Source organism: Limosilactobacillus sp. WILCCON 0051, from assembly GCF_039955095.1.
Classification (GTDB): domain Bacteria; phylum Bacillota; class Bacilli; order Lactobacillales; family Lactobacillaceae; genus Limosilactobacillus; species Limosilactobacillus allomucosae.
The window spans coordinates 689856-746982 of the sequence record NZ_CP154878.1 but is presented as its reverse complement, the minus strand read 5'-3'; the positions used below and the strand labels follow the sequence as shown (position 1 = coordinate 746982).

50 protein-coding genes, 12 tRNA genes, 3 rRNA genes and 1 other annotated feature (2 of these 66 only partly in view) are annotated in these 57127 nt (G+C 48.6%); of the genes, 8 read left to right on the top strand and 57 right to left on the bottom strand.

Annotated elements, in window-relative coordinates; genetic code table 11:
* Positions 1-1201 carry the 5' portion of a cation:proton antiporter gene (locus tag ABC765_RS03665; protein WP_347980735.1) on the bottom strand. It extends 629 nt beyond the left edge of the window, so only the first 1201 of its 1830 coding nucleotides appear in the window; it begins with the start codon at positions 1199-1201; its stop codon lies beyond the left edge, outside the window.
* A gap of 94 nt (positions 1202-1295) precedes the next feature.
* Here ABC765_RS03665 and ABC765_RS03660 point away from each other — a divergent pair, with 94 nt between their 5' ends.
* Positions 1296-2708 carry a C69 family dipeptidase gene (locus tag ABC765_RS03660; protein WP_347980734.1) on the top strand — a complete coding sequence of 471 codons (1413 nt, stop codon included), beginning with the start codon at positions 1296-1298 and terminating at the stop codon, positions 2706-2708.
* A gap of 246 nt (positions 2709-2954) precedes the next feature.
* Positions 2955-3635, top strand: coding sequence for a DUF554 domain-containing protein (locus ABC765_RS03655; protein ID WP_347980733.1), 681 nt, complete (start codon positions 2955-2957; stop codon positions 3633-3635).
* A gap of 114 nt (positions 3636-3749) precedes the next feature.
* On the opposite strand, the gene ABC765_RS03650 is transcribed toward ABC765_RS03655, so the two are convergent.
* The 9 genes from ABC765_RS03650 to ABC765_RS03610 all read right to left on the bottom strand — a co-directional run bounded on the left by ABC765_RS03650 (position 3750) and on the right by ABC765_RS03610 (position 11903).
* Positions 3750-4523, bottom strand: a complete 774-nt coding sequence (locus ABC765_RS03650; protein WP_347963415.1) for a hypothetical protein — start codon at positions 4521-4523, stop codon at positions 3750-3752.
* A complete protein-coding gene (locus ABC765_RS03645) occupies positions 4520-5779 on the bottom strand; it encodes a glycosyltransferase family 2 protein (protein WP_347980732.1) in 1260 nt (419 codons plus the stop codon). Before ABC765_RS03645 ends, ABC765_RS03650 begins: the two co-directional genes overlap by 4 nt.
* 28 nt (positions 5780-5807) lie before the next feature.
* Positions 5808-6230: a hypothetical protein gene (locus ABC765_RS03640; protein ID WP_347963413.1), complete on the bottom strand. Its 423-nt coding sequence runs from the start codon at positions 6228-6230 to the stop codon at positions 5808-5810.
* A 19-nt stretch (positions 6231-6249) separates the two neighbouring features.
* Positions 6250-7359 (bottom strand): non-hydrolyzing UDP-N-acetylglucosamine 2-epimerase, encoded by a 1110-nt coding sequence (wecB, locus tag ABC765_RS03635; protein WP_347963412.1) that lies wholly within the window; start codon positions 7357-7359, stop codon positions 6250-6252.
* A gap of 304 nt (positions 7360-7663) precedes the next feature.
* Positions 7664-8161: a hypothetical protein gene (locus ABC765_RS03630; RefSeq protein WP_347980731.1), complete on the bottom strand. Its 498-nt coding sequence runs from the start codon at positions 8159-8161 to the stop codon at positions 7664-7666.
* A gap of 97 nt (positions 8162-8258) precedes the next feature.
* Positions 8259-9167: an alpha/beta hydrolase gene (locus tag ABC765_RS03625; protein ID WP_347980730.1), complete on the bottom strand. Its 909-nt coding sequence runs from the start codon at positions 9165-9167 to the stop codon at positions 8259-8261.
* Positions 9167-10474 carry a PTS sugar transporter subunit IIC gene (locus ABC765_RS03620; RefSeq protein ID WP_347980729.1) on the bottom strand — a complete coding sequence of 436 codons (1308 nt, stop codon included), beginning with the start codon at positions 10472-10474 and terminating at the stop codon, positions 9167-9169. The genes ABC765_RS03625 and ABC765_RS03620 overlap by 1 nt, the downstream gene beginning before the upstream one ends.
* A 122-nt stretch (positions 10475-10596) precedes the next feature.
* The gene (rpsN, locus tag ABC765_RS03615; RefSeq protein ID WP_006499939.1) at positions 10597-10866 is read right to left on the bottom strand and encodes a 30S ribosomal protein S14; all 270 of its coding nucleotides are present in this window, start codon (positions 10864-10866) and stop codon (positions 10597-10599) included.
* Positions 10867-11048: 182 nt separating this feature from the next.
* Entirely contained in the window at positions 11049-11903 is an 855-nt protein-coding gene (locus ABC765_RS03610; protein WP_347963408.1) for a metallophosphoesterase family protein, read from the bottom strand.
* A gap of 187 nt (positions 11904-12090) precedes the next feature.
* On the opposite strand from ABC765_RS03610, the gene ABC765_RS03605 reads away from it, so the two are divergent.
* Together ABC765_RS03605 and ABC765_RS03600 are read left to right on the top strand one after the other, a co-directional pair.
* Positions 12091-13455, top strand: coding sequence for a DHA2 family efflux MFS transporter permease subunit (locus ABC765_RS03605; RefSeq protein ID WP_347980728.1), 1365 nt, complete (start codon positions 12091-12093; stop codon positions 13453-13455).
* Positions 13456-13499: 44 nt separating this feature from the next.
* Positions 13500-14729, top strand: coding sequence for an MFS transporter (locus ABC765_RS03600; protein ID WP_039945772.1), 1230 nt, complete (start codon positions 13500-13502; stop codon positions 14727-14729).
* Between the two features lie 57 nt (positions 14730-14786).
* On the opposite strand, the gene ABC765_RS03595 is transcribed toward ABC765_RS03600, so the two are convergent.
* On the bottom strand, positions 14787-15305 hold the full coding sequence (locus ABC765_RS03595; protein ID WP_347980727.1) for a DapH/DapD/GlmU-related protein: 519 nt from the start codon (positions 15303-15305) through the stop codon (positions 14787-14789).
* Positions 15306-15382: 77 nt separating this feature from the next.
* Positions 15383-16126, bottom strand: a complete 744-nt coding sequence (locus tag ABC765_RS03590; protein ID WP_347980726.1) for an SDR family oxidoreductase — start codon at positions 16124-16126, stop codon at positions 15383-15385.
* Between the two features lie 189 nt (positions 16127-16315).
* On the opposite strand from ABC765_RS03590, the gene ABC765_RS03585 reads away from it, so the two are divergent.
* Positions 16316-17206: a LysR family transcriptional regulator gene (locus ABC765_RS03585; protein ID WP_347980725.1), complete on the top strand. Its 891-nt coding sequence runs from the start codon at positions 16316-16318 to the stop codon at positions 17204-17206.
* 136 nt (positions 17207-17342) lie between these two features.
* Here ABC765_RS03585 and ABC765_RS03580 read toward each other — a convergent pair whose 3' ends face one another.
* The 9 genes from ABC765_RS03580 to ABC765_RS03540 form a co-directional block, all read right to left on the bottom strand.
* A complete protein-coding gene (locus ABC765_RS03580; RefSeq protein ID WP_347980724.1) occupies positions 17343-17978 on the bottom strand; it encodes a helix-turn-helix domain-containing protein in 636 nt (211 codons plus the stop codon).
* A 13-nt stretch (positions 17979-17991) separates the two neighbouring features.
* Positions 17992-19128 (bottom strand): ABC transporter permease, encoded by a 1137-nt coding sequence (locus tag ABC765_RS03575; protein WP_347980723.1) that lies wholly within the window; start codon positions 19126-19128, stop codon positions 17992-17994.
* Positions 19106-19846, bottom strand: coding sequence for an ABC transporter ATP-binding protein (locus tag ABC765_RS03570; protein WP_347980722.1), 741 nt, complete (start codon positions 19844-19846; stop codon positions 19106-19108). The genes ABC765_RS03575 and ABC765_RS03570 overlap by 23 nt, the downstream gene beginning before the upstream one ends.
* Before the next feature lie 387 nt (positions 19847-20233).
* Positions 20234-21814, bottom strand: a complete 1581-nt coding sequence (locus tag ABC765_RS03565; RefSeq protein WP_347980721.1) for a PucR family transcriptional regulator ligand-binding domain-containing protein — start codon at positions 21812-21814, stop codon at positions 20234-20236.
* A gap of 144 nt (positions 21815-21958) precedes the next feature.
* The gene (locus ABC765_RS03560) at positions 21959-23335 is read right to left on the bottom strand and encodes a PFL family protein (protein ID WP_376751266.1); all 1377 of its coding nucleotides are present in this window, start codon (positions 23333-23335) and stop codon (positions 21959-21961) included.
* Complete coding sequence (locus tag ABC765_RS03555) at positions 23313-23582, bottom strand: ACT domain-containing protein (RefSeq protein ID WP_347980720.1); 270 nt, start codon at positions 23580-23582, stop codon at positions 23313-23315. Before ABC765_RS03555 ends, ABC765_RS03560 begins: the two co-directional genes overlap by 23 nt.
* Before the next feature lie 171 nt (positions 23583-23753).
* Positions 23754-24566: a hypothetical protein gene (locus ABC765_RS03550; RefSeq protein WP_347980719.1), complete on the bottom strand. Its 813-nt coding sequence runs from the start codon at positions 24564-24566 to the stop codon at positions 23754-23756.
* A 120-nt stretch (positions 24567-24686) separates the two neighbouring features.
* Entirely contained in the window at positions 24687-25961 is a 1275-nt protein-coding gene (locus tag ABC765_RS03545; RefSeq protein ID WP_347980718.1) for a dihydroorotase, read from the bottom strand.
* A gap of 1 nt (position 25962) precedes the next feature.
* Complete coding sequence (locus ABC765_RS03540; protein WP_376751265.1) at positions 25963-26925, bottom strand: aspartate carbamoyltransferase catalytic subunit; 963 nt, start codon at positions 26923-26925, stop codon at positions 25963-25965.
* A 491-nt stretch (positions 26926-27416) separates the two neighbouring features.
* Here ABC765_RS03540 and ABC765_RS03535 point away from each other — a divergent pair, with 491 nt between their 5' ends.
* Entirely contained in the window at positions 27417-28175 is a 759-nt protein-coding gene (locus tag ABC765_RS03535) for a gamma-glutamyl-gamma-aminobutyrate hydrolase family protein (RefSeq protein WP_347952955.1), read from the top strand.
* A gap of 66 nt (positions 28176-28241) precedes the next feature.
* Here the strand turns inward: ABC765_RS03535 and ABC765_RS03530 are convergent, their stop codons facing one another.
* On the bottom strand, positions 28242-29582 hold the full coding sequence (locus ABC765_RS03530; protein ID WP_347980717.1) for a glutamate--cysteine ligase: 1341 nt from the start codon (positions 29580-29582) through the stop codon (positions 28242-28244).
* Positions 29583-29788: 206 nt separating this feature from the next.
* On the opposite strand from ABC765_RS03530, the gene mscL reads away from it, so the two are divergent.
* On the top strand, positions 29789-30175 hold the full coding sequence (gene mscL, locus ABC765_RS03525; RefSeq protein WP_347952951.1) for a large-conductance mechanosensitive channel protein MscL: 387 nt from the start codon (positions 29789-29791) through the stop codon (positions 30173-30175).
* Between the two features lie 285 nt (positions 30176-30460).
* Here the strand turns inward: mscL and ABC765_RS03520 are convergent.
* The 34 genes from ABC765_RS03520 to uvrC form a co-directional block, all read right to left on the bottom strand.
* A tRNA-Phe gene (locus ABC765_RS03520) sits at positions 30461-30533 on the bottom strand.
* Between the two features lie 5 nt (positions 30534-30538).
* A tRNA-Asp gene (locus ABC765_RS03515) sits at positions 30539-30614 on the bottom strand.
* A gap of 4 nt (positions 30615-30618) precedes the next feature.
* Positions 30619-30692, bottom strand: a tRNA-Met gene (locus ABC765_RS03510).
* Between the two features lie 13 nt (positions 30693-30705).
* Positions 30706-30777, bottom strand: a tRNA-Glu gene (locus ABC765_RS03505).
* A 29-nt stretch (positions 30778-30806) separates the two neighbouring features.
* Positions 30807-30880 (bottom strand) — tRNA-Ile (locus ABC765_RS03500).
* 5 nt (positions 30881-30885) lie between these two features.
* Positions 30886-30959: transfer RNA gene (locus ABC765_RS03495), tRNA-Met, on the bottom strand.
* 11 nt (positions 30960-30970) lie between these two features.
* Positions 30971-31044, bottom strand: a tRNA-Pro gene (locus tag ABC765_RS03490).
* A gap of 5 nt (positions 31045-31049) precedes the next feature.
* Positions 31050-31123 (bottom strand) — tRNA-Arg (locus ABC765_RS03485).
* Between the two features lie 8 nt (positions 31124-31131).
* A tRNA-Gly gene (locus ABC765_RS03480) sits at positions 31132-31203 on the bottom strand.
* Between the two features lie 16 nt (positions 31204-31219).
* A tRNA-Lys gene (locus ABC765_RS03475) sits at positions 31220-31292 on the bottom strand.
* A 3-nt stretch (positions 31293-31295) separates the two neighbouring features.
* Positions 31296-31367: transfer RNA gene (locus ABC765_RS03470), tRNA-Gln, on the bottom strand.
* 11 nt (positions 31368-31378) lie between these two features.
* Positions 31379-31451 (bottom strand) — tRNA-Val (locus tag ABC765_RS03465).
* Positions 31452-31498: 47 nt separating this feature from the next.
* A 5S ribosomal RNA gene (gene rrf, locus ABC765_RS03460) occupies positions 31499-31615 on the bottom strand.
* 84 nt (positions 31616-31699) lie between these two features.
* Positions 31700-34621: ribosomal RNA gene (locus tag ABC765_RS03455) — 23S ribosomal RNA — on the bottom strand.
* A gap of 197 nt (positions 34622-34818) precedes the next feature.
* Positions 34819-36395 (bottom strand): 16S ribosomal RNA (locus ABC765_RS03450).
* The 16S, 23S and 5S rRNA genes sit together here with 12 tRNA genes alongside, the layout of an rRNA operon.
* Before the next feature lie 1035 nt (positions 36396-37430).
* Positions 37431-38573: a histidinol-phosphate transaminase gene (gene hisC, locus ABC765_RS03445; protein WP_347980716.1), complete on the bottom strand. Its 1143-nt coding sequence runs from the start codon at positions 38571-38573 to the stop codon at positions 37431-37433.
* Positions 38574-38583: 10 nt separating this feature from the next.
* Positions 38584-38910, bottom strand: a complete 327-nt coding sequence (gene hisE / locus ABC765_RS03440; protein ID WP_347980715.1) for a phosphoribosyl-ATP diphosphatase — start codon at positions 38908-38910, stop codon at positions 38584-38586.
* Complete coding sequence (hisI, locus tag ABC765_RS03435; RefSeq protein ID WP_347952948.1) at positions 38891-39241, bottom strand: phosphoribosyl-AMP cyclohydrolase; 351 nt, start codon at positions 39239-39241, stop codon at positions 38891-38893. The genes hisE and hisI overlap by 20 nt, the downstream gene beginning before the upstream one ends.
* Complete coding sequence (hisF, locus tag ABC765_RS03430) at positions 39238-39999, bottom strand: imidazole glycerol phosphate synthase subunit HisF (RefSeq protein ID WP_347980714.1); 762 nt, start codon at positions 39997-39999, stop codon at positions 39238-39240. Before hisF ends, hisI begins: the two co-directional genes overlap by 4 nt.
* Entirely contained in the window at positions 39989-40714 is a 726-nt protein-coding gene (hisA, locus tag ABC765_RS03425; RefSeq protein WP_347980713.1) for a 1-(5-phosphoribosyl)-5-[(5-phosphoribosylamino)methylideneamino]imidazole-4-carboxamide isomerase, read from the bottom strand. Before hisA ends, hisF begins: the two co-directional genes overlap by 11 nt.
* Positions 40711-41325, bottom strand: coding sequence for an imidazole glycerol phosphate synthase subunit HisH (gene hisH / locus ABC765_RS03420; RefSeq protein ID WP_347980712.1), 615 nt, complete (start codon positions 41323-41325; stop codon positions 40711-40713). The genes hisA and hisH overlap by 4 nt, the downstream gene beginning before the upstream one ends.
* Positions 41325-41909, bottom strand: coding sequence for an imidazoleglycerol-phosphate dehydratase HisB (gene hisB, locus ABC765_RS03415; RefSeq protein ID WP_006499764.1), 585 nt, complete (start codon positions 41907-41909; stop codon positions 41325-41327). Before hisB ends, hisH begins: the two co-directional genes overlap by 1 nt.
* A 4-nt stretch (positions 41910-41913) precedes the next feature.
* Positions 41914-43197 carry a histidinol dehydrogenase gene (hisD, locus tag ABC765_RS03410; protein ID WP_347980921.1) on the bottom strand — a complete coding sequence of 428 codons (1284 nt, stop codon included), beginning with the start codon at positions 43195-43197 and terminating at the stop codon, positions 41914-41916.
* Positions 43169-43828: an ATP phosphoribosyltransferase gene (gene hisG / locus ABC765_RS03405; RefSeq protein WP_347980711.1), complete on the bottom strand. Its 660-nt coding sequence runs from the start codon at positions 43826-43828 to the stop codon at positions 43169-43171. The genes hisD and hisG overlap by 29 nt, the downstream gene beginning before the upstream one ends.
* Positions 43822-44979, bottom strand: coding sequence for an ATP phosphoribosyltransferase regulatory subunit (locus tag ABC765_RS03400; RefSeq protein ID WP_347980710.1), 1158 nt, complete (start codon positions 44977-44979; stop codon positions 43822-43824). The genes hisG and ABC765_RS03400 overlap by 7 nt, the downstream gene beginning before the upstream one ends.
* A gap of 71 nt (positions 44980-45050) precedes the next feature.
* Positions 45051-45283 (bottom strand) — a binding site (T-box leader).
* Between the two features lie 43 nt (positions 45284-45326).
* Positions 45327-46181 carry a histidinol-phosphatase HisJ gene (hisJ, locus tag ABC765_RS03395; protein WP_347980709.1) on the bottom strand — a complete coding sequence of 285 codons (855 nt, stop codon included), beginning with the start codon at positions 46179-46181 and terminating at the stop codon, positions 45327-45329.
* Between the two features lie 105 nt (positions 46182-46286).
* On the bottom strand, positions 46287-47498 hold the full coding sequence (locus ABC765_RS03390) for an MFS transporter (RefSeq protein WP_347980708.1): 1212 nt from the start codon (positions 47496-47498) through the stop codon (positions 46287-46289).
* 11 nt (positions 47499-47509) lie between these two features.
* Positions 47510-48157 (bottom strand): DUF308 domain-containing protein, encoded by a 648-nt coding sequence (locus ABC765_RS03385; RefSeq protein WP_347980707.1) that lies wholly within the window; start codon positions 48155-48157, stop codon positions 47510-47512.
* A 209-nt stretch (positions 48158-48366) separates the two neighbouring features.
* A complete protein-coding gene (locus ABC765_RS03380; RefSeq protein ID WP_128513166.1) occupies positions 48367-48885 on the bottom strand; it encodes an adenine phosphoribosyltransferase in 519 nt (172 codons plus the stop codon).
* Positions 48886-48899: 14 nt separating this feature from the next.
* On the bottom strand, positions 48900-51215 hold the full coding sequence (recJ, locus tag ABC765_RS03375) for a single-stranded-DNA-specific exonuclease RecJ (RefSeq protein WP_347980706.1): 2316 nt from the start codon (positions 51213-51215) through the stop codon (positions 48900-48902).
* Between the two features lie 62 nt (positions 51216-51277).
* A complete protein-coding gene (locus tag ABC765_RS03370; RefSeq protein WP_180305144.1) occupies positions 51278-52111 on the bottom strand; it encodes an SDR family oxidoreductase in 834 nt (277 codons plus the stop codon).
* Positions 52112-52122: 11 nt separating this feature from the next.
* Positions 52123-53049 carry a ribonuclease Z gene (gene rnz, locus ABC765_RS03365; protein WP_347980705.1) on the bottom strand — a complete coding sequence of 309 codons (927 nt, stop codon included), beginning with the start codon at positions 53047-53049 and terminating at the stop codon, positions 52123-52125.
* A gap of 36 nt (positions 53050-53085) precedes the next feature.
* Positions 53086-54384, bottom strand: a complete 1299-nt coding sequence (gene obgE, locus ABC765_RS03360) for a GTPase ObgE (RefSeq protein WP_347980920.1) — start codon at positions 54382-54384, stop codon at positions 53086-53088.
* Positions 54385-54464: 80 nt separating this feature from the next.
* Positions 54465-56276 (bottom strand): excinuclease ABC subunit UvrC, encoded by a 1812-nt coding sequence (gene uvrC, locus ABC765_RS03355; protein ID WP_347980704.1) that lies wholly within the window; start codon positions 56274-56276, stop codon positions 54465-54467.
* A gap of 142 nt (positions 56277-56418) precedes the next feature.
* On the opposite strand from uvrC, the gene ABC765_RS03350 reads away from it, so the two are divergent.
* Positions 56419-56553: an SPJ_0845 family protein gene (locus ABC765_RS03350; RefSeq protein ID WP_278764307.1), complete on the top strand. Its 135-nt coding sequence runs from the start codon at positions 56419-56421 to the stop codon at positions 56551-56553.
* 97 nt (positions 56554-56650) lie between these two features.
* Here the strand turns inward: ABC765_RS03350 and yihA are convergent, their stop codons facing one another.
* Positions 56651-57127, bottom strand: partial view of a ribosome biogenesis GTP-binding protein YihA/YsxC gene (gene yihA / locus ABC765_RS03345; protein ID WP_347980703.1) — the 3' portion only. It continues 114 nt past the right edge of the window; 477 of the gene's 591 nt are visible here — the last part of the coding sequence; its start codon lies off the right edge, out of view; the stop codon is at positions 56651-56653.

Here is a 57127-nt window from a genome sequence, read left to right as displayed (position 1 = left end):
CGTTCGTACCCAAAAAGACGACGCGCTGTTTGAGCTTGTCTTCTGGCGCGAGACGGTAGACCGAGTTAAAGACGATCGGTGCAATAATGCAGACGATTACTGCCGCCAAGACAAAGGCATCTGACTGTGTCGCGGTAATGGCATGCAGATTGCGCGCGACCTGCAGCGTTGGCAGAACCAGGGTAATCGTCGTAACCAGCAGGAAACCGCCAGCAAATGCATTCCGCCCGTTGAAGCGCTGCCGAAAGACCAGCATTGGCGCAATCTTTGCCAAAACAAAGCAGACTACCAGTACCGGAATCAGCGCCAGGGCACGCGGATTGGTCAGCAGCGTGCGCAAATTCAATTTGACACCGGTCATCAAAAAGAAGATCGGGATGAAAAAGCCGTAACCAATTGAGGTGAGTTTGTCTTGCGTAGCCTCACTTGGCTCCAGCAGCTTCATTACCATCCCGGCTAAAAAGGCGCCCAGGATGTTTTCGGCTCCCACCGTCTCTGCCAGCGTCACCAGCGTAAAGATCAGAAAGAAAGCCAATCGAATGTCCAGCTGCGTTGTTGCTTTGGTAACCTTGTTAAACCAGATAAATGGCTGTCTGAAACGATGCAGCAGCAGAATCGCTGCCAAAAACAGCAGCACGATCATCCATAAGCGCTCAGCATTGCCGCCGTTGATTGAGGCATATACCGTCAGTGAAAGCATGGGAACGACCTCGCCTAAGACCGCCGTCAAAAGAATCGTCTGTCCCATCGGCCGGCTGAGGATTTCTTTTTCCTTCAGCGTGGCAATCACTACGCCAAGCGCCACCGTTGAGAAGATGATCGTCGCCAGCAGAACGTCATTGAACATCCCCGTTGCCTTCAATGCCATTCCGAGAATAAACGCCGTCAGCATAATGCCGACAAATGAGGCAACCGCCAGATTAACCGGCGACTTTTTGTCTTTGGGTGCCCCAGGCCGCTTTTTAAACAGACTGAAGTTGATCTCCATCCCTGACAAAAACATCAAGACGATCACGCCCAGACTCGATAAAAAAGTCAGGTCACGGGTCTGCACGACCAGATTAAAACCGCTTTTCCCCAAAATGATGCCTACGATAATCTCGGCCACCGCGGTAGGTACGCTGGCAACCTTAAAGCGCGCCATCAATATTGGAATCAGCAGGGCTGAAAACATAATAATAAACATTGAAAGCTGTTCCATTATTTAATTTCCTCCACTTTTTGTTTAATTTTATTGATTGTTTGGGTTAAAATAAATACATGAAGTTACAAAATCCAAATAAGGGGACCTGAAAATGTCACAAAAACTATCGGCATGTACCAGCATTCTGATTGGTAAAAAGGCCAGTCGCGATGGCTCAATCATGATCGGCCGCAATGAAGATGCCAAGGCAGCCTGGCCAAAACGCCTGGTTGTTCACGCGCGCGGCGAGATGCCATCTCAATTCGTCTCTAAAGATACCAAACTTGAGCTGACGCTGCCTAAGATCAGTGCTCGCTATACGGCAACGCCAGAATGGACCGACAAGTACGGCCTGTTTGAAGAAGCCGGCATCAATGAATACGGTGTGGCCATGAGTGCAACCGAAAGCGCCTATTCCAACGATCTGGTGTTAGGCTATGATCCACTCGTTAAAGAAGGCTTAAACGAAGAGGCTATGGTTACGGTCGTTTTGCCATACGTCAAGACTGCTCGCGAAGGGGTGCAAAGACTTGGCGAACTGGTTGCCAAGTACGGAACTGGCGAAACCAATGGCATTCTGTTTGCCGACGATGACGAGGCCTGGTATCTTGAGACTGGCGCTGGTCACTACTGGGTTGCCCAGCGGATTCCCGATGACTGCTATGCTGTCGTTGCCAATCAATTAGCCATCCAGGAGATTGATTTTAACGATCCAGACAACTTCATGTACCATCCTGGCATTCAGGAGTTCGTCGAAAAGAACCAGCTCAATCCGCACCCTGGTACCTTTAACTTCCGCCAGATCTTTGGTACGGCTGACCGTTCAGATGCCGTCTATAGTGAGCCGCGCGTTTGGTATGGTCATCAAATGTTCAGCCCAAAAGCTGCGCAAAACGAACAGCCGGAAGCTGCCGACCTGCCATTTTTGATGAAGCCTGAACGCAAGCTGTCAATCTTTGACGCCCAGGCCTACCTTGGCTCCCATTATGAAGGGACGCCATTTGATCCAATCGGTACTGGTTCAGATGAAGAAAAGCACCGCTACCGTCCCATCAGCCTGGCCAAGACGCAGGAAGCCCACATTCTGCAGACGTCGCGGGCTTCCAAAAACAGCATTCACTGGATTGCCATGGGGGTTGCCAATGAATCAACGTTTGTTCCATTCTTCAGCAATATCAACGACACGCCAGCGCCATACAAACGAGGCAAGCTGCCGGCTCAGCTCAACTCAGCATACTGGATCTTTAAGCATGCCAGCGTTTTAGTCGACAGTCACCTGCACGATTTTCTGCCAATGCTTCGTGATGTCCAAAAAGACTGCAACGCCAAGGCCATTGCCATGATTCAGGCAACCGACGAAAAGGCAGCTGGTCTGGCCGGTGCCAAGCTGACCAACTATTTGACGCGTCAGTCGGAAAACTTCGCGACCGACGTTTTAAACGCCTACCGTCAGTTGAGCCTCGAATTGATCACCAAAATGACTGATTACTGTCCTTTGAATTTTAACACAGATGAAAACCTGTAATAAATAATCTCATCTTGATAAAAGACTGACGGTGTCCTGCACACATACGTCAGTCTTTTTAATCGTCCAAAGCACTGTTGTTTTAAGAATCGCACTCAACTTCTTGACCCTTTGATTGATCGTTTCAGAGTCTGTGGTAATTTCTTTTTTATAACGATTAAATAAGCTAAAATAGTTAAGTATGTTCAAAATGTCTGGCTGATGCTGCTCAGTCTGGCAGATTAACTTAAAGCGAGGTTTTTTAAAATGATCGGAATCTGGGCCAACGTTGGCGCGGTAGTTGTCGGTACTGCAATCGGCTGTTTTTTTAAGCAGTTCTTACAGAAAAAATACATTGAGACCCTCTGGATAGCATTAGGCTTTGCTGCTCTTGGTGTTGGACTGCAGTCGGTCATCAGCAACATGCCCAAAAGCAACTACCCGGTCCTTTTTATCATCAGCCTGGCAGTCGGAATCCCGCTAGGCACCTATTGGCAACTGGATGACCGTTCCAACCACTGGCTCAGCACGCGTTTTTCCTCTAAGCTTGGCGAAGGCGTGGCCACGGCAAGCTTTTTGGACTGCATTGGTGCTTTAGGGATCTTAGGACCAGTCGTTGCCGCAACCAATGGCAATCAGACGATGCTTTATACCAACGCCATGCTGACGCTGGTCTGTGGCATTATTTTTGGGACCGGCTTTGGCTGGGGGATGCTTTTGGAAACGCCGATCGTTTTAGTCTGGTTTGGCGGCATCTATTTAATTGCCAAGTTTCTGTCCGCCAGTTTCTTTTCCAATGCCTTCGTGGTTGAAGAATCAATCGTCGGTGGTTTTCTGATTGCCGCGTCTGGCTTCTCGCTGTTAAAAATCAAGGAGTTCAAGACGCTAGACATGCTGCCGTCTTTATTGGGACCGCTGTTGTTCTTTTTGTTTAAAAACATCTTTTAGCCAGATTGGCAGCGATCGGTTTAAATCCGTTCAGCTCCCCTTCATTGATTGAAAAGCCATCACCATTTAAAAACTCGCCTCAAGCGGCTATTATGCCCTTTGAGACGAGTTTTTTTAGCAGTAGAATCCATAAAATGAGTGCCAGGCGTGGTGTACGCGTGGCAGCCAATGCATGGAGCAGCTTTGGCAGTAGTTGTAGCCATACCAGCCGAAGTAATGAACACGAACGATGATGACCACCACCACCTGCTTGCAGCCAGAGTTAGTCGGTGCAGTCGGTGCGGTTGGTGCGGTTGGCGCGGTCGGCGCAGTTGGTGCAGTTGGCGCGGTTGGTGCGGTTGGCGCGGTCGGTGCAGTTGGCGCAGTCGGTGCGGTCGGTGCGGTCGGTGCGGTTGGCGCAGTCGGTGCGGTTGGTGCAGTTGGTGCAGTTGGCGCAGTCGGTGCGGTTGCTGCCGTGCCTGCCGTTCCCGCAGTCGGTGCCGTGGCCGCTGTGCCTGCCGTTCCCGCAGTCGGTGCCGTGGCCGCTGTGCCTGCCGTTCCCGCGGTCGGTGCCGTGGCTGCCGTGCCTGCCGTCCCCGCAGTCGGTGCCGTAGCTGCCGTGCCTGCCGTCCCCGCAGTTGGTGCAGTTGCTGCCGTGCCTGCCGTTCCCGCGGTCGGTGCCGTGGCTGCCGTGCCTGCCGTTCCCGCAGTTGGTGCCGTACCTGCCGTAGCGGCCGTATTACTGGTCAGTGCTTCGCTAGCCGTCTGAGCAATCGAGGCGGTTTGCGCAATTTCCGCAGTTGGTGCGGTCGTGATTGTTTCATCAGCTTTGGCATTTACGGTTCCCAATGCAAAGAACATCCCTAATGCTGCCGTAGCCGCCATCATTGTTGATTTCCATTTTTTCATGAGGCTTTCCTCCCAATTTTATCTTTGTTTCCATGAGCTGTCTTAACCCAGCGAGTCTGACCGCTAAATTTTTTATAAAAAGCGATCACGATAGCTGGGTAAAGCAGATAGTTATAAAATGCAAACGTAATTGCCGTCCAAAACAGCAGACCATATTGTTTTGAACTGGTCATATGCTGATATTGCCAAACGATATAGCTGCTAAAACCCAGGTTGACCAAAATCAGCAGTAACAGCAATCGCCAATAGTCGTCCAGATTGGCCAGCGTAAAACCAAGGACAATCAGACTGGCAACTCCAGTAAAAATCGTAATGAACGGAATCAGCATATAAAAGGTCATTTCAAATTTAGCTGAAAAACGAATAAATGAATTGCTTAAGACCTTCGTCCAATAACTGAACAGGCAATCCAATCCCCCTTGCGTCCAGCGCGATCGCTGCCGAATGAAGGGACGAGCCTTGGCGATGGCCTCTTGGTATACCAAGGCATCACTGGCATATTGTGTTTTTTTACCCTGCATCAAAAAACGCGTACTAAATTCAAAATCTTCCAACAATGCATTGCCCCATGGCCGTGAACTGGCAACAGAGCCGACGCGGATAAACTGTCCATTGCCAGAAGCTGCCGCATTGCCAAGCCGATTGCGGGTGTTTTGAATCCAATCATTGATCACGGTGAATTCAATATCTTGCATCAGCTGCAGCCAATTGTTGGTTTCAAGCATGCCTACCCGTGTCTGCAGCAGATCCAAATCCTCATCATCGGCAAAATACTGCATCACCCTGCGATAGCTTTTTTCCGTCATGTAGGCATCTGCATCTAAAACGCCGCAGATTAGGCGCTTTGGATCGCCATCCTGCAAAGCCAGCTGATGATAGGCCCAGTTAAGCGCATTTCCCTTGCCAGTTTGAGCGTTGGGGTGCTGACGCTGCAAAAGCTGAATCCGATCTTGGCCTGTTTGGCTAATAAATCGCTTGACGACAGCTGCGGTCCGATCATCAGACGCATCATCAATAATGACCATTTTGACGTTTGCAAGCTGATGAGTCTCTTTTAAAAACAGCTGCATGGTCTGTTTGATGACGGTCTCTTCATTCATCGCTGGAACTAAAATCACCAGCCGATACGACTGATCAAATCCCAGCTCGGCTTTGTCTGATTGACTGTTTTGGCCTAGCGCAAGTAAAAAACAGACCCAGACTAGATAAATTATTAAACCGGCAAATGAAGTTTCAAAGATTATCTGACTGATCAATCAGCACCCCCTTTACGGCTTATTATGGCTATTTGGCTTTTACCGCTACAGCAGCAGTTGGCGCTGTGGCAGCAGTAGCAGCCGTCGCCGCCGTCGCAGCAGTTGCGGCAGTAGCAGCCGTCGCCGCCGTGGCTGCGCGCGTACCATCACCAGGAATGCCCGGCTTGCCTGGAATCCCTGGTTTGCCAGGTTTGCCTGGAACTCCTGGCTTACCCGGAATCCCTGGTTTGCCTGGAATAATCGTCCAACCATCACCAACTGCCGCGCCACCTTGAGCTTTGGCAGCCGTAGACGCAGTCGTGCCTTTTTGAGCAGTCTGCGCAGTTTCAGCCGTGGCCCCTACGGAAGCTGGCGTTAGTGTATCAGCAACCGCCTTGCCAATACTGGTTTGTGACAGAACCAGCACTGCAGCTGGAACGATTGCAAGCTTACAAATTTTTTTGATTTTCATAATGATATGCATTCCTTTCTTAATTCAGTTCGCGACACAAGACATCCACGATGCGTTTGGCTGCCTGCCCATCGCCATATGGATTCTGCGCGCGTGCCATTTGTTCATAGACTGTCTGATCATTTAAAAAGGCCGTGAGCCATTTTTGAATCGTTTTCGCATCCGTGCCGACCAGTTTGAGCGTCCCAGCCTGAACCCCTTCTGGACGCTCGGTAGTATCCCGCAGCACCAAGACCGGCTTGCCCAGCGATGGCGCTTCTTCTTGAATCCCCCCCGAATCAGTCATGATCAGCCAGCTGCGTGCAGCCAGATTATGAAAATCGATGACGTTGAGCGGCGCAATCAAATGGACGCGCTCATTGTCGTCAAAAGCTTGATGAGCCGCCTTTTGCACGTTGGGACTTAAATGAACCGGAAAAACAACCTCGATTTCAGGATGCTCCAAAACAAAATCATTGATGGCACTAAAAGCCGCTTTCATTGGTGCGCCTTGATTCTCGCGTCGATGCATCGTCAGTAGGATTATCTTGGCATTGGGCGCTATCTGATTTTGCATTGGCAACTGCCACTGGTCGCTGACAGTATGGGCAAGCATATCGATTGCCGTATTGCCCGTGACGTAGATCCTGCTTTCATCACGATGCTCTTTTAAGAGATTCTGGCGGCTGCGTTCAGTTGGTGCAAAATACCATTGCGTAATAGCATCGGTCAGCTGACGATTGATCTCTTCAGGAAACGGATCATACTTTTGCCAGGTTCTTAATCCTGCTTCCACATGTCCAACCGGAATCTGCTGATAAAAAGCAGCCAGGCTGGCAGCTAAGGTCGTCGTTGTATCGCCATGAACCAAAACAGCATCTGGGTTTGTCGTTTTTAAAAGCTGCTCCATTTGCGACAAGACGCTAACCGTAATTTTGGTTAACGTCTGCTGATCACTCATTAAGTTCAAATCAAAAGCTGGCGAAACATCAAAGGTCTCCAAAACCTGATCGAGCATTTGCCGATGCTGTCCGGTCACCACCACGATTGGCTCAAATTCAGCCGCCTTCTCCAATGCTTTAATTACCGGAACCATTTTGATTGCTTCGGGTCGTGTCCCGAAAATCACCATGATTCGTTTTTTGCCCATAAAAATCATTCCTAATTCATCTGTCAATTGAAAAGCTTTTTAACAAAATCAGCTTTTATGATTTTAATTTTATTTTAATATATGCAAATAATCCAGCCTATTAAATGAATATATACAAACAGTCAACGTTAAAAAAATAATATTTAGTATCCCTACCTAATGTACTAAACGTAAATCAATCAATTCGATTTCTATAAAAAAGCTATAATTTTGCGATTTATTATACAAAAAATAAAAAAAGCACCTGAAAGATTCAGATGCTTAGTATAGTTATTTAGTTTTGTACAGCAAGTGTTACCCAAACCTATGGCAGATAACTGACAGCCTGTTTAGCAGCATGCATTGAGGTCAGCTTTAACGAATCGTTTACTGTCTGCCCTAAATCATGCCGATCTGATTGAGCAACCCAGGCCTGCTTGGTGGTCTGAACATAACTCTCGCCAGCTGGGACGTTGCCCAGATCCAACTGCAGCTGATGATGACGAACCAGGTAGCGGGTTCCATTTTGATCAAAAGCTGCTTGATAGGCTTGCCGATGATTTAAAATTCGGCGCAGCTGTTTTTGGTTATCAACCTTGATGTATTTCCCACGATATCTGCCAGCGCCAAAAACCACATACTGGTAGTCATTTGGCGTGCTGGTCAGTTCTGCTTTGGCTGCGGATGATGCTTGGTAACGATAGACGCGATTGACCAACGGATGCGCCTGCATAAATCGATAGCCGCGATACCCCCAAAACGAAACCACTAAACCCAGCAACAATAGTAGAATGATTTCGACAAAACGCTGTTGTCTTTTCATTGTTATCCCCCTGTTTATTTCGGTGCCAGACTATGCGTATCCAGTCTGCACGTCACATTTAGAATAACCTTTTGCAGAGGGATTTTGCAAATATAATTTATGGATTGGAAACTGAAGAGCTGTGACTTACCCGTTTGTTTTTACTGTTGACGACATTGGGCTGATCACTGTCCAATAGATATTCCTCAATCAAACGAATGATCTGGCGATTCTGCGGCAGTGACGAGTGCTGCGCCTTACTGCCGGTAACCGTCATCTCGGTATAGTGCTTGACCTGTTTTTGATAGATATAGCGTCCCGCCCTTACGCTGCCTAATTTAACGATGCCGTCTTCAGTATAGGTATCGGCACCAGAAACTGAATAGACATCCAGGCTTGACGGCAGCTGGTCACGATGCTTCAAAAAGTAGGTATACATCTGCGTCGGATTGCTGGTTGAGCTTTCATTAAGATTAAATGGCGAGCCGACCGTCATCAACCGTTTGATCTTTACATAGTCTGAATAATCTGAGTAGTATTTTTCCAGCCATAAGGTCCAGATCAAACCACCATTGGAATGACCAAATGCTTTAAAATTATTGAACTTATACTGATCAATCAGCTCATTGAAGGCTTCATCAAACATTTTGGCCTGTTTTTTGATGTTGTCATAGCCATCATGATTGTTTTGAAAACCCACGACAATAATCGGCTCATTGTCGCCACTGCTGATCTTGCCAGTATATGTAATCTTACCGCTGTTGTAGACCTCCAGCTTTAACAGACTGTGCTTGTGACTGGTATCTTTATTAAGCAGCGTCACCATTTCATCAAAGCGATTCTTGGTTGCCGAACTGCCTGGAATCATAATGACCGGTGACATCTGAGCCTTGCTGCGCTGTGCCAGATAATGGTTGTTGTCTTTCATCCAAAAATAAGCCGGAAAAGCCAGGACAATCAGCAAGACTATGACAAAAATCAATAAGCGCATGCTGCGTCGGCGTTCTTTATCATTAATAATCAGCATTATGCCACCGCCTCAATCTGTTGTGTTTTAAGTTCAGCACCAAGCGCCAAGCGGACAAATGGGATATATACCCAGACATCAAAAATCAGCAGCACCAATGAAAACAGCAGTGCCTCCCAATCACCATTAGAGCCGATAAATGCCGCCAATGGCCCAGGAGTCCCCATTGGCAGAGGATAGGGCGTTGCCGGGATCAGATGCATTAAGGTTGCCAAAGCGCCTAACAAAAGATTGGCCAAAGGCAGCAGCAGATAAGGCAGCAAGAAGACGGGATTTAGGATTACTGGCAAACCGGTCATCAAGCCATAGCTGCTGTTAAACAGGGTCGGCAATAGATTCCAACGCGCCAACCGCTGAATTTCCGGCTGCCGACCAACGATGATCAGAGCAATCACTAAAGCCAGCATGACCCCATCACCGCCAAAGTTGGCAAATGAGCTGTAAAGCGTAGAGGTTAGGCATTTGTACGGCACGTTCCAGCTTGAGCCATGCTGAAAAGCGTAGTTCAGATTAGCCGCCGCCGCGCCGGTCAATCCTTGCGCAGCCGTGTTGATCGTTGGTCCGCCAATGCCCAGCCAGCTCATCAATAACGAAACGGCAATCAAAGGAAGGGCCACCCATAGCGACTGATTGCCCTGGCCAAAGTTCTCTAACCAGGTATAGGCAAGATCCAGCCAGGAACTTAATGTCAGCCAGTTGAACAACGCTCCTAAAGCCGCGCCGACTGCCAGCGAAAAAAACAGCGGACGGATGGCATTCAGAGCTCGCTGCTGCATTTTTTCCAATGTCTCAATCGTCTGATCGCTGGGCTCGCCGCCTTTTCCCAGCCAGCGATACACCTGCCCAACCCCATAGCCAACGATCAGCGCAAACAAAACGCTGCGCACGCTCAAAAGATTCCAGTCAAATGAGATCATGTTGGGATTGCTTGTACGCGTATAGCGAAAAGCCAGCAAAAGCATGGTGGCAAAACCGGTCATCCCTGCCATCGGTGCATCTTGATGATAGAGTTTGGCAGTATAGCGGGCCGCAGCATAGGCAGCCATCACGCCAAACATCCCAAACGTAATCTTGGCCAGACCGCCCGTCAGCCCCGTCATGCCAGTCCAAAGCCAGTCTGGCATGACGTCGCCCAGATCGGCAATATTAAAGAAAAAACTATCCGTGGCAAAGAAGGCTTTTTTCAGCATTACTGCCAAGGTCCCGACATAGGCGATTGGAAACAGCAGCATCAATGTCTGCCGGGTAATTTTGATAAACGAGCGCTGATTGAAACGCACCGTCCATTCTACTAATCTGTTCAGCATAGCTTCACTTCACTTCTTAAAAGATTATTTAGACTTAGTATAACGCGAACCGGCTGATGACAGCATGCTCGCAAAAATAAAAAGGTTCATGGCTGACGATTTCAGACCATGGACCTTTTTAGCTACCAGCTGGCTTTTTTGACGCCTGGCAGCTGACCTTTATGTGCCAGCTCACGGAAGTTCAGCCGTGACAAGCCGAATTTACGCATATAGGCATGCGGACGGCCATCCAAGCGGTCACGGTGATGCAGGCGAACCGGTGCCGAATTGCGCGGCAGCTTGGACAGACCAATATAGTCACCGGCGGCTTTCAGTTCGGCGCGCTTGGCCGCGTACTTTTCGACCAGCGCTTCTTGATGCTTGAGCTTGGCAATCTTAGACTTTTTTGCCATTTTCTACCCTCCATATTTAATGTAGATTTTGATTAAAAATAAGATTTTTACATTTGCATAGTCATTCGTTGGTTATTATGCCAATTTGCGTTTTTGAATGCAAACTTTTTGCCTTACTTTTTGTAATTAAATCAAATTAAATTGGAATCCGGCAAAAAAGCGGCCATTAGTTGGTCAATATGTCAGGAACGCTTCTTAACCCGTTTGGCATAAGCCTGATACTCAGCCAGATAGTCCCATTTGCGATTGATCTGATCAAGCAGCTCCTGATCATGCGTATTGACCCGGCCAGTTTCAAGCGTCCGCTTATAAAGTTCCAGGTAAGGAATATCTGATTCAACAGCCAGCTCATATTCCGATTCACGATCATAAGGTACATGTCGATAGTCCAATTCGGCAATCCCATCATCGTCAACTTCCAAGATCAGATAATGAGCCCGCGTATCGTGCTGCAGCGGCCACCAGCCATTAAACGGCTCCCCGACCGATCCTGGGTTTAAAATCAAGCGCTCATCACTGGCATAGCGCATCAGGCTGTGGTGAACATGAGCATAGATGGCCACGTCTTGCTGATCGAAATTTTCAAACAGCTGATCAAAATGCTCGACTGGATTAGTGGGAAACAGTGCCTGCCCCATGTTAAGCGTCGGCAGATTATGGGAGATGCCAAACGTTAATTTGCCAGCCTGCTTTTGAACATGCAGCGGCCAACTGGCGATCTCATCAATTACATCGGCGGAAACATGCTCGCCAACGTACTGTGCCAAACGAGCAAAATAGATTCGCGAGGGCTTTTCAAGATCCATCTGTCCCCGCACGCCCTTGACCGTTAAATCATCCCAGTTGCCGCGTACCATTACGCTAGGCTGCATTTTTTTAATCAGCCGCCAGATCTCCATTACGCCTGGGCCGGGCATCAGCAGGTCACCAATAAACCAATATTCATCAACACTATGGCGCAGACTGTCAGCATACATTGCCTGTAAAGCATGCAGATTGCCGTGCACGTCGGAAAATACCGCGATTCGCTTGCTCATCATGTCACCTCATTATTTATTCACAAGAACAATCATATCAAACCTGACGGACCTCTGAGCAAAAAAATCGAAAAATCATCTCGGTGGACTTGTTTTGCATGACGCTTTCAATGCTAGACTAGATTGGTATGAAATTACATCTTTAATCTACTTTTGTTGCTTGATATTTTATGAAAGGAAGTCTGTTATGTCCGCAACCAATGTCGATGCGCGCACTCGCCGCAGCGTAACGATCATCCTGCTGGTTGCCAGCTTCATCAGTCTGGCAAGTCAAACTATGATGGTTACCGCGCTGCCAGTGATCAAAAACGATCTGCACGTTTCGCTAAATGCCGCCCAATGGCTGACGACTGGCTACACGCTGCTGATCGGGGTTATCACGCCATTATCGTCAAACATCTATGAACGCTTTACCAACCGCAGCGTCTTTTTATCAACAGTTGGGACTTTCATCATTGGCACGCTGATTGGCTGCTTTGCAAATAATTTCTGGCTGCTGCTATTGGCACGCTTGGTTCAGGCCTGCGCCGGCGGAATCTTAATGACGTTTCAGATGACGACGATGATTACCATCTATCCACCTGAAAAGCGCGGTTCCGTTTTGGGAATGTCTGGTCTGGTGATTGCTTCTGGACCAGCTTTGGGACCTTCTTTATCAGGACTGATTCTGGAATACTTCTCATGGCGCTATATCTTTATTTTTGTCTTGCCGTTAATGCTTTTGGTCTGGCTGGGCGCGTTCTTTAAGATGCCCAACTTCTCGCAGCCACGGCCCATCAAGATCGATCTGGTGTCAGTCTTGATCTCATTAACTGGATCATCGCTGATTCTGGGCAGTCTGACGGTCTTTGAGCTCAACCTGCTGATTGGCCTGGCCATGCTGCTGATTGGGCTGCTCATTATCTGGTTCTTTGTTAAACGCCAGCTGCGAATGGCCGATCCAATGCTGAAAGTCCAGATCATCCGCTATCCTTCATTTCGAATGATGACGGCAGTCGGCTGCTGCGCATTTATGATTCTGCTGGGAACCGAACAGCTGTTGCCGATCTTTACGCAAAACGTGATGCATATCGGCAGCTTTGAATCCGGTTTGATTCTGCTGCCCGGCGCCATCTGTAATGCCTTGTTTGCGCCAATTGCTGGTCGGCTCTACGATCAATATGGTCCTAAATGGCTGATTACGACTGGCGGCATCTTGACGCTTTTGGCCTCGATTCCGCTGGTTCATGTCAGTGCCCACATGCCGGTCTGGGTCTTGACCATTGCCTACATGATTCGATTGATCGGTAACTCATTTTTGTTCAACCCCGCTCTTTCCGAAGCCTTCTCGCAGCTGGCACCCCAAGAAAACAGTCACGGAACGGCACTTAACAATACACTGCGGCAAGCCTGCGGGGCAGCTTCAGTCACGCTTCTGGTCGTTATCTCCGGCTTGCCGGCTTCTTTGACGACGGGCGTTCGGGCTGCCATGTGGGTAACCGTTGTGCTGGCTGTTTTGATGCTGGTGATCTTTTATCGCTACCTTGGCTGGCAGAAACATCAATTGGGTTAATCCTGCTCATTGACTTAGTTATAATCTGATTGGAAGGTGATCTTTTGGAAGACTCAAACATCGGTACCCATCACGAATTGCCCAGCAAATGGCACCAGACCTTTTATACGCTTTGGCTGGGCTGCTTTGTTACCGGAATGGGATACTCGATGACGATGCCGTTTATCTCGCTTTTTATCAATGAGCTGGGAAATTTCTCCCGTTTTGAGCTCAACTTGTATTCAGGAATGGCATTTGCCGCCACGTTTATTTCCCAGGCAATCGTCTCGCCATACTGGGGCAGTCTTGCCGATCGCAAGGGCCGCAAACTGATGTGTATGCGGGCTTCCGGCGTCATGGCATGCACGATTTTTATTACTGGGCTTTCGGTCAACGTCTGGATGATTATCGGCATGCGCTTTTTACAGGGTGCGTTCTCTGGATATATCAATAATTCGATCGCGCTGATGGCCGGCGAGACCCCGCACAGCAAATCAGGCTGGGTAATGTCGGCTATGACGACGGCCGGGGTTACCGGCAACTTGATTGGGCCGCTTTTGGGTGGAGCCTTGTCTGGCGCCTGGGGCTATCGAATTCCGTTTTTCATTACTGGCGGCTTGATGTTTGGCGTTTTTATCGCTACTTCATTTTTGGTCAAGGAAAAATTTACGCCGATCAAAAAAGAGAACATGAAGCCAATGCAGGCATTGATGGGCCAAATCGACAACCGCCAATTGATCGTGGTTATGTTTATCACGACCATGCTGGTTCAATCATCAGTGATGTCGATCAACCCGATCGTATCGCTTTATGTCAAGGAAATGATGCATGATACCGGCAATATTGCCTTTGTTGCCGGTATCGTTGCTGCCACGCCCGGACTGGGAAATCTGGTAGCTGCTTCTAAAGTCGGTCATACCATGGATCGAATCGGCCCTAAAAAAGTTTTGACGACTGGACTGATTGTCGCGGCCGTGCTTTTTATCCCGATGACTTTGACCAATTCGCCTTGGATGCTCGCGTTCTGGCGTTTCTTGCTTGGTTTTGCCAATGCTGCTTTAATGCCGGCTGCACAGACGATTCTGACCTTGGAAGTGCCAACCGAGGCGTTTGGGCGCATCTTCAGCTATAATCAATCATTCCAGGCTGCCGGCTCCGTCTTGGGCGCGCTGCTTGGCTCAACCATCTCTGGCCTGTTCAGCTATTCAGCCGTCTTTGCCATTACCGGCTGTACCCTGCTGCTGGACTTTTTGCTGGTCTACCTGACACAGCACCGCGCTAAAACTATCAATTAAAGTCAAAAGCATCACTTGCCGTTATTGTCAGGTGATGCTTTTTGTTGCCAAAATTAATTAGATAAAGTTCTTAACAAAGGCCGGCACACCAACAGCCACCGTATTATCAGGAATATCTTTAGTCACGACGGCGCCCGCACCGACAACTGCATTCTCGCCGATCGTTACGCCAGGTAGAATTCGTGCTCCAGCTCCGATCCAGGCGTTTCGCTTAACATGAACCGGCTGCAGCTCCATTTCATGCCGAAAAGCCGGTTTAAGCGGGTGATTCACGCTAAGCAGACTGGCGCCTGGACCGATCAAGACATCATCATCAATATAAATACCGCCCAGATCCGCAAAAGTTACTCCAGTATTGATAAAAATGCGCTTACCGAGATGGGTATTGAAACCATTGTCAGTAAAAAACGGCAACCTGATTTCATTGCTTGCGTCAATTTTTTCACCAGTAATCTCACTTAGAAGTGCCCGAATCTCACCATCAGAATGGACTGCCGAATTCAGCAGTTGGATCAAAGGCTTGTTTTTAGCAATCAATCGCTGCTGTTCGGTCGTCAACTTGACTCGTTCAACCATCTAAATCACCTGCTTATTATCGTTTTGTCTATTATTCAGCTGATCTCGGCTATCGCTAAATTTGTATCGTCTGCCAATTACCATTCTTGATTTAAAGGCGCAATCGTCAATTCATGAATATCAGTTTCAGCTGGTGCATCAATGACATACTCAACTGCTTTGGCTACTTCATCTGCAGCCAGTTCCGTCTGCTTACGGACCGCGATCTCGCCATTGCGAATTGCATCATTGGTAATTCCGCTAATCAAATTGGAATGCACCGCTGCTGGATAGATCGTCGTCGTACGAAGATTTGCCTTATCCTGAGCTGCTTCAAGCCTTAAAGCCTCCATTATTTCGCGGACGGCCCATTTGCTGGCACAATAAGCAGCGTACCCTGGATAGACTTTTAAGCCGGCTACTGAAGAAGTAGCAATTATCTGTCCTTGATGCTGTTTGTTAAAAATCGGCAAAACGGCCGCAATGCCATAGAGCACGCCTTTTAGGTTGATGTCAATGGTGCGATCCCAGTCGTCAGTCTTTAACTCAGCTAAACGAGAACTGGGCATAATGCCAGCATTCAAGAAAATCGCATCAATTCGGCCAAAACATTGGATGGCATGAGCTGCCAAAGCTTGACTGTCCTCTTTACGCGCAACGTCGATCGGCAGAAAGCTGGCCGTGCCGCCGTCTTTTTGAATCTGAGCAACGATTGCCTTTAGTCTGTCTGCATGCCGTGCGCCCAAAACTACCTTAGCCCCGGCCGTAGCCAGGCGTTTAGCGGTTGCCTCGCCGATTCCTGAAGATGCGCCGGTAATTACTACTACTTTTCCTGTGATCATGGTTTAAGCCTCATTTCTTTTATTTTAATCGCTCTGCCAGATTAAGCATTGATTTAAAAAAGATTGCCAAGCGGCTGAATTTAAATCGCTGCTTGATATTGCAATCATTATAATGGGGTTCCACTTTGATTGAAAAATGCTAATTCATCATGCTAGTATAAATAATAGTTATACTAGTGAGGTAAAAAAATGATTGACAACTATTTATTAAAAGCCCTGGTTGCTTTCGCTAAATCTGGCACTCTAACCAAAGCGGCTGCTGAATTGGCAGTCACTCAACCCTCGCTGACCAGATCAATGAAAAAGCTTGAGGCCGAGTTGGGAGTCGTCCTTTTTGACCGGCAGCCAAATCGAATCAGCTTGAATGAGACTGGCCAATTTGCGGCTAAAGAAGCTGAAAAAATAATTGCTGCCAATCAATCATTCAGCCAACGCGTTAAAAATTTTGCCCAAAGTCATTCCAAAATCGAAATTGCCGCCAATGCTCCCGGACCACTGATTGTTGCTCGGGCAGCTAAGATACCAAACGTGGTCATTAAGCCGGAATTTATCTACAATGACTTTGAAAAGCTGCTGTCTGACGAGCAATTCACCCTGCTCATGCTCAATCATCCCTTAAAAGGCGCCCAATTTTCCAATGTCTATCTTGGTACGGAATATCTGGCAGTCAACGTCAAGCACGATTCAGCATTGGCAGACAAACCGAGCCTGAGCTTTAAGGATCTCGCAGAAACAACTTTTTTAGTGGCCCTTAACGTTGGTTTTTGGGGAACGATCTTTGAAAACGAGATTCCAAACGGCCGCTTCATTTATCAAGAACGATCAGATGAATATAATGAGCTGCTGAATCATTCCAACTTTCCTTTCTTTTCCACCAATCTTACGACTATTGACCGTCTTTGGGGAGAAGGTCTGCCCAAAGATCGCATTGAGATTCCCATCAATGATCAGATTGCACATCAGAAATTCTATGCCTGCTTTCTGACCAAGCATCGAACGCACCTTGCTCCGTTGATTACCAAGCTGCAGGACACCTGGGCAACCGTTGACTACTTTGCTGACCATGAAAACAGCGACTAGTGAAAAATAACTGGATGATTGTTTCAACAGTTTCTTACAGCTAACCAAAACCGCCTGTTTCTTTGCTAAGAAACGGGCGGTTTTAATTATGTTCAGTCTGATTTCAAATACGGTCATTAATCAGCAGCAACAACTGCTAGGAGTTGGCGATGCCGTGCATGACCAGACTCGTTCCTTCATCAGCTGCCGTTTGCAGATCAAAATGCTGGTCAAACAGAACCATCCTGGCCGTATAGCCTAAAAGCGTCGAGATCATCAACTGGACGATGCTTTGAGTCGCCAGGTCTGCTCTGATCTGCCCCTGCTTTTGATAAAATTCAAAAATCTTTAAAAACGGTGCGGCAACCTGTTTGGTAAAGGCAGCGACCACCTCTTGACGCAGACGTGGCTGTTCTAAAAACGATCCGTACATCAGCCGGGCAAAACAGCGATTGTTGTCGACCAGCTGCAGCCGATTCAAAATCATCTCATGAACCAGATCGCCTAATCTTGGATATTGCCGTACCAAGATCTCTTGCGCAAACTCAGTCGTAACCTGGGGAATTACCAATTCACGGACTGGCGTTAGGATTGCCGTCAAGATCTCCTGTTTGGTCTTAAACTGCTTATAGACCGTCCCTTCAGCAACTCCCGCCTTTTGCGCGATTTGCCGCGTACTGGTTTGGTTAAAGCCCTGTGTGGCAAACAGCTCCATGCTGGCTCGCAAAACCGCCTGCTGACGCTGGGTAATATCCATCTTAGCCAGCATGTTTTCAAAAATATCTTCAGCCATCCCAACAACTCCTTTAAACTGGACGATATTTTCTTAAAGATAACACATTAAGAATGATAAACAAAAACGCAAAACCAACCAGGATGCCCAGCTCGCTGCCAACCTGTAAAAGACCGGCACCTTTTTCAATGAGGCTGGTCATTGCCGTTGAGCCATAATAAAGCGGCGCACAATAGCCAATCAGCCTTAGCCAGTGCGGCATGGTATCAAACGGAATCAATCCGGAAAAAAGAATCTGTGGAATAACGACGATTGGTACAAACTGCATCATCTGGAACTCTGATTGGGCAAATGACGAGATCAAAAGGCCTAAGGTGAGCGCAACCAAAGCAACTAGACTATTGGTTAAAAAGACGCCACTGAGGCTGCCCAAAACCTGCATTTTAAAAATCCAGATGCTAAAGCCAACGATAATCAAGGTCTGCACGATTGCAAACATGCCATAGCCAAGGATATAGCCGCCGATCAATTCACCGCGACGAATCGGAGTTGCCAAGACCCGATCCAGCGTGCCGCGCGTCCGTTCTCTAAGCAGGGCAATTCCTGAAATCAAAAAGACAAAGAAGAACACGACAAAACTGATCATAATTGGAAAAATCGCATCAAAATAAGTCGAGTCAGCACTGCCATATAGATACTTGACCGCAACTTTTTTCTCAGCCGTTGACTGACTGCCAGCAGACATCTTATCAGCAGCTGGCAATTGAGCAAGCAGCGTTTGAAGCATTGCCTGCTGCTGTTTGATTACTCGCGTCTGGTTCTGCAGTGCCAGTTTGATCTTTGCCAGACTTAGACCTTGACGAATCAGCTTGCTTTGCGATGGGTTGCTGTTTGCCAGCGTTAATGTCAAGCGACCACGCTCTTCTTTTAAAACACCAGCATAGTCATTTTTTCTGATCAACTGGCGGGCCGTTTGATCTTCATTTTTTTTAACCTTGACGACTTTGAGATGTTTGGTGCCATCAACTGCCTTAACCAATGTGGCATCAACATTCTGTGTCGCCAGGACGGTCGTTTGCGTGGCATTGGTCTGAAAGATGGCCCAGATCAAAGACAGCATCAGCAACGGTCCAAACATCATTAAAACCAGCGTGCGCCGATCACGCAGCATTTCCAAAACAACTCGCTTAAAGACTGCTAAGATGCGCATCTTGAATCCTCCCCGCCTTTAAGAATACTTCTTCAACGTTATCAACGGCATACTGCTGTTTCAACTCAAGCGGCGTGCCGGCAGCAATCGCCTCGCCATTTCGAATCATCAAAAGCTGTGTGGTCTGTTCAGCATCCTCCATTACATGCGTCGTCATCAGAATCGTTTTGCCGGCTGCTGCCAGCTGCTTTAATTCCTGCCAGATCTGGATCCGCAGCTCGGGGTCAATCCCCACGGTCGGTTCATCCAAAATCAAAAGCTCACTGGTTCCCAGCAGCGTAATTGCCAATGAAAGCCGCCGCTTCATGCCGCCAGAAAAGTCAGCCACGCGCCGATCCAGAAACGACTGCAGACTGACCACCCGTACGACTCGCTCAATCTCAATGGCAGTCTGCTGACGTGTCATTTTGCGCAGGCTGGCAAAGAACTGGAGATTTTCGCGGGCCGTAAGCGTATCGTATAAGGCATCCGTCTGTCCCATATAGCCAATCTTTTCCAATAAGTGTCGATTCGGCATGGATTGGCCAAAAACGCGCACCGTGCCGCTCATTGGCTTAATCATGCCCATAATTGCCCTAATCAAGGTGGTTTTACCTGAACCGCTGGGACCAAGCAGCCCAAGAATCTCACCAGGACGAACGGTAAGATTGATGTTTTTAACTACTGGTTTTTGCTGATAGCCAATCTGGAGGTCGGTAATTGCAATCGTATTTTCCATTATTTCCCTCTTTTCGTTAAGTGAGTACGCACTCATTATATCGAACGCCAAAGTGAGTTGCAACTCACTTTGGCAACAAAAGTAAAAACGGCTGGTCGCCGAATGCTTTAATCTATCGAATCGCTCAGTCGGCTTGGTCAGCAGCATGTTTCTGTTGACTTTTTCTGTTGACCTTTTTTTGCAGCCACTAAAAAAAGCGAATGACCGCCAAAAAAGTCACTCGCTCTCGGAATTAGGAAAATTTGAAGTGTGCCAGCGCTTGCCGACGCTGACAACTAATTAGAAGTCTTCGTTCGCAGATAGATTTCTAACTATACGTAATATTATACGAATAAAATCATTGCTTGTCATTAGGCACGTCGACCAAAATTTTTCTCTTTACTTGTTTCATTCGCTCAATTCGTTCGGTTCATCATTACCGCGCAAAAGCCGATGAACGCCCAAAGCCTGATAGAGCTCAAATGATTCAGGCATGACGCCGGGAACAAAGCCAAATCGATTGCTGATCTTATTCAGCCGGTATTTGATCGTATTTCGGTGAACGTAAAGCAGATCACCAGCCTGCTCTATATTCTGCGGCGTATCAAGCAAAAAGGCCATCAGTGTTTCTACCAGATTATGCTGCATGGAGTCCAGCCGCTTTTGCCAACGAATGACCTCAGTGCCTTCTTCCTGCAGCTCTCTTTGACAGCCCCGCGCAAACTCCAGATCAGCCTGCTTGAAAAACAAGCGATGCGGCAAGATCGTACGGGCTGCTGGCAAGTATTGACTGACCAGCTGATACAATCTCTGAATGCCGCCAAAACCATCGACCACGGCTGCTTCGACTACGACACACTGGGCAGCTAATTGCTGATCGTCTTTTTTAAACTCAGCTTCCCAGTTCTGCCAGTTTTGATAGGAAAGCGTCTTTTGCGATAATACGATCAATTGATCATTATACCAGTCACTGATCAGCTGGTCGGTATATTGCGCAGTCAGCCGATCAACCCATTTTTTCAGCTTAGCCTTGTTAACGTCATTTGGACAGCTGACGATTAAAGCAGCCTGCGTATTTTTAGGATCAAAGCGGTATTGACGACCCAGTTTGGCAGCCCGAACAACCTGCCCTTGAATGATGGCGCGAATCAGATTCTGATCATCTTGATTTTGATAGCCCCAAAGATTCAAGGCCGTCTGCAGCGTTTCAGCCACTCGCTCGCACGTCAGATTGGTTACCGTCTGTTGGCCAACGAATAAGACCGTATACTCACTGTTTGGCAAGCGCCAATGCGTAATCTTCATGCCATCTGATGTAGTTACCGGCAGCTCGCCATTCATATCGATTTTTTCAACCACGTTCAACAGACTTTCCCAGTTGACAGTGGCTTCTTTGGGCCAGTTTTCACGATACACGATCTCGCCTTGGTCATCAACAACTGCCAATGAAGCCTGCACCTGTTCGGCCAAAAGCTTCAAGACCTCGCCAACGCTGCGCCGATATTCCGGCATTGCCGAAACGCGACCGATAATCGTTGGTGCAAAGCTGGGATGACGCATTCGATCTTGGAAAATTGCAAACATGATTTCAGAGATAACGGCACTATAAGTCATATTCTTTTGCGTTTCCTGGGCAAAAATCATCAAGAAGTTGACGCGATCGGCCGCTTCCTTGATTTCAGCAGGGAGACTTGGTACCCGCTCGCCGACATAATAAATCACCACGCCGACACAGCCAGTTTTGGCCAGCTGTTCGATTTTAGCACAATCCGTTACCAGATCATAGTTGTCTTGTTCAATTGAGGTCAGCAGCAGCTGCTCATTAGCCGAATTCTCCGGCTGATAGAATTCTCGTTGGGCCACCGACGTCGCTGTAAAGTCGATTACCGATACTGTTGAAACTATTCGATCCAGCCCCGCTTCGCCAGCTGCGATGTGTGACCGCGACAGGGTTGGCAGTTTCAATAGGTCGCGAACCCGGACACTCATATTCTCCACTCCCAATTCTAAATTAAAGAAATATTAGAATAATGATAACATATTCTAAATAAATCCGCAATTTCTCATTTAGCAATAAAAAAAAGACCGTTAATTGTCAATTTAAACAGACAAGTGCGATCTTTAACATTGTGATTAATTTTTAAAGCTATGAACCGGTGCCGGAATCGTGCCGCCGCGACTGATCATGGCTGCTGAAGAGGCGTGACTGACATCCATGATTGGCGCATAGCCCAGCAGACCACCAAATTCAACCGTATCGCCAACCTTTTTACCGGGAACCGGAATGACCCGGACTGCCGTCGTTTTGGCATTAATCATCCCAATTGCGGCCTCATCGGCAATCATCCCGCTGATGGTCGAAGCTTCGATATCACCCGGTACTGCGATCATATCAAGCCCAACCGAGCAGACCGCCGTCATGGCCTCCAGCTTGGAAACGTTCAGGTAGCCAGCATTCACGGCTTTGATCATCCCAGCATCTTCAGAAACCGGAATGAAGGCGCCGGAAAGTCCGCCGACATGACTGCAGGCCATAATACCGCCTTTTTTAACAGCATCGTTAAGCATCGCCAAAGCAGCGGTCGTTCCATGCGCGCCAACGCTTGAAAGACCGATTTCTTCCAAGATCTCGGCAATTGAGTCGCCAATCGCTGCCGTGGGGGCCAATGAAAGGTCAACGATCCCAAACTTGGCGCCCAAACGCTTGGCCGCCGTGGTGCCAACCAATTGCCCCATCCGTGTAACCTTAAAGGCTGTCTTTTTAATGGTTTCAGCTACGACGTCCATTGATTCGCCCTTAACTTTTTCAAGGGCTGCCTTGACAACCCCAGGACCCGAGACCCCACAGTTGATGACGACATCCGATTCGCCAACGCCATGAAAGCCCCCCGCCATAAATGGATTGTCTTCGACCGCGTTGCAGAAGATCACCATCTTGGCATTGTTCATGTAGTCCAGTTCGGAAGCTTTTTTAACGACTTCCCCCATTTCCTTGACGGCATCCATGTTGATTCCCGTTCTTGTGGAGCCAACATTAACGGATGCACAGACCAGGTCAGTCTGCGTCAGGGCTTCGGGCAGCGACTTGATAAGCGTCTTGTCGCCATTTTGGTAGCCTTTTTGAACCAGTGCTGAATAGCCGCCGATAAAGTCAACGCCCACCGTTTTGGCAGCCCGATCCAAAGCCAAGGCATACTTGACATAGTCGTGATCACCAGAGGCCGCGGCAATCAATGAAATCGGCGTCACCGTGATGCGCTTGTTGGCAACTGGAATTCCGAATTCAGTCTCGATTTCCTCGCCAACCCGCACCAGATCCTTGGCCTTTTTCGTGATCTTGTCGTAAATCTTTTGACAGGCCCGATCACTGTCGCTGTCGATACAATCAAGCAGCGAGATCCCCATCGTAATCGTTCGCAGATCCAGCTTTTCCTCAGAGACCATGCGAACCGTTTCCATAATCTTTTCAGTTTCCAAAACAGGCCTCCTATAGCTGGTGCATAGCGTCATACATTTCTTGGTTGCGAATGTTGATGTCGACGCCCAGCTTGGTACCTAAAGCGTCCAGTTCCTGGGTCAGCTTTTCAAAATCAGCAGCGGCATCGTCTACATCGACCATCATCATCATCGTAAAGTATCCATCCATAATGGTTTGAGAGACGTCTACGATATTAATGTCATTTTGAGCCAGATAGCAGCTGACCCCTGCAATGATCCCAGTTTTATCCTTGCCAATCGTGGTTAAAATCGCCCGCATAATGTTCCTCCTAAAATCTGCTTAGAAAATGATTATATTTATCTTAACATATCGGACGAACATTTTTAACCATTCAATCATTAATCGGGGTGGATTTTAATCGTTTTTAATAACGCCTCGATGTTTCAGCCTGTTAAATCAGAAAAACACGAATATTATTACTGTAAAAGACTATTCACCCTTAAAACGGCGAAACGCTTGGCCAAACCGCAGCTTGAACCTAGCCAATAGCTTGGGATCCAGCTGCATTGTTGAAATCAGCGGACTGTCTGGATCATCAGCATCTAATGGCGCCATAATCCCGGTAGTCAATGGCCAAAAAAGCGCAATCTCATCGGGCAGATTCGGATCATCGGGATGGCTGGCCACGTACTCATCGAAAAACAGCGCGATTTGCTGCGTCTGCTCCATAAAATCATACATGGCGGATTCGACTGCCTGCTGCTCGGCATTTTGACGATAGATCACCGCACTGCGCTCCCAGTCATAAAGTCCTGATTTGGTAACCTCATTAAATAAGACAGCCAGCCCGGCCAAAAAGTCAGCATCATCATCGATTGCTACGCGCATCCCCAAAATCTCAGCATAGGATAGCTCCGCCACGCCAATCATCGTTTCATCAGCAACCGGATTATAGATCGCGACCGTCCAGTGAGAATCAAACTGATCCGGCTTGGTACTATAATCAACCTTTAAAATCTCATCACTGGCAACCGGCTCTTGATTGATCAGTTCCGCAATCACGCAGCGGGCCATAAAAATACCAATCAAAGTCGCACTGTCAGGCAGCGGCAGGCTCGTGTAGTCCGCCAGATCCTCCTGCAGGTCCAGCAGCTCGTTTTGATATTTGCGAATCATGGCAGCCTGCTGTTCGGAAGTTAAAAAATCGTTTCCCCATTTACGACCCAATTCATATAAGTAGACATCACTGTTAAGCATTCGGATGATGTCTTGCCAAGTTATCGTTTTCAAAGCTTTCACCATTTTCTTTTCCTAATTCTGGGTTGGTATCTCATTTTAACACGTTTCCTAATTGCGAACAAATGTTTGAGAAATAAAAAACCAGACCGTCATTTTCGATCTGGTTTGAATTTAATTTCAGTTTTAGCGCTGATAGACAACCTTTCCATCAACCAGCGTCAGGTCAGCCGTGCCATAGACCTGCTCACCGGTAAACGGATTGTTGACGCCTTTGGAAAGATAATCAGCCTCATTAAGCGTTCGCTGCGTGGTTAAGTCAAAGATCACGATATCGGCTGGCTTGCCAGGTTCCAGATGCCCGGCTTCATGCAGGCCAAAAATGTCAGCTGGATTGGTGCTCATCCAGTTCAGCAGCTGTTCTAAAGTGCAGATGCCGCCCTTGACGAATTTGGTGTACATCATTGGAAAAGCCGTCTCACTGCCGGTAATGCCGTTAGCTGCCCCCCGCATGTCATCTTTTGGCTTTTCAGCTTTTGAATGCGGGGCATGGTCAGTTGCGATCATGTCAACCGTGCCATCAAGCAGTCCCTCAATCAGTGCCTGCCGATCATCTTCATGACGCAGCGGCGGATTCATCTTGTAATATGAGTTATTGGCCGGAATGTCTTGATCAGCCAGCAGCAGATGATGTGGTGATGCCTCACAGGTTACATTGACGCCTTGTGACTTGGCAAACCGTACCATAGCAATGCTTTCTTTAGTTGAAACGTGACAGATATGGTAATGAACCCCCGTTGCGTTGGCTAAGACCAGATCCCGAGCCACCTGAGCCGATTCTGAAACGCTGGGTGCACCCGGCAGTCCCAGTTCGTCAGCTCGTTTTCCAGCATTCATGATCCCGCCAAACAGCAGCGAATCATCCTCAACATGCGCCGCCAAGATCATCTTTTCTTTGGCAATGCCTTCCATGGCCTGATACATGGTGCCCGCCGTCTGGACCCCGCTGCCATCGTTGCTGAAGGCATAAGCGCCTGCCTGCTTGAGGCCGTGGAAGTCAACCAGTTCCTCACTGGTCCGTCCATGCGTGATTGCACCATATTGAAAGATGTGGACGACCCCTTCTTTTTGATTCAAAGAAGTCTGTGCCCGCATACGTTCTGGCGTGTCAGGTACCGGATCAACGTTTGGCATGGCGCCAACCGTGGTAAAGCCACCATGAGCCGCTGCCTTGCTGCCGGCTTCGATCGTTTCCTTATAGGTTTGACCAGGTTCTCTGAAATGCACGTGAACGTCAACCAGTCCTGGTGCTACTAATTTGTTGGTGGCATCAATCGTTTCATCGGCAGCCGGCAGATCGTTGCCAATTGCCTGAATCTTGCCATCAGCGATCCGGACATCCGTTTTAACCAATTGGCCGTTTACAAAGACCGTACCACCCTTGATCAGTTTTGTCGTCATCTTATTCCAAGCCACCCAACTTACGACCGCGCAGAACTGCTTCAATCATTGCCATCCGCATAAAGACCCCGTTTTGCATCTGACGGAAGAAAACGGATTTAGGCGCCTCAACCAATTCACTGGCCAGTTCAACGCCACGGTTGATTGGACCTGGATGCATGATGATGGCATTGTCTTTCATCTTATTGTAGCGATCTTGGTTCATGCCGTACTTTTCATGGTAGGCTTCTTTGCTGAAGTCTTTTTCGTGGGCATCCTCATTGGAAAGCCGTTCATGTTGAACCCGCAGCAGCATGATGGCATCCATCTCGCCAACCAGTTCGTCAACCGGCTTGTATTGACCATATTGCGTAAAGTCTTCATTGAACCAGTATTCTGGACCAGAGAAGTAGACTTCGGCCCCCAGCTTATTGAGCAGCTGAGCATTGCTGCGGGCAACGCGGGAGTGGCTGATATCACCGATAATGGCAATCTTTAGGCCCTTAAAGGTACCAAACTGTTCATGGATCGTCATCACGTCCAGCAGACATTGTGATGGGTGTTGGCCCGAACCATCGCCGGCATTGACGATTCCAATGTTAGCCTGTTCGTTTTCCTTGGTGTCGATCAGTGGCTGGTAGTAGTTGTTTTCGCTGTGACGGATAACTGCCAGATCAATACCCAGCGCCGTCATCGTCAGCATCGTGTCGTACAGCGTCTCACCCTTTTTAACTGAAGAATGCGTTGGATCAAATGGAATCTCCGTCAACCCCAGCTTACGTTCAGCTACGGCAAAGCTGGTGTGCGTCCGCGTAGAGTTTTCAAAAAAGCCGTTAACGACATAGACTGGTTTGTTCAGCTTTGGTACGGCACCACCACGCTTGAAGTATTCAGCACGAGCAATCAAAGCGTTGACTTCATCAGCTGACAGATCTTCTACGCTGACAAAGTTTTCTAAGCGGACAAGGTTCATAGGTTCTAACATTTTGACAAAATCCTTCCTTAAATTCACGAGTAACCGTTTGGACGCTCACTGTCGTCCTTTAAATGGCGGATCAGAAATCCTCCTTTGTGAATTTGCCCTTAAAAAAACGCCACCCTTACTTGAGGGCAGCGTTCAACGAAAACAGCATTCACCATGCCGCAATTTAATTCGTTTCCTTGCTAGCCTCTCTGGACTAAACTTAAAGGACATTCATTCATCGCAAATAAAGATACTCGCTGTTGGTTGCTTTGTCAATTGCGTTTTTTTGGTAAATCGTTATGAAAGTTCAGCTTTCTAGTCACCAAATGCCGTTATTTCGGCGATTGTAACTAATTCTCAAAAAATTTAATCGCAGCGGCCAACTGGTACTGACCGTTTCATTAATCGCTTTATCATCTTTTTTTAATATTTTTCAGCATTTAACTGTACTTTTTCTGATTAAGTATGATAAGTTCATTCTAATAAGATTTTTGCAAATGGGGGATTTTCTAATGAAACCAAAAATCGCGATTCCAGCCGCAACCTTGACTGAAGCCACCAACGTCATCAACGAGCGCAATGCTCCATTTGCGCCGCGGCCGATTATTGAAGCCGTTGTTAAATCAGGGGGCGTGCCGATTATTTTTCCAAGCGTGCAGCCCGACTTAGCGCCTGAATATCTGGAGACTTTTGATGGGGTTGTCTTTGCTGGCGGGGCCGATGTTGATCCAACATTTTACGGTCAAGAGCCGCACATGAATCTGGGAATGACCTACCGTAAACGGGACCTGTTTGAGATTGCACTGCTCAAGGGGGCGGTTCAGTCTGGCAAGGCCATTTTAGGAATCTGCCGCGGTATGCAGCTGATCAACATTGGGCTGGGCGGAACCGTATATCAAGACCTTTCTGAGAATCCAGACGCTCATTTAAAACATGTTCAAGGCGCCCCGGGCAATCTGCCTTCGCATCATATCGACGTTGACCTGGACAGCCGTCTCTACAAGCTGATCGGCAAGCATCCTTATATCAACTCGCGGCACCATCAGGCCATTGATCGGGTAGCGCCTTCGCTTAAGGTTGCTGCCCGCGCGCAGGACCTGGTCGTTGAAGCCTTAGAATCAAGTGACAGTGATCAGATTCTGGCCGTGCAGTGGCATCCTGAAAACATGTACAAGCATTACCGCGAATCGCAGGCCTTGTTTGGCGACTTTATCCGCCGCTCAGCCAAGGTTGCAGCCAAGCGTCATCATACCGATAATCAAAACAACTAGCATAAAAACGACACTGCGCAAGCTTATAGCTGGCAGTGCCGTTTTTATGTCTAATCTTAAATTCGTCTATTTATCAAGTTCTCGCTTCAGCTCGTCGGCATTTGGAATATGATCACCGGCAAATCCCTGGAACGGATGCAGCGATTCCATGGCCGCTTCTTGATAGCGACGCGCCCGCCGCAGTGCATAGCTTTCTAAAGAATCATTTTCGACGTAGTTCATCAGCTTAGCGCTCGGTGTGGTTTTAGGATTGATAACCCGGTCTTCCAAATCCTCCAAAATCTCGGAAAATTCTGGTCCCAGTTGAATCTGGTTGGCATAGCGCTCCAGACTCTTGATCATTGCCAAAGCCTTGTTTTGATAATGGCAAGGTTCAGTTGGCAGTTCTTTGGCCACTACATCATTCATCTCGTCGGCATTATCCAAGACGCGATTAACCTCAGCAAGCGGCAGGGCTGGGTGCATGATAAAATAACTGGCCAGCAGACGAATAAAACGCAGCGTATCCGTTCTGACGCCAACTGAACTGCTGGGATCCAGATCCAGCATGCGCAGCTCAATATATTCAACCCCAGTCTTGGGCAGCTCTTTTAGGTTGGCATTGCCCTTAAGCCGCACGCTGCCATGAAATTCATAATCTGAGGTCAAAATCCCCTGCTTAACCCCGTCTTCAATTCGATCAACGTAGCTTTGGACATCTGTATAGTCACCTTGAAATTTGGTCCCAAAACCATATGAGCTTTGGCGAATGCTGCGAACTGGATGGTCAATCCCCTGTCCTTTTTCAAAATAGTTAGCCTCAGCGATTGGACTGGCACCAAACAGATAGGTAATAAACCAGCGATAGCGAACGAATCCTTGCGCCAAAACCGCGTACAGATAATTGCGTACAGCTTTTTCGTCCTTAAACTTATCGGGAAAGCCCGATTTGACCAGATCGATAATATGCTGATCAATGCTTAGATTAATGTGCACTCCGCATGGCGTCCCCTCTGAATAGCTGTGACGCTTGGTCCATTCTTTCAAATAGGCCTCTTTTTTGGGTCCCATCTTTGCCAGACGCAGCTGTGATTTATCAGCCGGCAGCTTAGGCGGCATTGACAGTGGCCAGAGCAGTTCACCAGGAGCCAGGGCCGCACGCAGAGCATTATTGATTTTATAAAGATAATGCATTGCATCCAATGAGTGGCTGGCGGCCGGCGTTACCATTTCAGGCATCGTCTCCAAATAGTCATTGGTCAGCCAAGGATTGGTCTTTTCATCGCCAATCGCGGCCGGGTACGGTTCTTGACTGACATTGCCGGTTTCATCCACGCGCTGCATCTCGACTTCCAATCCCATCGTAAAATCAGAAGTCTTAGCAACGGCCTCATTATTAAAAATGAGTTCACCAATTTGACTGAACATAATTAGAATTCCTCTCTTAAATTAAAAATTTCTAATATTATACAATCAACCTTCTTAATTTTACAAGTAATAATTAGTCACTTGATTAACTTTAATAACTATAATCTTTTTAATTATATGGATACTAAATCTGATTTTTAATTGCTGAATTAGTTGATTTAGCATATAATCTTACTGTTGCTCTAAGAATAACAGGAGATACTTTAATGAAAAAAACGTTGCAGGAATTCAAGGAATTTATTTCACGCGGCAATGTCATGGATATGGCCGTCGGGGTAATCATCGGCTCGGCCTTTACGTCAATCGTCAATGCGCTGGTTAAGAATCTGATCAACCCATTGATTGGAATCTTCTTAGGCAAGATCGATCTTTCCAATCTGGTCTTTAGTTTTGGCGACGCGCACTTCCGCTATGGGGCCTTTTTAAACTCGGTCATCAACTTCTTAATTATTGCCTTTGTCGTCTTTTTATTGGTGAAGTTTGTCAATCAGCTGATGCCAAGTCACGATGAAGCACCAGCTGATCCTGAACCAAGTAGTGAGGAAAAATACCTGGCTGAAATCGTTGAACTTTTGAAAGACAAACAGAAATAATCCAGCAGCCAAAAACACGCTATTCTAGCCATACTGAGGTTAGAACAGCGTGTTTTTTATTATATGATCGCTCAAAAGCTGCTGATGGATAGTTCACCTAAACCATTTAACGACAGCTTTTTTGGACATCAGTCTTTCAATAGCGAATTCGTATTTGATGCTTTCTTAAGCATAAAAAACGGTAATTCATTTACTGAGTGAGCCGCTTTACATTTTCTCTTCTCAAAGAAAAAAATCGTTCAGCCCCATTATCATAACGTGGCTGAACGATAATAAAATGGCTAGTGGCGCGGGACGGAATCGAACCGCCGACACACGGAGCTTCAATCCGTTGCTCTACCAACTGAGCTACCGAGCCATTTACGGTCCGTACGAGACTCGAACTCGTGATCTCATCCGTGACAGGGATGCGTCCTAACCAAAACTAGACCAACGGACCAAAATTGCGGGGGCTGGATTTGAACCAACGACCTCCGGGTTATGAGCCCGACGAGCTACCAGGCTGCTCTACCCCGCGATAATAAATCAAGTGACCCATGCGGGATTCGAACCCACGATACCAGCGTGAAAGGCTGGTGTCTTAACCGCTTGACTAATGGGTCATTATCATAAAATCAACTTTTGCAAGTTATGGGTCTAAGTGGACTCGAACCACCGACCTCACGCTTATCAGGCGTGCGCTCTAACCAACTGAGCTATAGACCCATTTATCGCGGCAGGGGGGATCGAACCCTCGACCTCCCGGGTATGAACCGGACGCTCTAGCCAGCTGAGCTACACCGCGATAATTCTAAATCGGGAAAACAGGATTCGAACCTGCGACCCCCTGGTCCCAAACCAGGTGCTCTACCAAGCTGAGCTATTTCCCGAAAAATGCACCCAGAAGGAGTCGAACCTTCAACCTTCTGATTCGTAGTCAGACACTCTATCCAATTGCGCTATGGGTGCATGATAAAAGCGGAAGACGGGATTCGAACCCGCGACCCCCACCATGGCAAGGTGATGTTCTACCACTGAACTACTTCCGCATAATTATTAAGTTAATGAGCCGTGACGGGTTCGAACCGTCGACCCTCTGATTAAAAGTCAGATGCTCTACCGACTGAGCTAACGGCTCAAGTTGGGCTAGCTGGGTTCGAACCAGCGCATGACGGTACCAAAAACCGTTGCCTTACCACTTGGCTATAGCCCAATCATGGTAAATGGAGGATACAGGGCTCGAACCTGTGACCCTCTGCTTGTAAGGCAGATGCTCTCCCAACTGAGCTAATCCTCCAAAAAAATAAAAGGGCTAACCAAAGGTCTTACCCTTTTAAATCATCTGCATGGCAATGCCCTATCCTCGCAGGGAGCGATCCCCCAACTACTTTCGGCGCGTTGAAGCTTAACTTCTGTGTTCGGCATGGGAACAGGTGTATCCTTCAAGCCATCATCACCACACTAATCCTTTTCAGGATTGAGAGCTTGCACTCTCAAAACTAAACAATATCTATTCTTCTCACGTTCAATCGAAACACCCTAAACTTGGTTAAGTCCTCGACCGATTAGTAATGGTCCGCTCCATGCCTCGCGGCACTTCCACTTCCATCCTATCTACCTCATCATCTCTGAGGGGTCTTACTTCCATAAGGAATGGGAAATCTCATCTTGAGGCGAGTTTCACGCTTAGATGCTTTCAGCGTTTATCTCATCCATACATAGCTACCCAGCGATGCTCCTGGCGGAACAACTGGTACACCAGCGGTATGTCCATCCCGGTCCTCTCGTACTAAGGACAGGTCCTCTCAAATTTCCTACGCCCGCGACGGATAGGGACCGAACTGTCTCACGACGTTCTGAACCCAGCTCGCGTACCGCTTTAATGGGCGAACAGCCCAACCCTTGGGACCGACTACAGCCCCAGGATGCGATGAGCCGACATCGAGGTGCCAAACCTCCCCGTCGATGTGGACTCTTGGGGGAGATAAGCCTGTTATCCCCAGGGTAGCTTTTATCCGTTGAGCGATGGCCCTTCCATGCGGAACCACCGGATCACTAAGCCCGACTTTCGTCCCTGCTCGACCTGTCTGTCTCGCAGTCAAGCTCGCTTGTGCCTTTACACTCTGCGAATGATTTCCAACCATTCTGAGCGAACCTTTGGGCGCCTCCGTTATCTTTTGGGAGGCGACCGCCCCAGTCAAACTGCCCACCTGACACTGTCTCCCACCACGATCAGTGGTGCGGGTTAGAGTGATCATAATGCAAGGGTAGTATCCCACCAGCGCCTCTGCCAAAACTAGCGTCCTGGCTTCTATGGCTCCTACCTATCCTGTACAAGCAGTACAAGCACTCAATATCAAGCTACAGTAAAGCTCCATGGGGTCTTTCCGTCCTGTCGCGGGTAGCCTGCATCTTCACAGGCAATTCAATTTCACCGAGTCTCTCGTTGAGACAGTGCCCAGATCGTTACGCCTTTCGTGCGGGTCGGAACTTACCCGACAAGGAATTTCGCTACCTTAGGACCGTTATAGTTACGGCCGCCGTTTACTGGGGCTTCAATTCAGGGCTTCGCCGAAGCTAACTCTTCCTTTTAACCTTCCAGCACCGGGCAGGCGTCAGCCCCTATACTTCATCTTACGATTTTGCAGAAACCTGTGTTTTTGATAAACAGTCGCCTGGGCCTTTTCACTGCGGCTGATCTTGCGATCAGCACCCCTTCTCCCGAAGTTACGGGGTCATTTTGCCGAGTTCCTTAACGAGAGTTCGCTCGCTCACCTTAGGATACTCTCCTCGACTACCTGTGTCGGTTTGCGGTACGGGCAGTTGATTATTCGCTAGAAGCTTTTCTCGGCAGCGTGACATCAACGACTTCGCTACTATAATTTCGCTCCCCGTCACAGCTTGTCAACCTGCTGATAAGCATTTGACTCATCAACTGACTTGCTGCTTGGCCGGACACTTCCAATCGTCCGGATCGCTTAGCCTTCTGCGTCACTCCATCACTCAAGCACAATCAACTGGTACAGGAATATCAACCTGTTGTCCATCGTCTACGCCTCTCGGCCTCGACTTAGGTCCCGACTAACCCTGGGAGGACGAGCCTTCCCCAGGAAACCTTAGTCATTCGGTGGACAGGATTCTCACCTGTCTTTCGCTACTCATACCGGCATTCTCACTTCCAAGCGCTCCACCAGTCCTTACGGTCTGACTTCATCGCCCTTGGAACGCTCTCCTACCACGCATCCTGATGGATGCATCCATAGCTTCGGTAATATGCTTAGCCCCGGTACATTTTCGGCGCAGAGTCACTCGACTAGTGAGCTATTACGCACTCTTTAAATGATGGCTGCTTCTGAGCCAACATCCTAGTTGTCTGTGCAATTCCACATCCTTTTCCACTTAGCATATATTTAGGGACCTTAGCTGATGATCTGGGCTGTTCCCCTTTCCACGATGGATCTTATCACTCACCGTGTGACTCCCGAGTAAAAATCAATGGCATTCGGAGTTTATCTGAAGTCAGTAACCCATGACGGGCCCCTAGTCCAAACAGTGCTCTACCTCCATGATTCTAAACCTCGAGGCTCCCCCTAAAGAGATTTCGGAGAGAACCAGCTATCTCCAAGTTCGTTTGGAATTTCACCGCTACCCACACCTCATCCCAACCATTTTCAACTGATACGGGTTCGGTCCTCCAGTGCGTTTTACCGCACCTTCAACCTGGACATGGGTAGGTCACCTGGTTTCGGGTACATAACTGCGTACTTCGTACGCCCATTTCAGACTCGCTTTCGCTGCGGCTCCGGTTTTTCCACCTTAACCTTGCACGCAATCATGACTCGCCGGTTCATTCTGCAAGAGGCACGCCGTCACACGTAAATGTGCTCCGACAGCTTGTAGGCACATGGTTTCAGGAACTGTTTCACTCCCCTCCCGGGGTGCTTTTCACCTTTCCCTCACGGTACTGGTTCACTATCGGTCACTAGGGAGTATTTAGCCTTGCGAGATGGTCCTCGCGGATTCCGACGGGGTTTCACGTGTCCCGCCGTACTCAGGATCCTGAACTGAGAGTGTGACGTTTCGTTTACTGGGCTATCACCATCTTTGGCGTCGCTTCCCAACGACTTCAACTACGTCGCACTTTGGTAACTCAAATGTTCAGTCCTACAACCCCAACAAGCAAGCTCGTTGGTTTGGGCTCTTCCCGTTTCGCTCGCCGCTACTCAGGGAATCGAATTTTCTTTCTCTTCCTGCAGCTACTTAGATGTTTCAGTTCACTGCGTCTACCGCCTGACAGCTATGTATTCACTGCTCAGGCAATCATCGACTAAGATGATTGGGTTTCCCCATTCGGAAATCTCCGGATCAAAGCGTACTTACCGCTCCCCGAAGCATATCGGTGTTAGTCCCGTCCTTCATCGGCTCCTAGTACCAAGGCATTCACCATGCGCCCTTCATAACTTAACCTTGATGATCTTACGATCACCTCAGTTATTGAGTATGCGATTAATTTCGTTAATAAAACTCAAATAACGCGGTGTTCTCGGTTTAATTGTGAATAAAGAAATAAATATTATTTAGTTTTCAAAGTACAAGCTGAGGGTAGACCCCTCAAAACTGAACGCAGTTTCAACGAATGTGCAGGTTTCCGATTAATTCCTTAGAAAGGAGGTGATCCAGCCGCAGGTTCTCCTACGGCTACCTTGTTACGACTTCACCCTAATCATCTGCCCCACCTTAGGCGGCTAGCTCCCCGAAGGGTTACCCCACCGACTTTGGGTGTTGCAAACTCTCATGGTGTGACGGGCGGTGTGTACAAGGCCCGGGAACGTATTCACCGCGGCATGCTGATCCGCGATTACTAGCGATTCCGACTTCGTGCAGGCGAGTTGCAGCCTGCAGTCCGAACTGAGAACGGTTTTAAGAGATTAGCTTGCCCTCGCGAGTTCGCGACTCGTTGTACCGTCCATTGTAGCACGTGTGTAGCCCAGGTCATAAGGGGCATGATGATCTGACGTCGTCCCCACCTTCCTCCGGTTTGTCACCGGCAGTCTCACTAGAGTGCCCAACTGAATGCTGGCAACTAGTAACAAGGGTTGCGCTCGTTGCGGGACTTAACCCAACATCTCACGACACGAGCTGACGACGACCATGCACCACCTGTCATTGCGTTCCCGAAGGAAACGCCCTATCTCTAGGGTTGGCGCAAGATGTCAAGACCTGGTAAGGTTCTTCGCGTAGCTTCGAATTAAACCACATGCTCCACCGCTTGTGCGGGCCCCCGTCAATTCCTTTGAGTTTCAACCTTGCGGTCGTACTCCCCAGGCGGAGTGCTTAATGCGTTAGCTGCGGCACTGAAGGGCGGAAACCCTCCAACACCTAGCACTCATCGTTTACGGCATGGACTACCAGGGTATCTAATCCTGTTCGCTACCCATGCTTTCGAGCCTCAGCGTCAGTTGCAGACCAGACAGCCGCCTTCGCCACTGGTGTTCTTCCATATATCTACGCATTCCACCGCTACACATGGAGTTCCACTGTCCTCTTCTGCACTCAAGTCTGACAGTTTCCGATGCACTTCTTTGGTTAAGCCAAAGGCTTTCACATCAGACTTATCAAACCGCCTGCGCTCGCTTTACGCCCAATAAATCCGGATAACGCTTGCCACCTACGTATTACCGCGGCTGCTGGCACGTAGTTAGCCGTGACTTTCTGGTTAGATACCGTCACTGCGTGAACAGTTGCTCTCACGCACGTTCTTCTCTAACAACAGAGCTTTACGAGCCGAAACCCTTCTTCACTCACGCGGTGTTGCTCCATCAGGCTTGCGCCCATTGTGGAAGATTCCCTACTGCTGCCTCCCGTAGGAGTATGGACCGTGTCTCAGTTCCATTGTGGCCGATCAGTCTCTCAACTCGGCTACGCATCACAGCCTTGGTAGGCCGTTACCCTACCAACAAGCTAATGCGCCGCAGGTCCATCCCAAAGTGATAGCCGAAACCATCTTTTAAATTTGAATCATGCGATTCGAATTGTTATGCGGTATTAGCATCTGTTTCCAAATGTTATCCCCCGCTTTGGGGCAGGTTACCTACGTGTTACTCACCCGTCCGCCACTCGTTGGCAAACCAACGTCAAGTCCGTGCAAGCACGTTCAATCAGTTGGGCCAACGCGTTCGACTTGCATGTATTAGGCACACCGCCGGCGTTCATCCTGAGCCAGGATCAAACTCTCATATAAAATATAAGAACTTGAAAAGCTCAAATTTAAATTAAGCGAATTGACTTCGCAAATGTTTTTGCATCAATCGTAATGATTGATGACCCTGCACATTTGTGTTCGTCGAAACTGTATTCAGTTTTCAAAGGTCTACCGTTGCCCGCTCATTTCAAGCAAGCAACTTAATTAGTTTAACAAATTGTCAACTACCTGTCAAGAACTTTTTTAATCAGCCTTTCTTGATGGTTAGACGAAAAGTCGTTAATCTCAAGTGATCAGCAGCTTATCGCCGCGACAACGTTATCTAATATACCGAGATCGCAAGTAAATGTCAACGACAAAATTCAAACTTTTTTGATTTATTTAAGAAACATGAACAATAATTAAATAGACTATTCGTTTACTACGGAAATGTTGAACTTTTTGGCAATATTTAAGAACAAATCATCGTTTTTCAAATTAATCGTCCTGCAAAAAAACAAATAGCGATCTTCCAAGACTATGAGTCACAAGAAGGCCGCTGTTGCATCAATCCATAAACTATTACCGACGCTGCTGACTTTATTAAAAAAGAATCCGCTGTATGAATGCGACACTACCGATCTACTAATAGCTTTTGTCAGAAGCATCGATTCAACAATCCGCTTAAAAATTACATAAGATCGGCTCGATTTGCCATCCGTAAAAATCCAATATCCGATCTTTCAAGGACAGCCGTTAAATCAGTCAGTTTATTTTCAATTAATAGCAAAAACTGCCTTGCCTAAACAAAGCAGTCAATCCGCAATCTTAATGTCAACCACCATCGGCTAAAGTCGATGGCTTGTGGGCAAACACCCCAGTATTGAGTATCCGAACCACAATTTGCATAGATACGGATGATTTACTCAAACAGCCGCAGTTGCTTGAGCAGTGATCGTCTAATTACCAATGCCTTTTACGTCCCCAGGTTGCCATAGGGACGATATATCTCAATAGTTGTTAGATAGTTAGCCTTATAATGCTGTAATCGTTCACTTTGGTTCTTAGTGATACAGTTATTAAGTCAACTACTATCTACAAGTATTCTATCATAGTAGGCCTATCCATCCCATGACTAAAGTCACGGGATTTCCGGCTAGTCATAATTAAAAAATCAGCCATAATCTGCTGCATCGCCAGATTATCATTCGGCAGACCGATTGTCACCCGCAGCCAGCCATCAGCAAATCCAGTGCGAATCTGATAGCCGTTTTCCAAAAATCGTTTAGCAAGCTGATCGGCACCCGGCAGCTTAAAGTAGATGAAGTTAGCCTGGCTAGGATAATAGAAAACTTGGTGCTGTTTTAAAAACGTCTCCCATTTATCACGTTCTTGAGCATTTTTAACCGCGACCTGCTCGACAAACTCTTGATCAGCAAATGCTGCCTGGGCCGCGACCTGCGACAGCGTATTCAGGTTGTATGGCAGGCGCACCGTCTGCAGATAGCGTGCCCGCTGATCATCGACAATGATATAGCCAACCCGATAGCCGGCCAGTCCATAGATCTTGGAGAAGGTTCTTAAAACAGCCACGTTGTCAAATTCTTCGAGCAGCGGTAATGCCGAGGCAGGCTGAGCGGACCTGACAAAATCAATATATGCCTCATCAATCAGTACCAAAACATCTTTGGGAACCTGAGTCATAAAATCACGCAGAGCAGCAGTTTCATTATATCCACCGGTCGGATTGTTAGGATTGCACAGCCAGATCATTTTGGTATTTGGCGTAATGCTGTTTAAAAAGGCATTCAAATCATTGGCGCCGCTTTGCAAGTCAACAGGCACGCTTTTGACGGTTGCGCCTTCGATCTGAGCATTGAGACCATATTCGGAAAACGTCGGGTCAGCAACCAAGACCTCATCCCCTGATTCCAAAAAGACTCTTGAAACCAAAGTAATGATCTCATCCAAGCCGCAGCCAAAGACGATATTTTCTGCTTTAACGGCCAGTTTTTGAGCGATCATTTCTCGCAGCTCAGTTGCATTGCCATCTGGATACCAATTGCCGCTCCCTTGCTCCACGGCATCAACAACCGCCGCGGCAACCTTAGGCGAGGTTCCATATGGATTTTCATTGGCCGAAAGCTTGGCAACGCGGCTAAGGCCATATTGTTTGGCAATCGTTTCCGTCGGCGTTGGCGGTACATAGCTTGCCAGTTGCTTAATCGTTTCTTTCATCGTCTCACCTCTAAAGTTTTTTGATTGGGGCACGATCCTTAAACTGGCTCATCTGACCAACGCGCGCACCCAGTTCTTCTTTGATTTTTTCAAAGGGCAGATCGCATTCAACGAGCAGGACCATTAAATGATACAGCAGATCAGCCGTTTCGTACTGCAGTTCAGCCGGATCGCTGTTTTTGGCGGCAACGATAACCTCAGTCGTTTCTTCGCCAACTTTTTTCAAGATCTTATCCAGACCTTTTTTAAAGAGATAGTCAGTGTACGAACCATCAATTGGATTTTCTTTCCGTTGTTTAACCAGTTCATAAAGTTCATCAAGATTCTGCTGTGTCATTGGCATTGCCTTCTTTCATGATTTCAATTGGATTAAAAAAGCAGCTGTATCGTCCGGTATGACAAGCTGGCCCTTTAGGATCAACCGCTACTAAAAGCGTATCGCCATCACAGTCAAGCGTCATGCTGACCACTTGCTGCGTATTGCCGCTGGTAGCTCCCTTATGCCAGAGCTCTTTGCGGGAACGAGACCAAAACCACGTCTCGCCACTGGCCAGCGTTTTTTGAAAACTTTCCTCATTCATCCAGGCCACCATCAAAACGGCTTTGGTATTGACATCAACCACCACCGTCGTCAGCAGACCATTCATTTTCGAAAAATCGGGTTTCATTGGCGAACCGGCACCCCTTCCTTAGCCAGCACCTGCTTAACCTGAGGAATCGTCAGCTCTTTAAAGTGAAAGACTGAGGCGGCCAAAGCTCCCGTCACTGGCGTCTGCTTAAAGACATCAACAAAGTCCTGGATTTTGCCGGCCCCGCCAGAAGCAATGATCGGCACGTTGACGACGCGGCCAATCGTCTGGTAGAGCTTGAGATCAAAGCCATCTTTGGTCCCATCGCAGTCCATGCTGGTAATCAGCAGCTCACCGGCTCCCAGCTCAACGGCTTTTTTAGCCCAGACAACTGCCTCGAGATCCGTCTTTTGCTGACCGCCATGCGTATAGACAAAGTATTTACCGGCTGCTGGATCCCAGCGAACGTCAATCGCCACTACCACGGCTTGACTGCCAAAGCGTTCGGCACCCTGGCTGATCAGAGCTGGGTTGGCAACTGCTGCCGAATTGATCGCGGTTTTATCGGCCCCGGCTTTTAACATGCGCTCCATGTCGGCCAGATTTTTGATGCCACCGCCAACCGTCAGCGGCATGAAGACTTGTTTGGAAACCGCCTCAACCACGTTGCTCATGGTCTGCCGCTTTTCATTGGTTGCAGTGATGTCCAAGAAAACCAGTTCATCAGCGCCTTGTTTTTCATATGCTGCTGCAATTGCAACCGGATCGCCGACATCTTTTAAGTTGACGAAATGAACGCCTTTTTTCACCCGTCCGTCAGCTACGTCCAGGCACGGAATGATTCGTTTAGCCAGCATTCTCATTCACCTCCGCAATCTGCTCTAAGGTTACTTTGCCCGCTGCAATCGCCTTGCCAACGATCACGTCTTTTAACCCAGCCTGCTTAAGCATTTTCAGATCATCAAGACTGCCAACGCCGCCTGAGGCCACGATCCGTACTTCGGGGAACTTTTGCTGCAGTCCTTCAAGCAGCTCGATATTTGGCCCCGTCAGCGTACCATCCGTTGCCGTGTCAGTAACGATAAAGCGTTTGGCCCCGGCAGCAGTCATCGCTGCAATCAGATCAGCCATTGAAGTCGTGGACTGATTGAGCCAGCCATCAGTCGCTACTTGACCGTCGCGGCCGTCAACGCCGATCGTAATCGCCCGACTGCCGAATTTTTCCAGCATCTGCTTGGTAAACTCAGGATCCTTTAGCGCTACCGAACCAAGAATGACTCGATCAACCCCGCTTTTTAGGTAGCTTCTGATCGTCTGCTCATTTCGAATGCCTCCGCCAATCTCGGTTTCACCGGCAAATACCTTAACGATCCGACTTACCAGCTCAAAATTCTGCGGCTGACCGGTCTTAGCGCCATCCAGATCCACCAGATGCAGTCCGCCAATGCCAGCTTCTCTGATCAAGCGCGCCTGTCTGATTGGATCGGCACTGACCAGCGTTTCTTGTTTGAAGTCGCCTTGATAGAGCCGCACGCTGCTGCCGTTTTGAAGATCAATTGCTGGATAGATCATGCTTTCACCGCCTTTTCAAAAAAGGTTTGCAGCAGTTTCAGCCCGACTTGCCCGCTTTTTTCAGGGTGAAACTGGAAACCATAAACGTTGTCTTTTCGAACGATTGCCGGCACGGCCAAGCCATAGTCAACCGTTGATACGATATATTCATCAGCACACTTGGCATAGTAGGAATGAACAAAATAGGTATACTGCTGATCGATTGACTTAAAGATGCTTTCCGGCTGCTGCAGCTCGTTTTGATTCCAACCCACCTGCGGAACGATCCTTTGCCCATCATCATCTGGAATCCGCACGACCTGCCCGGGAATCAAGCCCAGACCAGCTGCACTGCCAAATTCAGTTGACGAGTCAAACAAAAGCTGCATGCCCAGGCAGATGCCCAAAAATGGCGTCCCATTGGCAACCGTGCTTTTAATGATTTGATCCAGGCCGGTTTCTTTTAAACGCGTCATTGCAGCACCAAATGCTCCTACACCTGGAAACAGTACCACGTCAGCCTGCGAAATTTTTTGCGGGTCAGCCGTCAGTTCAGCTTTTTGGCCCAGGTACTGGCAGGCCTTGAGCACGTTAAAGACGTTGCCTGCTCCATAATCGATTACCGCGATCATCAAATCATCCCCTTGGTTGAGTTAACTCCTTGAATGGCTGGATTGATCGTGACTGCCTGCCGCATTGCACGGGCCGTTGCCTTGAACAATCCTTCAATCTTGTGGTGCGTGTTGCGGCCATATAGTACTCTGGCGTGCAGGTTCATCTCGGCATTAAAGGCCAGTGCCTGAAAAAAGTCTTCGGTAATTTCCGTTTCATAGGCGCCCAGCCGTGGATTGGTCAGCTCGGCATCAAATACCAGATAGGAACGCCCGCTTAAATCAACCGTAACCTGTGCCAGCGTTTCATCCATCGGTACAAAAGCATTGCCATAGCGTTCAATCTGCGCCTTGTCGCCCAATGCTTCTTTAAAGCACTGACCCAAGACGATGCCGGTATCTTCGACCGTGTGATGAGCATCAACGTTCAGATCGCCTTTGACCTCCACGACCAAGCCAAAGCGGCCGTGCTTGGCAAACAGCTCCAGCATGTGATCAAAAAAGCCAACACCGGTATTAATGGCAACCTGACTTTGATCGTCAAGATTCAGCGCGACTTTGATCTGTGTCTCTTTAGTAGCTCGGTTTATCGTTGCCTTGCGCATTTGATCAGTCCTCCTTGTCAAATCTGGCTTCAATAGCGCGGGCGTGAGCTTCTAAACCTTCCGTACGCGCCAACTTGGTAACAGCTTTGAGATCGGCTTTAAGATTTTGACGATCAAACTGAATAAACTGAGTCCGCTTGACAAAATCATAAACTCCCAGCGGCGAGGCAAAACGCGCCGTTCCACCAGTTGGCAGCACGTGGTTTGGTCCGGCAACGTAATCCCCCAAAGGCTCGCTGGCGTAGCGGCCCAGGAAAACCGAACCGGCATTTTTGATCAGACCCAGGTACTGCGTTGGATTTGCCAATTGGACCTCCAAGTGTTCAGGAGCTACGTCGTTCATCAGTTCAAACATCTCAGCCGTATTTTCCATCACCGCAATAAAGCCGCGATCCTCAATGGAAGTCCGGGCAATCTCTTGACGCGGCAAAGTGCTCAATTGACGATCAACTTCTTTAGAAACGGCTTCGGCAAGCGACTTGCTGTTGGTGATCAGCATGGCCCGAGCCCGCTTGTCGTGTTCAGCCTGTGACAAAAGATCGGCCGCGATTTCTTTGGCATCGGCACTGTCATCAGCCAGGATGCCGATTTCAGACGGACCGGCCACCATATCAATGGCTACCTTGCCAAACACCTGCTTTTTGGCCGTTGCCACAAAGATGTTGCCGGGCCCCATAATCTTATCAACAGCGGGGATGGTTTCCGTACCATAGGCTAAAGCAGCAATGGCCTGAGCCCCGCCAACCTGATAGACCTCATCGACGCCAGCCAGTCGGGCAGCTGCCAAGACCGCTGGATTGATGCCAGCTGGCTGTGGCGGCGTTACCATGACGACCCGCTTGACTCCCGCTAATTTGGCTGGAATGCCGCACATCAGAATAGTTGATGGATAAGCTGCCGTTCCGCCTGGCACATACAGTCCCACGCTGGCCAATGGCGTAATCTTTTCACCGCGCATGATGCCTGGCGTGCTGACGTCAACAAAGCTGTTTTCGATTTCTTGTTTGTGAAAACTGGTAATGTTTTGCTTAGCCAGTTCCAAAGCCGCCCGCAAGTCATCATCAATCGCATCCAGCGCCTGATCAAGCTGAAAGGCAGGAATTGAAAAATCTGCCAGATTGACGTTATCAAACTTGCGCTCATAGTCGCGAACGGCCTGATCACCGTTTTGAGCAACGTTTTGAATAATCTCGCTGACCGTTTTTTCAATCTCAAAATCAATGGTCTGTTCGGTATAGCGAGCAACGATTCGTTTCATTTCATTCAGTGACTTTTCGTAAATCTTCATCATACTCTTCCTCCATTGCCTGTCTTAATTGATTCGTCAATGCAAATATCTCATCACGCTTCTGCTTTAAAGCAACCGGATTAGCCACCAGCCGACTCGTGATTACGTCCAGCCAGTCATGCACGACCAGGTGATTAACCCGCAGCGTCGTTCCGGTTTCAGTCAGGTCAACGATGGCATCGGCCAAGCCAGTCAGCGGTGCCAGTTCAACCGAGCCGGCAATCTTGATGATCTCGACGTCTTCGCCTTGGCTGGCAAACCAGCGGCGCGCCACATTGGGATACTTAGTGCCGATAACCTTGCGACGAGGCTGATTCCAGTCAAAATCGCTTTTTGCAGCGACGATAAACTGACAGCGACCGGTATTTAGATCCAGCAGCTCGTTTACCTGCTCATCGGCTCCCTGCTCTTCTAAAACATCGCTGCCTACGACGCCCAGATCAACCGCTCCTTTTCTTAGATAGGTGCAGACGTCTTCACCTTTTACCAGAATGATCTGATACTGATCGCCCAGATTGATGATCAAGCGGCGCTGCTTATCAATCAAGGGCTGACAGTCAATATTGCATTTCTCCAAAAGCGGAATGAATTTCTTTTCGACTCTTCCTTTGGTCAGCGCGATTCTCAGCATTCTTTCATCCCCTTTTCTGCATCCAAGACGACCAGTTTCGCTCCCGCCGTTTGGGCCTGCTGCGAAGCCTCCTGCAACGAATCGGCCAAAGCCAGCGAGTAGTTGCCGTGCTTTTCGACCAGTGCTGCGGCCTGGCCAAGAAGCTCAAACGGTGCATAGACAAAGACCGGCTGTTTTTTGACCGGTTTTAGCGCTGCGGCCTCAGCTAAAGCATCAATGTTGATTCCCAAGCCAACCGCGGGCTCCAATTGTGACTGGAAGTTGGCTAAAAGGCGGTTGTAGCGGCCGCCGCTGATCAGATAGGCGCTAGTCGTCTTTTCTACATAGCCTTTCATAACGATGCCCGTATAGTATTTTTGCGGCACCGCACTGCTGAGATCGACAATTACCTGCTGATCGGCCAGCTCACCAGCAAACTCAGCCACCGTCTTGAGCTGATCAAGCAGCCGACGAGCCGGCTTCGGAACCTTGACTTCTGCCAGCATGTCATTTACCTCTGCCAGCGTACCGAACAGCCATGGCCATTTACGCAGAAACGGCATTGTCTGAGGGGCATCAACCTGTCTGAGCAGTTTTTCATAGGCCGGAAAGTTTTTGTGATAAAGCGCCTGTGCCAATTGCTGCTGCAGTTCTTCATCCAGTTTTAGCGCATTTAGAATCGCATCGACCAGTCTGGCATGTCCCAGCTCAATCGTTAACTGGTTGTCCAGCAGGTGGCGGTTCAGCTGATGCATTAAGATCACGCCTTCCATTTCTGCCTTCAATGAACCATAGCCGATTAATTCGATACCAGCCTGCGTCTGCTCGTTTTGCCCACCTGAAAGCTCAGGCGCTGCTTGAAACCGCTCGCCCAGATAATAGATCTTTTGGGGGAGCTTAACGCTGGTCGTCGCCAGGAACCTGGCAACCGGCAACGTCAGATCCGGTCTCAAGACCAGCTCATCGCCAGCCGGATCAATCACCCGATACTGCTCGCTTTGCATATTGAACTCGGCAAACAGATCCCGTCGTTCCACGATTGGCGTAATGATGCGTCGATAGCCGCGATTGCGCAGATTTTTCATCAGCCAGGCACTGATTTGATCCTTTGATTCTGCCTCCGTGCCAAACTGATCGCGCAAGCCAGCCGGTAAAGCAATGCTGCTCATCATGATAATGCCTCCTCTCATTTTTTGCTCATTTATTTTTTATGTAAAAAAGCGTCCTCTCTGCCCATCTGGACAAAGAGGACGCTTTTCGCGTGGTCCCACCTCAAATTCGATCGCCCCTTGCGAAACGATCCTCATGCTGGATAAAATTCAGCCCTAATAACGAGTGGTCCCGGAACAGCCTACTGACAACAATTTCAGCTGATCGACTCACCGGTGTGGTTCACTGTCGCAACCAATCTCTTCCCAACTTAGCGAGACTCTCTCAATAATCCACGACAGCTACTCTCCGGGTCATCATCATTAAAAAATAATGAGATTCATTTGATGTTGTAGCTATCTTATTCTCATCATTTGATCGTGTCAAGCACTTTTAAGAAATTTTTCATAGCATGCCAGCCACGTCCTACCTGATCGATTCCATGCGCATCAGAGCCGAAAATCAATGGTACGCCGGCCTTAAGCGCTGCCAAGACAATCTGACTGCCGGGATAAAAATCGTTGCAGTATTTTTTATAAAGGCCAGCCGAATTAAAGTCCAGACTCAGCTGCCGCTGGCTGGCGGTAGTCATGATCTCATCAATCAGCTGCTGACATGATTGATCAAAAACTTCCGGCAGCCCGAAATAATCTTGATATTTTTTGATCAGGCTAAGATGGCCAAGCCGATCAGGTCCAAAGCTGCCCAGATCGCAGCGGGCACTGGCCAGAACCGTTTTTAGGTAACGCTGATACAGCAGCTGCGGCGTCTTCAGCTCATCAGCAAAACCAGCCTGCAGCTCATCTGTGGAATAGTCAATTCCCCAAAATTTTCCTTGATCATCTTGAAGATAATGTACCGACAAAATATTGTGCTGGGTCTTTTTTCCATACTGATCCAAAAAGGCGCGCGTCGTTTCTTCAAAGCCTGCCAGATACTCAATCTCAAAACCAATGCTGATCTTGATCTGGTCGGCATATTCACTTTGCAGCTGCTCAGCTAAGTTTAGATAGTCGTCAACCTGCTCTCTGCTGAGTCCTTCCGTTTGCCAATCATCGGCTGGACCGGCAAACCGTTGAACAAAGTCTTTTGGCATGGGCGCGTGCTCAGTAATCCAATATTCGTCAAAGCCAAGCTCAATGGCACGTTCAACCATCGCTCGCGTGCTCTCGTGACTGCCGTGGGGACAAAGCTCAGTATGGGTGTGGCCATCAATTTTAAGCATTCTAATCATTCCCTTTTAAAATTTTTTCCAGTTTAGCGACTGGCTTAAAATTCGTCAAGGCATAAAAAAACAGCGGTCGAAACAACCACTGTTTTGAGTTTATTTTTAGATTTTTGGCATTTTGACGACCACAAAACTGGCCAGCGTGCATAAGACAACGATTATTGCAAACGCCCAGATCTGAACCGTTCCCAACGGACTGCACTTAAAGGCCAGCCCATAAAGCGAGGGTCCCAGTGCCGCAATCAGATAGCCGCCGCTTTGCGTTAAACCTGAAAGCTGTGCCGTCCGTGCTGGCGAAATCGTCTTAAGTGGAAACATCGTCAGCGCCATAATGAAATAAAAGGCCGTCATGGCACCGGTAATAATCGCCAGATAATACCAATAAAAAAGCGGCATGGTTGACTGCCAAAACATCAAAACGGCTGCCAGCAGCGTCAATAGGCCAACTACGATCGACATTATGATCTGGCTTCGATGCGTGGCGGTTTCAAGAAAGCGGGGCAGCAGCAATGAAACCGGCATGCCGGCAAATGAATACATTGCCAAAACGATGCTGATCTGACCGCCTGAAATGCCGTTAAAACGCATCAATTCGGGCAGCCAAGCCACCAGCGTATAGTTGATGATGGACTGCGCGCCAAACATCAGCAGACAGCACCAGGCATAGCGGTTTTTCCAAAGCGGAGCGACAGTCGAATTTAATTTAGGCTCATCAATCAGCTTGTCTGACTGATCAATCGTTCGCTCCGGCTGCGGTCGCTTAGGCATCGGCAGTCTGAAAGCCAGCCACATCAGCCAGGGAAACATTGTCAAAAGCAATAATGCAGCCAAAACCGACCACCAGCCAAAAGCAGTCGACAATGGGTGCGTCAAAAGACTGAAAACAGCCGAGCCGACCATGATCGCCATTGAATAGGCCGTGGTATAAAGCGCGGTCTGATTGGGTTCATAGGCCGCAACTACGGAAGGCGTCAAAACGTTTAGATGCGTAATCCCCAGTCCAACCAGCACCGTGCCAAGCAGCAGCATTGGCCAGGCAACGTCCAGTCTTAACAAGGCGCCTAAGACCAACGCCGTCAAGCCAAAATTTAAAGCGCGACGCAGGCCGAATCTGGTCATTTCCTTAGCGACAACGATCGAAAACAGCAGAAACATAATCAGCGGAATCGTCGTCAAAATTCCCAGATTGCCGACTGCGGTCTTTAACTGGCGCGCAAGCTGGTCGATTATCAATGGAATGGTGACGATGGGCGCACGCATGGCCAAGCCAAACGCAATCACCGTCACTAAGACCAGCCGATCACGATTCTTCATCTGCTCGCCCCCTATTGATTGACGATACTGTAGGTCTGCTTGCCATCCTTAGCCGTATACAGCGCTGTTTGATTGTCGTTGGGCTTCATCATGCTCAATGAATAGCCGCTGCCCACGATTTTTTTAATCTGTGTCGAAGTCTGGTTAAGCGAATTGGTAAGGTTTGACCATCCTGCCTGCTGAGCCTGATCCGGATTTTGGGCAATATAGTTTAAAGCCTCAACCGTATTCTCATTAGTTGGCATGATCTGATAGGTTTTCGAGTCGCTGTCATAGTTGACGGTGCCCATCTTGCTGTAGGCCTTCTGCAGCTGACGAAGCAGATACATTTCTTTTTGTTCTTGAGTAGCGCCGCTGTCCTGCTGGTTGAAGACCGCGGTAGTGCCATTGACTGAAAAGCTGGAACTGGAACTTGAATCAGCTTTCGAATCGGTCGCAGAGCTAAGCGACGATCCTGAACTGGCAGCACTCGTCGTTTGCTGTGCCGATTGACTATGGTGCCAATATGGCAGATTGATCGTACCATAAACCGTAGCTGCCAGACTTAAGACCAGCATGATCGTTGGCACCACCCACTGGCGATACTGCTGCCAGGAATTAACCAGATAAAAGGCACTCAAGATCAGCATCAATGCACCGAATACAACTAAGAAAATCATGGAAAGCTCCTTTGTAATCATTAAATAAAAATCTATTTCATTACTACTTTACAATAATTTTTTACGGATCGTACTTTATTTCAATCATAATTTAAGCTTTTTGACTGATCAGATGCACGATCATTATAAAACAGCCGTATAACAATAAAAAGGTCCTCCACTCAATGAGCGTTGGACCCTTTTTGTACGAAAAAACAACCGAGCAGCGACTAAAATTCCATCAGCGTCTTCGTATCGATACCGCGCAGATGCTTGCGGCCTTCCAGCTCTTTTAATTCAATCAGAAAAGCTGCACCAACGACCTTGCCGCCCATTTGCTCAACCATGTCGATCGTAGCACCAATCGTACCGCCAGTAGCCAGCAGATCGTCAACTACCAAAACGCGCTGACCAGGCTTAACGGAGTCGTTTTCCATCTGCAGCGTTGCCTCGCCATATTCCAGCTGGTAAGAAGCACTGACCGTTGCCCGTGGCAGCTTGCCCTTCTTCCGTGCTGGCGCAAAGCCGACCCCCAATTCATAGGCAACCGGACAGCCAACGATAAAACCGCGTGCTTCAGGACCAACCACCATGTCAACCTGCCGTTCGCGAGCAAATGCCGTAATTTCGTCAGTGGCCTGCTTAAAAGCCTCGCCATCTGCCATCAGCGGCAGGATGTCTCGGAAGATGATTCCTTTTTCCGGGTAGTCAGGAATACTTGCAACATATTTATAAAGATCTAGAGCCATTTAAAATATTCTCCTTATTCGTTTGCCATCAGCCAGTCAGCAACGTATTTTCGCAGCGTGCGCGTGTCGCTATACAGCAGCACCTGATCGCTTTGCAGATGAGCCGCATGCTGACGATAGCATTTCGTCTGTTCTAAATCAACGTGGTCGGGATGATCCGTCAGCTTTAGAACGCCATCACTTATTGTAACAAATTTTGCCTCATAAAACACCGTAATCATCCAATTTAGCTGTTCAACCGGCATCTGCAGCGAACGAGCCATCGCCGGCTGCTGTTGGCGATAGTTGGCAATCTTAGGATACTGACGCAAGAAACGATACAAAGCCGCAAACTGCTGGCGCGTCGGCAAACCAAAGCGGACTGGATTTCTTTCCCAAAGCAGCAGCCGAATCATCGCTGGCTGCCCGCCATTTTGCCAAAGCGAACTGAGCATCGCTAAACTTGGCGGACAGTCCACGATCGTCACCTGCTGATCCTTAAAGTCGGTTTTAACGGCCGTCTGTGGGCTTAAAACCGTCCCATGGGCATGGCCGGCGATGTTTTCCCGCAGCGTCTGATCAAAGGCGACATAATAGCCGGTTTCCGTAAACATGCTTGGCAAAAGCTGCCGCGTTCTTTGATCCAGAATTGCCGTTCCCTGCGTTTGAATGTCCTTTAGCATCAGTTGCGCGGTCCGTTTGCCACGCCATTCATTAATCCCTACCGTAGCCGCAATCGTCACTGGTACGCCAGCCATCAGCAATGGCGCCAGCTCAGCCTTGCCAAACGCCACCACGGCCGCGCTGCGTTTTTGTCCCCGCAGCTCAAACTTCAGATGTTCCTGAGCCTTGCCCATTGTCTTGACGTTGTTGATTTGATCAGCATGAATTGCAAAAACCGGTTCTGGATTGCCGGGACCAAACGGCGCTAGACACTGCAGTTGATCATAAAGATCTTCGTTGACGTCATCTGGCCCCAGTTCAGCCGCCAGCTCCAGTTTAGCCGCCCCTGCTTCGAAAAGCCCCTGCTCAACGGCTTCCTGTTCTAAGGCCTGCCGCAGCTCATCAACCTGGTCAACGGTAAACGACATCCCGCATGCCTGTGCATGACCGCCAAATGCCGTCATCAAATCGCGATGCTTTTGCAGTGCCATAAATAGATCAAAACCGTCGCGACTGCGTCCAGAACCCTTGGCAATCTCATCACCATCATTAACGCTGGCAACAATCGTGGGCTTGCCAGTTTCTTCAACAACGCGGCTGGCAACGATGCCTAAAACGCCTTGATGCCATTCATGCCCGAGCAGCACCAGCGTCGAGCGATCTGCATTTTCAGCTGAACGTGCCTGTTTTAAGGCCTCCTCAGTAATCTTTGCCACCAGCTGCTGCCGCGTTTGGTTGGCATTTTCAACTTCTTGAGCAATCTCTTTGCCTTCGCGATCATCCATAGTCGTTAAAAGCAGCACGCCTTCACTGGCATCGTCAATTCTGCCCAGCGCATTCAGGCGGGGCGCGATGCCGAAGCCGACGTCTTGATCAGTCAGCCGATCCTCATTGAGCTTGGCCAGTTTAACCAGCTGGTGGAGTCCTGGTCGCATTCCTTGACGCAGCTGATGAAGTCCCCAGGTAATCAATGCCCGATTTTCACCAGTAACGTCAACCAGATCGGCCAGTTCGCCAATTGCTACCAGATCCAGCATCTCTTGAGGGAACTCTTCAGTCAGCGCCCAGGCCGTCTTAAAAGCAACGCCGACCCCCGAAAGATCACCGCCCTGATACTCACTGCCAGGAAACTTAGGATGAACGATTGCGGCGGCTTCAGGCAGCTGGGCCGGCAATTCATGGTGGTCGGTAATCACAACGTCAACGCCGCGTGAATTGGCATACTCAATCTCTTTGGCACCGGAAACGCCATTATCGACCGTAACGATCAGCTGAGCACCGCCATCAATCAAGCGCTGGTATTCATCAAGATTGGGACCATAGCCGTCAGTAAACCGGTTAGGAATAAAAAATTCGACCTGAGCTCCCACCTCATCCAGCGTTTCATACATAACCGCCGTACTGGTAATGCCATCTGCATCATAATCACCATAGACGACGATCTTTTCACCATTGGCAACGGCTGCTTGAATTCGATCAACGGCTTTTTGCATATCATGCAGCTCAAACGGATCATGCAGCTCTGCCAACTGAGGATCCAAGTACTGCTTGGCTGCCTGGACCGAATCAATGCCGCGCTGGACCAATAATTGTGCCAGCAGCGGTGAAAGCTGACATTGTTCTTGAAGGTCTTTTGCCAGCTGCTGGTTTTTATTTTGGGACAATTCCCACGCATAGCGCGCTTCCATTATTTCACCATTCCTTTAAAACATGACAACCGGAACCTGTTTCAGTCCCGGTCGTTGTCTGTTTATAGACTGCGCTTGTCTTGCTGATAGTCAAAAAACTTTTTGATTGCCCAATCGCCAAGTCCCGGCCACACCTGGTAGCCCCATGAAAGCCAGGAGGTCCAGCCTGGCACGTTGATCTCACGGGTCTCATAGCCGACATGAGCCCAAACCTGCTTAGCCAGTTCCGCCGGCTGCACGATCATCCAGCGCGGCAGTTTGCTTAGGTAGCTGCCATCAGGATCCGCCTTGTCAAAAAACGACGTGGCAACCGGGCCCGGATTGACCGTCAACACCTGAACGCCATAGTCAGCTACTTCCATGCGCAGAATATTGTCGAACTGGATTACGCCAGCCTTGGTTGCTGAATAGGCAGCCGCATTCGGGGTCGGAATCTTGCCATCCAAAGAGCCCAGATTGATAATGGCGCCAAAACCTTGATCCATCATCTGTTTAGCTACACAGCGGCTCAGATACATCAATGCCAGCAAATTAACGTCAACCATGCGTTTCATGACCGTGCGCGACTGGCTTTTAACCGCGGTAAAGTCGCCCAGCCCAGCAGCATTGACCAAAACATCGATTTCGCCAACCTCGTGTCGAATCGTGTTCAATACCTCGTCAACCCGATCTGGATCCGTAACGTCCAACTGATAGGCAAATGATGGGCGACCCGAAAGAATCAGGCACTGCTGGGCAACCTGATTGAGCTTTTCCAGATCACGCGCGCAAACTACAACGATTGCACCGCGTCGGGCTGCTTCTAAAGCCAGTTCTTTGCCAATGCCGCTGGATCCGCCAGTAATCAAAACAACCTTATTGCGCAGCATCCGTAATGCCTTCATTCGCTTCATCATTGCCATCACCTCTATTTAAATGGTACGTCAACTATATCAAAATCATTAACGACGCGCGTGTCAGGGAATATATCGCGAACCTGGTAGGCCAGCTGATAGGCCGCCTTGCCGGTATAGCGTGCCGAGATGTGCGTCAGCAGCAGTTTCTTGGCATGCGCCTTTTTGGCCGTCATTGCTGCCTGACCACTGGTTGAATGGTAGTAGCTGCGCGCCATCTTGGTCTCATCCTTGGCAAAAGTACCCTCATGAATCAAGACGTCGGCATCCTTAGCCAGTTCAATAGCTGCTGGCGTATGACGCGTATCACTGATGATCGTAATCACCCGACCTTTTTGCGGCGCGCCGATAAAGTCATGTCCATCCAACACTCGTCCATCAGGCAGCTCAACGACCTTACCGGCTTTAAGCTGCCCATAGACTGGTCCTGATGGCACTTGAGCAGCCCGCAGCTTTTCGACCTGCAATTCGCCTGGATGATCATGCTCAACCACCCGATAGCCAAAGCAGGCGATCTTGTGATTGAGCTTTTTGGTATAAACCGTAAACGTCTTGTCGCTAAAAATCTCGCCATCATCACGCAGCTCAACGAATTTCAAGGGATAGCTCAAACGCGACTCGCTGACTTTTAACGCGGTTTTGACAAACTCCTTGATGCCAACGGGACCATAGATCGTCAGTGGTTCGTTGCCGCCTTGAAACGATCGCGAGCTGAGCAGACCCGGCAAGCCAAAAATATGATCACCGTGAAGATGACTGATAAAAATTTTTTCAATCTTGCGGGGGCGAATCGTCGTCCGCAAGATCTGGTGCTGCGTAGCCTCACCGCAGTCAAACAGCCAGACTGCGTTGCGTTCTTCCAGCAGCTTTAAGGCAATGCTGGAAACGTTGCGCTGCTTGCTTGGCGACCCGGCACCGGTTCCTAAGAATTCAATCTGCATAAATCATTTTCCTATCCTGTCTTCTATTATCGTCAATTATTGGACAAATTCAAAAACAAACTTCTCAATTCGTACCAAATCCCCATTTTCGATGCCCTTAGCCCGCAGCGCGTCGTCAACGCCCATATGCCGCAGCTGACGAGCAAATCGCAGCTGACCGTCTTCATGATCAAGGTTGGACATCTTAAACAGGCGCGTCAGCTTTTCGCCGCCTAAGACCCAGGTACCATCATCGTCACGCGTAATCGTAAAGTCTGGTTCGGCTTCCTTAGCACGATATTCGACGCTTGTCAGCTTGTCATGGTGCTCGCTGTCAAAGGCTGGCGTCTGATCAAGCAGATCCGCCGTCATCTGCATCAGCCCCTGCACGCCTTGATGCGTAATCGCACTGATTGGCACGACTGGCGGCACCTTGGCAAACGTATCGTCTTGGGCCAGCATCTCCTTAAAGTGTGCCAGGTTTTCCTGAGCGTCCGGCAGATCCATCTTGGTAGCAACAATGATCTGTGGGCGTTTCAACAGCTCAGGATCATACGCAGCCAGCTCATGGTTGATCTGGTGATAGCGTTCAATAGCCTGTTCGGGGTCCTGGCTGCCCATATCGATCAAGTGCAGCAATACCCGCGTACGTTCGATATGACGCAGGAACGTCAAGCCCAGGCCAACCCCTTTCGACGCGCCTTCGATCAAGCCAGGCATATCAGCCATTGCAAAATCACGACCATCCGGCAGCATGACCATCCCTAGATTAGGCACCAGCGTCGTAAATTCATAAGCGGCAATCTTGGGCTTAGCACCAGTAACGACCGAAAGCAGCGTTGATTTGCCCACAGATGGGAAACCAATCAGCCCAACATCGGCCAGCATCTTTAATTCCAGTTCCAAGTAGCGGTCCTCGCCTGGTTCGCCATTTTCAGCAATTTCCGGTGCCGGGTTTTTGGCTGAGGCAAAATGAATGTTGCCGCGACCGCCGCGACCACCCTTGGCAATTACCAATTCCTGGCCAGGCTGCGTCAGATCGCCCATAATTGCACCCGTATCCAGATCGCGTACCGTAGTTCCCTCTGGCACGGCCACGATCAGATCAGAGGCAGCTGCTCCCGTCATCTGCTTGCTCATCCCGTTTTGGCCATTTTTAGCCTTGAAAATCCGATGATAGCGAAAGTCCATCAAGGTTCGCAAGCCCGGATCGACCTTTAAAATAATGCTGCCGCCGCGACCACCATCGCCACCGGCTGGACCACCGTTGGGAACGTACTTTTCGCGCCGAAAAGCCACCATCCCATTACCGCCTTTTCCGGCATGGGCTTCAATTTTTATTTGATCCACAAACATGTTAGCCATGAAAATATTCTCCGTTCTTAAAATAGTGACTGCTAAGTCTAGTATAAGGAAAAATCAAGCGGGCGTCAAAATCAGTCATGACTGCTGCCTTTTGCTACATCGGCCTTGCCCTGCAAAGATATTTTGATCAATTGGGCCGTCTTTTGATTGATCCCTAGTGCCTGGATATCCTCAACCTTGGCATCAGCAATCCGATCCAATGAGCCATACGCTTTTAACAGCTTGTTGCGCGTTCTTGGTCCCACGCCCTTAATCTCGTCCAGTCGGGAACTCAGCGAATGTTTGGTATGCACGCTGCGATGAAAGGTAATTGCAAATCGATGCACCTCGTCTTGAATCCGCTGTACCAGATAAAATCCCTGACTGCGCGGATCAAGATGAACGTGATGATCGTCTTGACCATATAAAAGATCAGCCGTTTTATGCTTATCGTTTTTGACCATCCCCACGACCGGAATTGCCAGATTCAGCTCATTTTCCAAGACATCGCGGGCCGCGTCCATCTGAATCTCGCCCCCATCCATAAAGATCAGATCGGGCAGCGGCTGGCCTTCCTTGAGCAACCGGCTGTAGCGACGCCGAATCACTTCGCGCGTGCTGGCCGCCTCATCAGCATGACCGATTACCGTTTTTAATTTATACTTGCGGTACAGCTTTTTGACCGGTTCGCCATCAATAAAGACTACCATGGCGCTGACCGGATCGGCACCTTGAATATGCGAGTGGTCAAAAGCCTCGATCTTATGACATTCTGAAAGGCCTAAAGCATCCGTAATCTCTTTCATCGCGCCGCTGGTTTTAGCCTGATCCATTTCCAGCAGCCGAAATTTCTCATTCAGCTGCAATTGGGCATTTTCATAAGCCATGTGCATCAGATCACGTTTTTCTCCTCGCTGCGGCGTTCGCACCGGTACGCCCAGAATCTCGCTGATTTCATGATTGGGCAGCCCGGCTGGCAAGAGAATCTCTTTAGGCAGAATATTGTTTTTACGGTTATAAAACTGCAGAATAAAGCTGGTCATTTCTTCAGCTGCCGTATCGACAACCGGAAAGAGACGCTTTTCTCGCTTCATCAGTCTTGCCTGACGAATAAAGAACACCTGAATGCTCAGCCAGCCTTTGTCCATGTAAAAGTTGAACAGATCACGCGGCGTTTTATCGTTGGTAATGATCTTTTGTTTTTCAACCGTCACCTCGATATAGTGCAATTGATCGCGAATCTCAGCCGCCCTTTCAAATTCAAGCTCCGCACTAGCTTGTTTCATTTTTGCGAGCAGCTGTTTTTTGACGCTGGCAGTATTGCCATTTAGAAACGACTTGATTTTTTTGATCTGCGCATCGTATTCTTCACGCGGGACTTCTTTAAAACATGCTCCCAGGCACTGGCCCATATGATAGTACAGACATGGGCGTCCTTGATGTCCCCGACAGCGGCGCAGCGGATAGACCTTTTGAATAAAGTGCAGCGTTTCTTCTGCCGCGTAGACGTTTGGATAAGGGCCAAAATAATAGGCACCGTCTTTTTTTATCTGCCCAGTAATCTCAATGCGCGGGTCACGCTCATTGGTGATCTTGATGTAAGGATAGCCGGTTCCTCGCTTAAGCTTGATATTGTAATAGGGCTGATGTTTTTGAATCAGCGTAATCTCAAGCAGAAAGCTCTCTTTATTGGAATCAGTGGTAATGATATCAAAATCTGCGACCTGATCAACCATTGCCGCAACCTTCCCCGTATGACTGCTCTTAAAATACGAGCGGACCCGGTTCTTAAGATTTTTGGCCTTGCCGACATAGATGATCTGTCCATTGATGTCTTTCATTAAATAGCAGCCGGGCTTATCCGGCAGCAGCATCAGTTTATGCTCCACTCGCTGTGTGGTCATCGAACGCCTCCATTTAGTTAATTATCTCTAATTCTAGTACAGACTGGCAGCTGGTCGCAAAAGAATCGCCTGTAAGTTGATTTACGTGATTTCCAGTTTGTGATAGGATATTTGCAAACGGCAATTAAAGGAGGGCCAGCCCATGGGTTTGGTAACACAACGCAATCAAAAGCTGGAAAAACTGTTCAACGACCTGGCAATCGATCCAAAAGAAAAAGCCAAGGAAAAGGCCAAGTCGGCTGACCAGGCAGAAACCAGCGACAAAAACAAGCAATAACCGCTTCGCATTATAAGAAAACAAGAGGGTCCCGTATCCGGCCAGTTCCGGACATGGGGCCCTTTTTGCTGATTTATGACTGGCTGATCAAAAGCGGCTATTTTTGATCGTGCATGCGAGCTTCGATCCACTGCCAGACCTCATCCTTGCCGAATTTGGTCTCGGCCGAGAAAAGCTGCAGCGGCGTGTCAGTCAGTCCCAGCGTCTTGGTAATCTGCGAAATCGATTTCGTCCGCGCGCTGGGCTTGACTTTATCAATCTTGGTGCCGACTACCAAAAGCGGTACCTGGTAGTATTTCAGCCACTGGTACATGGCCACGTCATCATCGCTTGGCGCATGACGAGCATCAACCAGTTCAATTACGCCCTTTAGCTGCGGACGCGTAGTCAGATAAGTCTCAATCATCTTGCCGAATTTTTCGCGCTGCTTTTTGGAGACCTTGGCATAGCCATACCCGGGGACATCGACAAAAAAGAGCTGATCTTCAACGTTATAAAAGTTCAGCGTCTGTGTCTTGCCGGGCTGACTAGAGGTATGAGCGAAGTTTTTGCGATTGATCAAGGCATTGGTCAA

What these genes read in the sequence shown, in the direction of transcription:
- ABC765_RS03640 (WP_347963413.1), bottom strand. Translation starts at nt 6,230, where the DNA reads ATGAAAATCAAAAAAATTTGTAAGCTTGCAATCGTTCCAGCTGCAGTG.
- recJ (WP_347980706.1), bottom strand. Translation starts at nt 51,215, where the DNA reads ATGGAAGCGCGCTATGCGTGGGAATTGTCCCAAAATAAAAACCAGCAG.
- ABC765_RS03655 (WP_347980733.1), top strand. Translation starts at nt 2,955, where the DNA reads ATGATCGGAATCTGGGCCAACGTTGGCGCGGTAGTTGTCGGTACTGCA.
- ABC765_RS03380 (WP_128513166.1), bottom strand. Translation starts at nt 48,885, where the DNA reads ATGGCTCTAGATCTTTATAAATATGTTGCAAGTATTCCTGACTACCCG.
- ABC765_RS03650 (WP_347963415.1), bottom strand. Translation starts at nt 4,523, where the DNA reads ATGAAAAAATGGAAATCAACAATGATGGCGGCTACGGCAGCATTAGGG.
- ABC765_RS03385 (WP_347980707.1), bottom strand. Translation starts at nt 48,157, where the DNA reads ATGATTTTCTTAGTTGTATTCGGTGCATTGATGCTGATCTTGAGTGCC.
- ABC765_RS03610 (WP_347963408.1), bottom strand. Translation starts at nt 11,903, where the DNA reads ATGAGCAAGCGAATCGCGGTATTTTCCGACGTGCACGGCAATCTGCAT.
- ABC765_RS03545 (WP_347980718.1), bottom strand. Translation starts at nt 25,961, where the DNA reads ATGACGACAAAACTGATCAAGGGTGGTACGGTCTTTGTAAACGGCCAA.
- ABC765_RS03625 (WP_347980730.1), bottom strand. Translation starts at nt 9,167, where the DNA reads ATGCTGATTATTAATGATAAAGAACGCCGACGCAGCATGCGCTTATTG.
- ABC765_RS03535 (WP_347952955.1), top strand. Translation starts at nt 27,417, where the DNA reads ATGAAACCAAAAATCGCGATTCCAGCCGCAACCTTGACTGAAGCCACC.
- hisI (WP_347952948.1), bottom strand. Translation starts at nt 39,241, where the DNA reads ATGAAACCCGATTTTTCGAAAATGAATGGTCTGCTGACGACGGTGGTG.
- ABC765_RS03350 (WP_278764307.1), top strand. Translation starts at nt 56,419, where the DNA reads ATGGGTTTGGTAACACAACGCAATCAAAAGCTGGAAAAACTGTTCAAC.
- ABC765_RS03530 (WP_347980717.1), bottom strand. Translation starts at nt 29,582, where the DNA reads ATGTTCAGTCAAATTGGTGAACTCATTTTTAATAATGAGGCCGTTGCT.
- rpsN (WP_006499939.1), bottom strand. Translation starts at nt 10,866, where the DNA reads ATGGCAAAAAAGTCTAAGATTGCCAAGCTCAAGCATCAAGAAGCGCTG.
- ABC765_RS03575 (WP_347980723.1), bottom strand. Translation starts at nt 19,128, where the DNA reads ATGCGCATCTTAGCAGTCTTTAAGCGAGTTGTTTTGGAAATGCTGCGT.
- ABC765_RS03390 (WP_347980708.1), bottom strand. Translation starts at nt 47,498, where the DNA reads ATGAAGAATCGTGATCGGCTGGTCTTAGTGACGGTGATTGCGTTTGGC.
- ABC765_RS03620 (WP_347980729.1), bottom strand. Translation starts at nt 10,474, where the DNA reads ATGCTGAACAGATTAGTAGAATGGACGGTGCGTTTCAATCAGCGCTCG.
- obgE (WP_347980920.1), bottom strand. Translation starts at nt 54,384, where the DNA reads ATGTTTGTGGATCAAATAAAAATTGAAGCCCATGCCGGAAAAGGCGGT.
- hisJ (WP_347980709.1), bottom strand. Translation starts at nt 46,181, where the DNA reads ATGCTTAAAATTGATGGCCACACCCATACTGAGCTTTGTCCCCACGGC.
- rnz (WP_347980705.1), bottom strand. Translation starts at nt 53,049, where the DNA reads ATGCAGATTGAATTCTTAGGAACCGGTGCCGGGTCGCCAAGCAAGCAG.
- hisG (WP_347980711.1), bottom strand. Translation starts at nt 43,828, where the DNA reads ATGCTGAGAATCGCGCTGACCAAAGGAAGAGTCGAAAAGAAATTCATT.
- hisE (WP_347980715.1), bottom strand. Translation starts at nt 38,910, where the DNA reads ATGACACAGCAGAATCTTGATGAACTTTATGAACTGGTTAAACAACGG.
- ABC765_RS03565 (WP_347980721.1), bottom strand. Translation starts at nt 21,814, where the DNA reads ATGAGTGTCCGGGTTCGCGACCTATTGAAACTGCCAACCCTGTCGCGG.
- ABC765_RS03585 (WP_347980725.1), top strand. Translation starts at nt 16,316, where the DNA reads ATGATTGACAACTATTTATTAAAAGCCCTGGTTGCTTTCGCTAAATCT.
- hisF (WP_347980714.1), bottom strand. Translation starts at nt 39,999, where the DNA reads ATGCTGGCTAAACGAATCATTCCGTGCCTGGACGTAGCTGACGGACGG.
- hisH (WP_347980712.1), bottom strand. Translation starts at nt 41,325, where the DNA reads ATGATCGCGGTAATCGATTATGGAGCAGGCAACGTCTTTAACGTGCTC.
- ABC765_RS03660 (WP_347980734.1), top strand. Translation starts at nt 1,296, where the DNA reads ATGTCACAAAAACTATCGGCATGTACCAGCATTCTGATTGGTAAAAAG.
- hisC (WP_347980716.1), bottom strand. Translation starts at nt 38,573, where the DNA reads ATGAAAGAAACGATTAAGCAACTGGCAAGCTATGTACCGCCAACGCCG.
- ABC765_RS03560 (WP_376751266.1), bottom strand. Translation starts at nt 23,335, where the DNA reads ATGACGCTATGCACCAGCTATAGGAGGCCTGTTTTGGAAACTGAAAAG.
- ABC765_RS03540 (WP_376751265.1), bottom strand. Translation starts at nt 26,925, where the DNA reads ATGTTAGAACCTATGAACCTTGTCCGCTTAGAAAACTTTGTCAGCGTA.
- hisB (WP_006499764.1), bottom strand. Translation starts at nt 41,909, where the DNA reads ATGCGCAAGGCAACGATAAACCGAGCTACTAAAGAGACACAGATCAAA.
- hisA (WP_347980713.1), bottom strand. Translation starts at nt 40,714, where the DNA reads ATGATCTATCCAGCAATTGATCTTCAAAACGGCAGCAGCGTGCGGCTC.
- hisD (WP_347980921.1), bottom strand. Translation starts at nt 43,197, where the DNA reads ATGAAGATTTACGAAAAGTCACTGAATGAAATGAAACGAATCGTTGCT.
- ABC765_RS03595 (WP_347980727.1), bottom strand. Translation starts at nt 15,305, where the DNA reads ATGGTTGAACGAGTCAAGTTGACGACCGAACAGCAGCGATTGATTGCT.
- mscL (WP_347952951.1), top strand. Translation starts at nt 29,789, where the DNA reads ATGAAAAAAACGTTGCAGGAATTCAAGGAATTTATTTCACGCGGCAAT.
- ABC765_RS03630 (WP_347980731.1), bottom strand. Translation starts at nt 8,161, where the DNA reads ATGAAAAGACAACAGCGTTTTGTCGAAATCATTCTACTATTGTTGCTG.
- ABC765_RS03370 (WP_180305144.1), bottom strand. Translation starts at nt 52,111, where the DNA reads ATGATGAAGCGAATGAAGGCATTACGGATGCTGCGCAATAAGGTTGTT.
- ABC765_RS03550 (WP_347980719.1), bottom strand. Translation starts at nt 24,566, where the DNA reads ATGGTGAAAGCTTTGAAAACGATAACTTGGCAAGACATCATCCGAATG.
- ABC765_RS03400 (WP_347980710.1), bottom strand. Translation starts at nt 44,979, where the DNA reads ATGATGAGCAGCATTGCTTTACCGGCTGGCTTGCGCGATCAGTTTGGC.
- ABC765_RS03570 (WP_347980722.1), bottom strand. Translation starts at nt 19,846, where the DNA reads ATGGAAAATACGATTGCAATTACCGACCTCCAGATTGGCTATCAGCAA.
- ABC765_RS03605 (WP_347980728.1), top strand. Translation starts at nt 12,091, where the DNA reads ATGTCCGCAACCAATGTCGATGCGCGCACTCGCCGCAGCGTAACGATC.
- ABC765_RS03590 (WP_347980726.1), bottom strand. Translation starts at nt 16,126, where the DNA reads ATGATCACAGGAAAAGTAGTAGTAATTACCGGCGCATCTTCAGGAATC.
- ABC765_RS03580 (WP_347980724.1), bottom strand. Translation starts at nt 17,978, where the DNA reads ATGGCTGAAGATATTTTTGAAAACATGCTGGCTAAGATGGATATTACC.
- wecB (WP_347963412.1), bottom strand. Translation starts at nt 7,359, where the DNA reads ATGGGCAAAAAACGAATCATGGTGATTTTCGGGACACGACCCGAAGCA.
- uvrC (WP_347980704.1), bottom strand. Translation starts at nt 56,276, where the DNA reads ATGACCACACAGCGAGTGGAGCATAAACTGATGCTGCTGCCGGATAAG.
- ABC765_RS03555 (WP_347980720.1), bottom strand. Translation starts at nt 23,582, where the DNA reads ATGCGGGCGATTTTAACCACGATTGGCAAGGATAAAACTGGGATCATT.